The organism is Mesorhizobium sp. B1-1-5 (genome assembly GCF_006443065.1).
Classification (GTDB): Bacteria; Pseudomonadota; Alphaproteobacteria; order Rhizobiales; family Rhizobiaceae; genus Mesorhizobium.
Genome location: NZ_VFWS01000007.1, coordinates 1 through 57,671, shown reverse-complemented (window position 1 = coordinate 57,671; position 57,671 = coordinate 1). Strand labels below are relative to the sequence as shown.

The following is a 57,671-nucleotide window of genomic DNA, read 5'->3' as shown; positions in this document are numbered from 1 at the left end:
GGTTTTCCCAAGCAGGTGTTCGGCATTGCCCGCCGCAACCAGCACCGGGCGACCGGCCCCAAGCACCAGGCCTCCTACATCGAGAGCTCGGAACGCATCATTGCTGCCGTTCGCGGTCACGATGAGATCGGCTGAGCGGGCTGCCAGCCCCAAAGCGCGAGTCGGACCGCAAATATGCTGTTTCCATTCGCTGCTGATGGAGTGCGGTACGAGCTTCTCAAAACTATCGCGCAGCTCGGCAAGACGCTTCTCGATCTCCTGCCGTTTGACCTGCATGACCTCGCCCTCATAGACCAGGCCTTCACCCGTGGCCACCAAGGGCGGAACGTCCGCGGCAGCGAAGCCGACGAGGTGAGCGTCAAAGCGATGCGCCATTTCTGCCGCAAGCTTCACGATTGGCGCGGGATCCGCATCGACGGCCAAGTTGACGACAATCGTTTTGTACGACATGCGGCACCTTCAGGAGATGATGGTCGATTGATGAGTGCCATTCGGCGAGGTGCATGACCTTGATGCCGATCAAACTCCGGTAGCTCCATGTTTGCGAATGCCTGCGTGAATGCTAAACCATCGATCGCCAGTGTTCCTTCAGATGCAGAACGGATGTGACCCAGAAGAACCCAGCTTCCGCGGAAACCATCGCCGAAGCGGCCGCTTCGCCTGACGGCGTGTCGCGAGGTGGTGATTTGCCGGAACGTGCGCTGCTTGCATCGATGTTCGAGCAGGCGCCAGGCTTTATGACATTGCTCAGAGAACCCGGCCACGTATTCGAGCTGGCGAATGCCGCCTACGAGCGAATGGTCGGCCAGCGAAACATCCTTGGCAGATCGATGCGTGAAGCCTTTCCCGATCTCGAAGGCCAAGGTTTCTTCGAATTGCTGGACCGCGTCTATGAGACCGGCGAACCCTACGTGGGCCGAAGCGTCAAGGTCGTCTATCGGAACGTCGAAACGGGCGTTGCGGAAGAACGCATCCTCGACTTCGTCTATCAGCCAATCAGGGCGAAGGACGGCCGGATCACGGCGATATTCGTTCAAGGCACGGACGTCAGCGAGCTGTCCTTCGCCAATGCCGCGCTGCAGATGCGAGAGGATCACCTGCGTTCGATCCTGGCGACGGTGCCCGATGCCATGGTCGTCATCGACGAGAGCGCCAATATCCAATCCTTCAGCACCGCCGCGGAGACGTTGTTCGGTTACAAGGCCAGCGAGGTCATCGGTCAAAACGTCAAATTGCTGATGCCCTCACCGTACCGGGAAGAGCATGATGCATACATGCAGCGTTACCTGACGACCGGTGAGCGGCGCATCATCGGGATAGGGCGCACGGTAACCGGGATGCGCAAGGACGGATCGACCTTTCCGATGGAGCTCGCTGTCGGCGAAATGCATCCGGGAACAGGCCGCTTCTTCACCGGCTTCTGTCGCGACCTGACGGAACGCCACAAAACCGAAGCCAGGATGCAGGAGCAGCAGCAGGAATTGCTGCATATGGCACGTTTCACCGCGCTCGGCGAAATGGCCTCGACATTGGCGCATGAGATAAACCAGCCGCTGACGGCCATCACGAACTACCTGAAGGGCAGCCGGCGCCTGCTCGAGAAAAGCAGTGACGAGAACGCGGCTATGTTGCGGGAGGCTGTCGAAAAGGCCGCGGAACAGGCCTTGCGTGCCGGCGACGTCATTCGTCGTCTCAGGGACTTCGTTGCCAGGGGTGAAAGCGAGCGCCAGGTCGAACACCTGCCAACGCTTATCGAGGATGCCTCATCGCTCGCTCTGGTCGGCGCGAGGGAGGCCGACGTACGCGTCACATACGATCTCGACCCGGCGGCCGAGCTGGTTCTGAGCGATCGAATTCAGATCGAGCAGGTGCTGCTCAATCTCATGAGAAACGCCGTGGAGGCTATGCAGGGCATGCCGCGACGGGAGTTGCGCGTCTCTACGACCTCTCGACATGACAGGATGGCAGAGATCGGCGTGATCGACACCGGGCCTGGGCTGGCGCCGGAGGTCTCGGCCCAACTCTTCCAGCCCTTCATTACCACGAAGAAGCACGGAATGGGCGTGGGACTGTCTATTTGTCGCACTATCGTCGAGTCGCATGGCGGCCATATTTGGGCGGAGTCGATGCCCGATGGTGGAACGGCCTTCCGCTTCACTTTGCGCGCGGTAGAAAAGGAAGAGGTCGCTGGTGGCCAGTGATATCGTTCATGTCGTCGACGATGATGTCGACGTTCGCAAGTCGCTGGGTTTCCTGCTCGCGACAGCCGACTTTGCCGTGCGCCTCTACGAATCGGCAACCGCATTCCTGGCCACAGAACCGAAGGAGCTCGAGGGTTGCATCGTTACCGACGTGCGCATGCCTGGCATCGATGGCATCGAGTTTCTGCGGCAACTGAAGACCCGTGGCCTTGGCGTGCCGGTGATCGTGATGACCGGGCACGCCGACGTTGCGCTGGCCGTCCAGGCGATGAAGGAGGGCGCCGCCGACTTCATCGAAAAGCCTTTCGACGACCAGGTGCTCATTGATGCGATTCATTCCGCCTTGGACAATCGCAGCGAGCCCATTGCGACACATCCGCTATCAACCGAGATCCGGAAGAACCTTGCCACTCTTTCGGAGCGCGAGCGCCAGGTGCTCGACGGGCTCGTCTCCGGCTTGCCGAACAAGACGATTGCCTACGATCTCGGGATCAGCCCGCGCACGGTCGAAATCCATCGTGCCAATGTCATGAGCAAGATGGGCGCCGGCAGCCTCTCGCATCTGGTACGAATGGCCTTGATCGCTGAGCCCAAACATTAAGAAAAGTTTGCCGCGGTTCCGTCCGGAATTGCCGCTCTAGATGTGCCGAAAAGTGTGGAGCGGTTTTCGGACGACATCATGCTCTATCTCTTTGATTTAGACATGGTTCCAACCGAGGCGGTACTGTCTTTTGGCAGATCCCAGTCGCGCCAGTGGGTCGGCCGGATATCGACGCGAATGCCGGTAACGGCATTCCGCCAGCCCTCCCGGTCCTTTTCGCAGGGAAATATTACGGCGTGCAAGCCTTCCTCGTCCAGAACGGCTAGTTCGAGACTGCGGCCAAACGGAGCGCTTGCTATTGGATTCCACATCCGGTCAGCGTGGGTTGAAATAGGGTCGCACGCTTTGATTTGAATCAGTTTTGGACGGGTTATGTCGAGGAACCTGCCTACCATGAGGCATCCGCGCGCCTCCCAATTTGACATAGCTCAAAGCGGCGCCTTCCCCTGTTTCGTAGGTTGACGTCCCAGCGGATCGAGCCCGTCGGGTCCGCGGCGTCACTTCCCGCAAAGGAGCTCCACATGAACTATCAGCGGTTCTTCGAGGATGCGATCGACCAGCTCCACGCCGAGCGTCGCTACCGCGTTTTCGCCGACCTGGAGCGCATCGTGGGCAAGTTCCCGCGCGCCATCTGGCGTTCCAACGGCCGCACCCAGGAAATCACCGTATGGTGCTCCAACGATTATCTCGGCATGGGCCAGAACGAGGACGTGATTGCCGCCTTCCAGAACGCGGCCGGCAAGATGGGCTCGGGCGCCGGCGGCACCCGCAACATTTCCGGCACCTCCAACCCGCTGGTCGAGCTCGAGCAGGAACTCGCCGACCTGCATGACAAGGAAGCAGCGCTGGTCTTCACCTCCGGCTTCGTCTCCAACGAGGCCTCGATCTCGACCATCGCCAGGCTTCTGCCCAACTGCCTGATCATCTCGGACGAGCTCAACCATGCCTCGATGATCGAAGGCGTGCGCCGCTCGGGCGCGGAAAAGAAGATTTTTCGCCACAATGACGTGGCGCATCTGGAGAGCCTGCTGCAGGCCGCGGGGCGCGAGCGCGCCAAGCTGATCGTCTTCGAAAGCGTCTATTCGATGGACGGCGACATCGCGCCGATCAGAGAGATCGTCGAGCTCGCCGAACGCTACAACGCCATGACCTATATCGACGAGGTCCATGCGGTCGGCATGTACGGATCGCGCGGCGGCGGCATCACCGAGCGCGAAGGCTTGGCCGAGCGCATCGACATCATCGAGGGCACGCTGGCCAAGGCCTTCGGCACGCTTGGCGGCTACATCGCCGGCACCAGCGCCGTCATCGACGCGGTGCGCTCCTATGCCCCGGGCTTCATCTTCACCACCGCGCTGCCGCCGGCCATCGCCGCGGCCGCCACCACCTCGATCCGGCATCTCAAGCGCTCGCAGGCAGAACGCGACGCGCAGCAGCGTCAGGCGGCGCGCACCAAGCAGGTGCTTGCCGCGGCCGGGCTGCCGGTGATGGAATCGGCCACGCACATCGTGCCGGTGCTGGTCGGCGACCCCGAGCTTTGCAAGATGGCGAGCGACAGGCTGCTTGGCGTGCACGGCATCTACATCCAGCCGATCAACTATCCGACGGTGCCGCGCGGCACCGAGCGGCTGCGCATCACGCCCACACCCTTCCATTCGGATGCGCTGATCGCCGAATTGCAGGATGCGCTGGTCGAGACCTGGGATGCGCTGGGCATTCCCTATGCCGGCTCCGGCCGTCCCGCCGTCGCCAAAAGCGACCGGATCATTCCGCTGCTGGTGAGCAACGCGGGCGGCTAGATCCAGGCGTAAAAACTTGATCCGACGTCGGAGGGCTAATCTTTCCGCGGCGAAGTGGTGCGGAAGCTGTGCCAAGCCAACTGCCAGTCGAACTGGTTGGCTGCACATGCAGCCGACTTGAGGGGCTGCCATGGACTCGCTCATAACCCAACTCGCTATCGCGTTGGCGATAGGCCTCCTCGTTGGATTGGAGCGCGGCTGGCGAGAGCGCGATGCGCCCGATCGGAGCCGCACGGCGGGCATCCGGACATTCGGCATTGCCGGACTTCTCGGCGGCATCATCGCGGCGTTGGCCGAAGCGCTCAATGCGATTTCCGTGTTGATCACCGGCTTCCTTGCCTTTGCCGGCATCTTTGCATGGTACAAGGCGCGCGAAGCCGCGCATGATGAGGATTTCAGCGTTACGACCGTCATTGCGGGCTTGGCTGTGTTTACGCTTGGCGCTCTATGCGTCGCGGGCGATTTTCGCGTTGCAGCCGCGGGCGGCGCGGCGCTGGCGGCGCTGCTGGCCAGCCGAGAAGTCCTGCATGGCCTGTTGAAGCGCCTCACCTGGATCGAGCTTCGCTCGGCCTTGGTCCTGGCAGTGATGAGCGCCGTAGTCCTGCCTCTGCTGCCCGACCGGGCGTATGATCCGTGGGGCGGCTTCAATCCGCGGGAGATCTGGCTGCTGACGGTGCTGATGGCCTCGATCTCGTTCGCTGGTTACGTCGCCGTGCGTGTCCTCGGAAATGCTCGCGGTTTGATTGTGAGTGCGCTTGCCGGCGCCGTGGTGTCATCAACCGCTGTCACCTTGTCACTGGCTCGTATTGCCAGCGCGTCGAACGCTTCCTTGTCCCGGTCAGGCGCGGCCTCGCTGGCCGCGATGGTCTCCATCTTGCGTGTCTGCCTCGTCGTCCTGTTGCTGGCGCCGGACGTAGCGGCATTCATCGCCATACCGGCGCTTTTTGCAGCAATCGCATTTGCGGCCTGCGGAGCATCCGCATTGGCAATTGCGGGTCAGAAACAGGACAGTCCTACTCCGTCACGAAATCCGTTCGAAATTGTCCCGCTGATGATCTTTGCGCTGCTTTTCGCATTCGCCTCGACGGCAAGCGCCGCGTTGGCCTCGCGGTTTCAGGAACAGGGTCTGCTGGCGAGTTCCGCGATTGCCGGTAGCTTTGACGTCGACGCCTCGGTGCTCAGCGCCCTGCGGCTGGCTAAGCGCTCGATTTCCATCGAAACCATCGGGCATGCCGTGCTGACGGCCCTGATGGCCAACGCCATTGGGCGCCTGTGCCTGGCGATGGCGACAGGGCCGGTGAAATTCTGGCTGCCACTGGCCGGCATGACCTTGACCGCCGCGACCGCGGGTTATTGCGCCATGCGGTTCCTCTAGAGCAATTCCAGAAGGTGTGAGCGGTTTTCCGTCCGGAATTGCATAAAAAACAAAGAGATAGGGCGTTTCGTCGTTTCCGTGAAACGGTGAAACGCACTAGGGCGCGATTTGCGGTCGGCTTCAGCGCCAATCCGGATTTGACCGGCGGCAAGGCTGCCAGGCCTCATTCGGCGTCGACCAAGCTGCGGCTGGGTTCTCTAACAGCGCTCTTGATCGGCTCCATGGTGGGCTCAGGCGTCTTCAGCCTACCTCAGAACATGGCAGCTGGCGCCGGCCCGCTTGCGATCCTATGCGCGTTGTTCCCCATGCTTTGAGCGAGGTCAAAGATCGTCGCGCCGATCGGGATTACAAGGGCGCGGATTTCCTTTCCGGGCGGCCCATGGGTATCGTCGACGACAACATCAGCGCGGTACCCGGGCACGGCAAGCCATGGAGTTTGCTCGGCCGCCTGAGGGGACATCCGCTTGCGCGCGTCGGACCCGGTTTGATCACCGGAGTAGCAGACGACGATCCGAGCGGGATTGCGACCTATTCGCAGGCAGGCGCCCAGTTCGGTCTCAACATGCTTTGGACGATGCCGCTCTGCTTCCCGCTGATGGCGGCAGTCCAGTCGATGTGCGGCCGAATCGGCCGCGTTACGGGAAAGGGACTTGCCGCCAACATAAAGGCGCACTTCCCACCGTTCGTGGTCGTCTTCGTCGTTGCGCTGCTCGTTGTGGCGAACACGCTCAACATTGCTGCCGATATAGCTGCCATGGGCGAGGTCGCAGAGCTCGTAACCGGCATCAGCCGACACATCGCCACTCTGATCTTCACATTCGCGACGCTGGTCCTGCAGGTGTTCGTCCCATACCATCGCTATGTCGGTTTCCTCAAATGGCTGACGCTGTCGCTTCTTGCCTATGCCGCGGTGCTCTTCATGGTCCATGTGCCCTGGGGCGAGGTAGCGCTTCGCACCGTGTGGCCCAGATTGCCGATGAACGCCGAGACTGCCACCGTGGCGGTGGCGATTTTCGGCACGACGATCAGCCCCTATCTCTTCTTCTGGCAGACTTCCGAGGAGGTCGAAGAGATGAAGGGCGGTCCTCCCCTTATCGAAGACGCGACCGGATCGGGGACTGAACTGCGCCGGTTGCGCTGGGACACCTGGAGCGGCATGTTCTATTCGGATGCGACGTCCTATTTCATCATTCTCGCAACCGCGGCAACACTGAATGCCGCCGGTATCACGCACATCGAGACTGCGGCACAGGCCGCCAGCGCCCTGCAGCCGCTGGCGGGCCATTTCGCCTTCGTGCTTTTTGCCGCCGGCATACTGGGAGTAGGATTGATCGGCGTGCCCGTCCTGGCGGGCTCGGCGGCTTACGCGCTGGCGGAAGCCATGGGATGGCAGGAGGGGCTTGAGCGCAAGGCGGGCGATGCGCGTGGCTTCTATGGCGTCATCGCGGTAAGCATCCTGGCGGCGCTGGCCATCCAATATCTGCCCATCAGCCCGATGAAGGCGCTGTTCTGGAGCGCCGTCATAAACGGCGTCGTCGCGGTGCCGCTCATGGTAGTGGTCATATTGCTGGCCTCAAGCCGATCGGTCATGGGCTCTTTCACGTCCGGTTGGCCGATCGTCATGCTGGGCTGGATCGCGACGGCACTGATGGCCGGGGCATCGATCATGATGCTTTTGCCCGGCTAGGGCATGATGCCGAAAAGTGTGAGGCGATTTTCGGACGACATCATGCTCTATTGGTACGGCGCTGAGCGGCTCCTTTTTCGGCGCATTGATCGAGATCAAATTCTTCCTGCCATAATTGGTCATATGTCTTGCGATCAGGCGCTTAGGGTGAATTCCGCTCGATGAAAAATGCCGTCGCGAGACTTGTCGACACGTGCAATGCCGAAAGAAGCAAGGGATCGGACTTTCCCACGATCTGGAGGAATGTGCTGAAGGCGCACCCTTGCGTGCGCGGGCAACCCGTTCAGGACAGCGCAGAGAGCGGCCCTATTTTGCGGGTCCCTCTGATTACCGGCCAGTTCCTCGTGTTCCTGGGTTCGCATTTCATCCTGTTATGAGCTGCGTACCAAAGCGGTCCCTGAATCTTCGCGGTCATGCCTTGCGTTCCTGCAGGATGTTGCCGCCGTCCACGACGAGAACGGCGCCGTTGACATAACTGGCTCCGTCGGACGCCAGGAACAGCACGGCCGCCGCGACTTCCTCGGGGCTGCCGGCGCGGCCAAGCGGCGTGTTGCGGGCAGCGGCCAGTTCCTCAGGCGTCGAGGCGCCCGTCGCGATCCATCCCGGCGCCACGGCATTGATCGTGACGCCGCTGCGGCCGACCTCCAGGGCAAGCGCGTGCGTCAGGCCGATCATGCCGGCCTTGGCCGCGGAGTAGGCGGCCTCGCCTTCATTGGATACGTAGGGCCCGGTCACCGAGGCCATGTTGACGACGCGCCCATGGCCGCGCCGCACCATGCCGGCCAGAAACCCGCGCGTGCTTAAGAAAGCAGTTTTCAGGCTGACATCGATGCCGCGATCCCAATCGCTTTCTGTGAGATCGAGAAACCGCCGCTGCAATGCCGGCTGGGCGATGGTGCCCATCCCGGCATTGTTGACGAGGACGTCGATCTCGCCGGCCTCGGAGCGTAAACGATCGACATCGCCCGAGAGCGTCAGGTCGGCCATGAAAGCGCGGACGTCGAGCCCCTCCGCCCGCAGTTCCGCCGCGCGTTGCTCGACGCGAGCGGACGAAGCGGTGATGGTGACCGAAACACCGGCCTCGGCCAACGCCCGCGCGATCGCGATACCGATGCCGTCGGCGGCGCCCGCGCCGGTCACCAGCGCCCTGCGGGATTTGCGAAACACGATCATTTGCCCTCCAGGACGCCGATATGCCGGCGCGGCCAATCACAGCCCGACGAACCGAACCGGCTCAATAGCCGGCGCTGACGCCGAAATCGATCGAAAGCGCGGCTCCGGTGATCGGCGCTGCGCCCGGCTGGCACAGATAGTGGATGAAGGAAGCGATCTCTTCCACCTGGATGAACCTTGCTTTGTCCCCTTGCGGATAGTGCCCAAGGAGCCGGCGCTTGTAGCCGTCGGGGTCGTCCGCGCCATAGGTCTTGGCCTGATATTCGATCATCGGCGTTGCCGTGTCGCCAGGACAGACGGCGTTGACCCTGATGCCTTGCGGGGCGAGTTCAAGCGCGAGAGCCTTGGTCAAAAGCACAAGTCCGCCCTTCGAGGCGCAATAGACGGAAGCCCCGTTGTTGCCGACGATGCCGGCGTCCGACGCAATGTTGACGATCACGCCCTGCGCCGCCGACAGATGCGGTATGGCTGCCGAGATCAGGAAGAAGGCTCCCTTGAGATTGACGTCCAGCACCAGGTCCCACTGATCTTCCTCGATCTCGCGCGCCGGTCCCTCGAGCCAGACCCCGGCGGCGTTGACGAGAATGTCGATCGCACCGCCCCACTCCCTGGCCTTGCCCACCACGTCGCGGCAGGCAGCGACGGAGCGGATATCGAGCGGCAAGCCGATCGCGTCCGCCCCGGCCGCGGCAATCTTCGCCACGGCGCCGTGGAGCTTGGAGCCGGGAAGATCCGCGAGCACGATCCGCTCGCCGTCGGCGGCGAAACGCAGTCCGGTCGCCAGACCCATTCCTCCGGCGCCGCCGGCGATCAGAACCGTCCTTCCAGCCATTCGATAACCTCCGAAACGCAGCTCGGCAAAGGCAACCACGTCAAGGAGCCATGTCGCATGGACCAGCCAGGCAAAACAATGATCTCAGCACGCGATCATCCCAGCTCGAGCGTCGTGACGCCGAAAACCGTCGACTGGTCGTTGCCGGGTTTGCCGCCCTTGTACATGCGTGTCGTCGTGAACCCCGGAACCATGCCGGCGGCCTGCAGCATGGCGGTGAATTGAACCTGGCCGGCCGGCACGTCGATATGCAATTCCTCGCCGGCAGTTGCGTCCGACAGGTCCGCCAGCATTGCCAGGGCAAGCTCCGTCCTGTCGGCGAACAGCGGCCCGACCTTGAAACCCTGCCTGCAACGGCGCGCCACGCCGTAGCCGGCAATGCCGTCCGATCGGGCTGAGAGCCGCGCAATCCGCGGCGGCCGCAGCCACTCGCCAAGGAAGGTTTCGCGCGGTGCTGGAAAGCACTTGCGATCGTAGGCGAAAATCTCAGCCGTGTCGCCGGCCGTCACGGGTCTTGTCTTGCCGCCCTCGGGCAAGCCGGCGGGGCGGCCGCTGTGGCGGACGGTCTCATAAGCAGGCACGAAGCCCATGCGCTGGTAGTTGGCCCGCTGCTCGGCCACCCCGTCGAGACCGATGATACGGTTGCCCAGACGCGCCATGCCGGCGTCCCAGACCGCCTTGCCGTGACCTTCGCCACGCCGGTCGGGCCGGCAGATGTAGAGGCCGATGAAGCCGAAGCCGGGGCCGTATGCGACGGCCGAAATGCCGGCCACCATCTCGCCGCCGACAAAGGCGCCGATGAACCCTTGTGGATCCGCCGCGCGAAACGCCGCGGCATCGCCGGTGCCCGGATTCCAGCCTTCCTCCGCCGCCCAGCCAACAAGCGTTTCCACCTCGCCGGCAGTCAGCGTCCTGATTGTTCTCGGCATCGTTTCACTCAGGGTTGGCCATCACCGACCAGGATAGGCCGCCCTCCGCAGGCTGCAAAGGGCTGCGCGGATTCCCCGTCACGTTTCCAGAACCGATGCAAAGAGTTAGCAACGAATTCACCGCCTGATCGTTCGTTGTTCCAATGGGCAACTGGACACGACCGGCGAAGACTGGGAATCTTCATTTGTCGTTGCTTGGAATCGCATGGAGTACCATAGGAAATGCCGCTGAATGCCGCAGAGATCGCCCGTCATCCGGCAGCGCTTCGCGGTGTCCAGGAGCAGTCCAAGGCGCTCATCCATATTTATCAAACGAGCCCGCGGCTGGCTGCCGTGTTTGCCACCCAGCAGCGCTGGCTGCTCGCTCATGTCGGCTTGGCTCTGCATTTCCGGCGCGATCCCAACGACCGCCGCACCGACATGACGATGGCGCGTTTCATCGACGTCGTGCGCCGCAATTCCGTGGCCAGCCGCAACACCGCCGAGGCCTTCGTCAAGGAGATGCTGCACTACAACATCGCCGAATATATTTCGGCCAGCGGTGATGGCCGCGCCCATCCGTTGCGGGTCACGGCGGGCACCATAGAGACCTTCACCGGCTGGATTTACGCGCATCTGAGAACGCTCGACCGCATAGATGGCGCCAACCGGCTGGAAAACCTCCTCGAGCGACCCGAGATGCTGCCCACCTTGCAGCCGCTGATCGCCGATGGATTGCTGGCCAGCGGCGCAGTGCGGGAGCCTGGGCAGACTTTCTCATTGTTTATCTGGCTAAATAACGGCGGCATCATCATGGACTGGCTGATGTCCGGTATCGATCCTGAGGATGTTCATCTCGACAGGATACCGACCGGCGTGATCTCGGTCAGTGAATTCGCCCACTGGCTGAAGCTCTCACGCACCCATCTGGCGCGCAAACTGTACGATGCCGAGGCGCTCGGTAGCATCGGCTGGATCGGCCAGCGCGGCCATTCCGTGATGTGGGTTTCGAGGGCTTTCTTCGACGAATACATGGCCGTCCAGGCAGCCAAGCTCGCCGTCGTCGACGAGGCCTTCGAAGCCTGTATCTCAGCTCTGAAGAATCGCTGACCGTCAAAACTCCGCGCGCCGCGCAAGACCGGTGCCCGAGCTGGCGGATGCCACGCAGGCGGTCAGGCTCGCCATCATCGACGCGGCTTTCGCCGCAGGCATGACGCAGGCGACGGGCCGACCGCTTCTATCCGGCCTTCAGGATCGCGGAAAAGCGCGGATCGAAGGCCCGGCTGATCGGCTCTGCCGCGGCGCCGACCGCGATCGCCCAGGGATCGGTGGTGCCCAGTTGCAGCCGTGGCAGGCGCCGGACGGGGCGATCCGCGATCGACGGCAGCAGCGGATGCATGGCCCGAAGCAGGAGCCGCGCGAGTGCTTCGGGCGCGCTGGAGGTGAGGATGACGGTTTGCGGATCGAAGATCGTTTCGATCAGATGCACGCTCCAGCGCAGGTCGGACCCGGCTCTTTCGACCCAGCCCATGACCCGCGGATCCTGCGCAAGCGCCAGTGCGCCGAGCGTCTCGTAAAGCCCCCTCTCGGTGGGGTCGAGGCCGAGATGCTGATAGAGCGAGGCCAGCGACGCACGGTGTTCGAGCGGCGTGGAACCGGGGCCGGCCGGCGAAAGCAGCGCCATGCCGACCTCGCCCGCATTGCCGTTGCCGCCGCTATAGAGCTCGCCATTGAGGATCAGCCCGGCGGCTATGCCGTAACCGACATAAAGGCAGACGGCGTGATCGACGCCATGCGCCGCGCCGACGATCCGCTCCGCCGTCGCGCAGGCCGCCGCGTCGTTCTGCAGGCCGACATCGAGCCCCGTGCCGGCCGCAAGCGCCTCCACCAGCGGAAATTGCTGCCAGGCCGGCATCATCCATTTGTTGTCGGGGTTCTTCAGCCCGAACGGTCCCGGCATGGCGACGCCCAGTCCGACCAGCCGCCGCTCGGACTGGGCAAACAAGGAAGCCAGCTCGCGCCTGACGTGGTCGACCAGGCCGAGGATGATCCTGGCGCCCGCCGAAGGCTCGTCGAACGGCAGCCCCGCCTCGGCGCGCGCTATCACCTTGCCGACGAGGTCGACCACCACCACGCGTGTCAGATGCCGGTCGATCTGCAGCCCGATGGCGAAGGCCCCTTCGGGAACCAGCCGGTAGGGCGTGAAAGGCTGCCCCCTGCCCTTGCGCACCGCATCCAGCGCCACGACCAGGCCATCGCGCTCGAGATCCTCGATGATGTTGGAGACCGCCTGCTTGGTAAGCTGCGTCGCCCGTGCCAAGTCGGCGCGTGAAAGCGCGCCGTTGAGCCGCAGCGCCTCGATCATGACGCGGCGGTTATGGGCGCTCGTCCCCTCCTGGTTGGTGCCGCTTTTGGCGCGGATCGGGCTGATGTCGTGCACCGTCGTTTCCCCTCTTGACTCCATTAAAGGATTGATCGACTAATTAAGTCAAGCGAATTGACTTAATAGGTGACACCCGCGCGGTTCTACAAAAAGACGGCAAAAGCTTTCGAGCTCCGCCGCACGCCGTTGGGGATGGATCCGGTCAGACGCGATGCGAATTCGAGAAAGCGGCACAGCCTTGGCCGCCCACTCGCAGCCGTCGAAAATGGGAGAAAGACAAATGCTGAAATCGATCGGTAAGACACTTCTGGGCGCGGTGTTCGTTGGCGGACTGCTCGTCCCCCACGCCTTTGCTGAGACTACCTTGAACGCGCTCTTCATGGCGCAGGCCGCCTATAGCGAGGCCGACGTGCGCTCTATGACGGAGGCCTTCACCAAGGCCAGTCCGGACATCAAGGTCAACCTCGAATTCGTTCCCTATGAAGGCCTGCACGACAAGACCGTGCTCGCCCAAGGATCCGGCGGCGGCTATGACGTGGTGCTGTTCGACGTCATCTGGCCGGCCGAATATGCGACCAACAAGGTGCTGGTCGACGTGTCCTCGAAGATCACCGATGACATGAAGAAGGGCGTTCTGCCCGGGGCCTGGACCACTGTCCAGTATGACGGCAAGTACTATGGCATGCCGTGGATCCTCGACACCAAATACCTGTTCTACAACAAGGAAATCCTGGAAAAGGCCGGTATCAAGGCGCCGCCGAAGACCTGGGAAGAGCTCGGCCAGCAGGCCAAAAGCATTCAGGACAAGGGCTTGCTGAAGACGCCGATCGCCTGGAGCTGGTCGCAGGCCGAAGCCGCCATCTGCGACTACACCACGCTGGTCAGCGCCTATGGCGGCGACTTCCTCAAGGACGGCAAGCCCGACTTCCAGAACGGCGGCGGCCTCTCGGCGCTGAAATACATGGTCGACAGCTACAAGTCGGGCCTGACCAATCCGAACTCCAAGGAATTCCTGGAAGAGGATGTGCGTAAGGTGTTCGAGAACGGCGATGCCGCTTTCGCGCTGAACTGGACCTACATGTACAACATGGCCAACGATCCGAAGGACTCCAAGGTCGCTGGCAAGGTTGGCGTCGTACCGGCGCCGGGCGTTGCCGGCACCAGCGAGGTCTCGGCCGTCAATGGCTCGATGGGGCTTGGCGTCACGGCGGTGTCGAAGCATCAGGACGAAGCGTGGAAATACATCGAGTTCATGACCTCGCAGGCGACCCAGAACCAGTATGCCAAGCTCTCGCTGCCGATCTGGGCCTCGTCCTATGACGATCCGGCCGTCACCAAGGGCCAGGAAGAGCTGATCGCCGCCGCTAAGCTTGGCCTCGCCGCGATGTATCCGCGCCCGACCACGCCGAAATACCAGCAGCTGTCGACGGCGCTGCAGCAGGCGATCCAGGAATCGCTGCTCGGCCAGGCGACGCCGGAAGACGCGCTCAAGACCGCTGCCGAAAACAGCGGCCTCTGATCTGGCGTTCCCCGACGGGCGGGCGGCCTCAAAATACGAGTGCCGCCCGTGCTATTTCTAACCGGATGAAGGAAGAGAGGCGCCTCTGATGTCGGGCACCTGGATGACGACGCGTGCGTGGCTGTTGATGCTGCCGCTTCTGGTGATCATGGTGGCCGTCATCGGCTGGCCGTTGGTCGATACTGTCAGGCTTTCCTTCACCGACGCCCAGCTGGTCGGTACGGCGGGCAACTATGTCGGCTTCGACAATTACACCAAGATGCTGACGAGCTCGAATTTCACCCGCACGCTGACCACCACCACTTGGTTCGCGGTCATCTCGGTCGCCGCCGAGATGGTGCTCGGCGTCCTTGCGGCTCTCCTGCTCAATCAGGAATTCCGCGGCCGCGCCGTGCTGCGCGGCCTGATGATCCTGCCCTGGGCGCTGCCCACCGTCGTCAACGCGACGCTCTGGCGGCTGATCTACAATCCCGAATATGGCGCGCTGAACGCCGCGCTGACGCAGCTCCATATCATAGACGACTACCGCTCCTGGCTGGGTGAGCCCGGCACAGCGCTCGCGGCGCTGATCGTCGCCGACTGCTGGAAGAATTTCCCGCTGGTCGCGCTGATTGCGCTCGCCGCCCTGCAGGCGGTGCCGCGCGACATCACCGCCGCGGCGCTCGTCGACGGCGCCGGCCCGTTCAACCGCTTCCGCTTCGTCATCCTGCCCTATTTGGCAGGCCCGCTGATGGTGGCGCTGGTGCTGCGCACCATCGAGGCCTTCAAGGTCTTCGACATCATCTGGGTGATGACACGCGGCGGCCCGGCCAACAGCACGCGCTCGCTGTCAATCCTGGTCTACCAGGAAGCCTTTTCCTTCCAGCGCGCCGGCTCCGGCGCCTCGCTGGCGCTGATCGTCACCTTGCTCGTCACCGTGCTCGCCGTCGCCTATGCGACGCTGGTCAAGAAGACCGCCGGGAGCGCGGCCTGATGGAACGCAAGAGCCCTGTCTTCACTGCTTTTATCTACGTCTGCGCCATTCTGCTCGCCGCCGTAATCCTGGCGCCGCTCGCCTGGCTCTTCATCATGAGCATATCGCCGGCCGCCGACCTCGCCGCCAAGCCGCTGCGCTGGTGGCCGCAGGCGGCCGACTTCTCCCGTTACACGCAGCTTATATCGAGGGCCGAGAACAGCGCCGGCGCCGCCTTCACGTCATCGCTGCGCAACAGCCTGGAGGTCGCCGGCATGGCGACGCTGGCAGCGATCGTCCTTGCCGTGCCGGCCGGCTGGGCCGTCTCGCGCACGCCTTCGGTCGGCTGGTCGCTGTCGATGGTGATCGCCACCTACATGCTGCCGCCGGTGGCCCTCTCCGTCCCGCTTTACATGGGTCTCTCCTATCTCGGCCTGCTCAACAACGTCTTCGGCCTGGCGCTGATCTATCTGACGATCCTCGCGCCCTTCACCACCTGGCTGATGAAATCGGGGTTCGATTCCATCCCGCGCGAAATCGAGGCCGCGGCGATGATCGACGGGGCGGGACTGCTCCAGACCTGGCGCATCATCACCTTGCCGCTGGCCGCGCCCGTGGTGGCGACGTCGGCGCTGTTTGCCGTGCTGCTTGCCTGGGACGAATTCTTCTATGCCCTGCTCTTCACCTCGGACCAGCGGGCAAAGACGCTGACGGTCGCCATCGCCGATCTCGCCGGCGGCCGCGTCTCCGACTACGGACTGATCGCCACCGCCGGCGTGCTCGCGGCCTTGCCGCCGGTGCTGATCGGCCTCGTCATGCAACGCGCGCTGATCTCGGGTCTGACCAGCGGCGGAGTGAAAGGATAATCATGATTGCGCAAAAGAACCGCCCGGCAGGGCTTGTCGCGATCGACCGCGAGATGGCGCGCCAGCATGAGGATGCGCTTGCCTCGTTCGAGAGCAATCGAGAAGTAGCCGCCGAGGTCGCTGCCTCGATCAGGAAGAACGGCAGGCTCCTCCTGCTCGGCATGGGCGCCTCGCATGCCGTCGCCCGCGCTGTCGAGCCGCTCTATCGCGCGCGCGGCATCGATGCCATCGCGCTGCCGCTGTCGGAGCAGCTCGGCCAGCCGCTGCCGCTGACCGGCAAGACGGTGATCGTCACCTCTCAATCCGGCGAAAGCGCCGAGGTCTTGCGCTGGTTTGCCGAGAGCGGCGATCGCACGGAGACCTTCGGTCTGACGCTGGAGGAAGGCTCCTTCCTCGGCCGCACAGTGCCTTGCCTCGTCGGCGCCGGCGGTAGCGAGCTCGCCTTTGCCGCGACCCGCAGCCTGACCGTGACCTTCGCCCTGCATCTCGCCATTCTGACTGCGCTAGGCGACGATCCCGCCGGCGCGCTCGCCGGGCTCAATGCGCCCCAGACGGTGGAGATCGATGCAGCGCTCGCGGCGCTGAGCATGGTCACGACCATCGTCACGTCCGGCCGCAAGCTTCAAGGCGTGGCTGAAGCCCTTGCGCTCGGCTTCACCGAACTGTCGCGCCTGCCTTGTTTCTCGCTCGAAGGCGGTCAGCTGCGCCACGGACCGATGGAGATGCTGGGTCCAAGCATTGGCGTCGTGCTCTTCCGCGGCGACGACCCGACCGCCGACCTCGTCACCGCCATGGCCGCTTCAGTGGTCGAGACCGGGGCGCCGCTGATCGTGTTCGACGCTTCGGGCAAATCGCCGGTGGCAGGCGCCGCGACACTCGCCTTCGGACCCGCCGCGGGCCTGGCGGCGATCTTTGCCATGCTGCCGGTGGCGCAGCGCCTGATGATCGCCTTCGCCGACTCCCGCGTCGAGAATGCCGGAACGCCGGTGCGCACCACCAAGATCACCAGGAGCGAATGATGCGGCCGCTCGCGGTGATCGGCAACGTCAATGTCGATCTGATCGTCGGGCCGGTCGCGCCCTGGCCGAAGGCGGGCACGGAGACCATCGTCGACCATGACGACCTGCGGGTCGGCGGCCAGGCCGGCAATACCGCGCTTGCCTGGCAGGCGCTGGGCATCGATTTCGAGATTGCCGCCAATCTCGGCGACGACCAGTTCGGGCGCTGGCTGCGCGAGGCATTCGGAAGCCGTGCCGCGAGATGGCCGGTTCATACGGAGGGCACGACGCTGTCGGTCGGCATGACCCATCCCGATGGCGAACGCACCTTCTTCACCACCCGCGGTCACCTGCCGCGCTTCAGCCTGGGCGACGTGCTCTCCGTGCTGGACGGCAATCGGCTTTCCGGCGGCTATGCGCTGCTTTGCGGCTCCTTCCTGACTGACGACCTGACGCGCCAGTACGATGCTTTTTTCGATTGGGCGGAGGCACACCGCATCGCCGTCGCGCTCGACACCGGCTGGCCGATGGACGGCTGGACGGCGCAAAATTGTGCCGCGACGCGCGCTTGGCTGTCGCGTTGCGAGCTTGCGCTCTTCAACGAGGTCGAGACGACGACGCTGGCGGGGTTGAAGGAGCCCACGGACGCGGCATGCAAGATCCGCGACGGCATGAAAAAAGCCGCCACCGTGGTCGTCAAGCGCGGACCCGAGGGCGCGATCGCTATCGGCCCGGACGGCCAAATCATCGATGCGACCGCGCCATCCGTCAACGTCGTCGACACGATAGGCGCCGGCGATGTCTTCAACGGCGCCTTTCTGGCGGCGCTGGCTCGGGAGCACGCTCTGGCACGTTGCCTTGCAGCGGCTGTTCAGGTGGCATCGCGGGCCATTTCCACCCTGCCCCGCGACTATGGCGGGCCGATTTTCTTCGAGGAAGCCATCCATGAGCGCGCTTGAAATCCGCGATATCCGCAAGAATTACGGCAGCGTCGAAACGCTGAAAGGCATCGACATCGCGCTCGAGAACGGCGAGTTCCTGGTTCTGCTGGGCTCCTCCGGCTGCGGCAAGTCGACCTTGCTCAACATCATCGCCGGTCTTGCCGAGGCGACCAGCGGCGACGTGTTGATCGGCGGCCGCTCGGTGCTTGGCGTGCATCCGAAGAACCGCGACATCGCCATGGTCTTCCAGTCCTACGCGCTCTATCCGAACCTGACGGTGAGCCGCAACATCGGCTTCGGCCTGGAGATGCGCAAGGTTCCCGTCGCCGAGCGCGACAAGGCGGTGCGCGAAGCGGCAAGGCTCCTGCAGATCGAGAACCTGCTCGACCGCAAGCCCGGGCAGCTCTCCGGCGGCCAGCGCCAGCGCGTCGCCATCGGCCGGGCGCTGGTGCGCAAGCCGCAGGTCTTCCTGTTCGACGAGCCGCTCTCCAACCTCGACGCCAAGCTGCGGCTCGAGATGCGCACCGAGCTGAAGCGCCTGCACGAGATGCTGCGCACCACCGTCGTCTACGTCACCCACGACCAGATCGAGGCGATGACGCTGGCGACCCGCATCGCCGTCATGCGCGACGGTCGTATCGAACAGCTGGGCACCCCGGAAGAGATCTACAACCATCCGGCGACGCTCTATGTGGCGGGCTTCGTCGGCGCGCCTGCGATGAACATGCTGGAAGCGGTTGTCGAGGACGGCAAGCTCGCCATTGCCGGCACGGATGCGCGGCTGGCGCTGCCGGCGCGCTACGCCAACGCAGGCCGCGGCGGTGCTCAGGTCATTGCCGGAGTGAGGCCGGAAGCGCTCCGGCTGGGGCCGGGCAGCGGCGCGGATCTGTCGCTGCCGGTCGAGATCGACGTCGTCGAACTGACCGGTCCCGAACAGGTCACCACGGCCCGGATCGGCGCGCAGAACTTGACGGCGACCTTGCCGCCACGCGCCCGCGTTACCAAGGGTCAGCCATGCGCGTTCGTCTTCGATGCGGACGCGCTCCGCCTCTTCGATCCGGCCACCGGCAAGGCTTTCTGAGCAATCGGCCGCCTTCCGCCTGCACGATCTGATCGATAGTCGGGCCGGGTCAGCTCGCGGGCGAGGCTGACCCGTCGCTTCGTTCTCAATCGATGTCGAACGACACGCCCTGCGCGAGCGGCAGCGCTTTCGAATAGTTCACCGTGTTGGTGGCGCGGCGCATATAAGCCTTCCAGGCATCCGAGCCGCTCTCGCGGCCGCCGCCCGTCTCCTTCTCGCCGCCGAAGGCGCCGCCGATCTCAGCGCCCGAGGTGCCGATATTGACGTTGGCGATGCCGCAGTCCGAACCGTCGACGCCGAGGAATCGCTCCGATTCCTGCAGGTCGCGCGTGAAGATCGACGACGACAGGCCGGCGCCCACCGCATTGTGCTGCTCGAGCGCCTCGTCGAAATCGGAGTATTTCATCACGTAGAGGATCGGCGCGAAGGTCTCTTCCGTCACCGGCGAGACCTGGGCAGGCATTTCGACCAGTGCCGGATGAACGTAATAGGCGTCCGGTTGGCCGTTCTCGACGCGCGTGCCGCCGGTCACCTTGCCGCCATGCTCTTGCGCTTCCTTCAATGCCTTCTGCATGTTGTCGAAGGCCGCCTTGTCGATCAGCGGACCGACCAGCGCCTTGCCTTCCAGCGGATTGCCGACCGAGACGGTCTCATAGGCCTTCTTCAGCCGCGGCAGCAGCGCGTCATAGACGCTGTCATGCACGAACAGGCGGCGCAGCGTGGTGCAGCGCTGGCCGGCCGTCCCCATGGCGCCGAAGGCAATCGCCCGCAGCGCCATGTCGAGATCGGCGGTGGGCGTGACGATGCCGGCATTGTTGCCGCCGAGCTCGAGCACGGCGCGCGCAAAACGCCTGGCGAGCCTGGGGCCGACCTCGCGGCCCATGCGGGTCGAGCCGGTGGCCGAGACCAGCGGCACTTTCGGATGGTCGACCAGCACCTCGCCGGCAGCGCGGTCGCCGATCAGCACCTGCAGCAGCCCTGCCGGCGCATCGGTGCCGAAACGCTTTGCGGCGCGCTTGAAGATCGCCTCGCAGGCAAGCGCCGTCAGCGGCGTCTTTTCCGACGGCTTCCACACCACCGCATCGCCGCAGACGAAGGCCAGCGCCGAGTTCCAAGACCAAACAGCAACCGGGAAATTGAAGGCCGAGATCACGCCGACGACGCCGAGCGGATGCCAGGTCTCCATCATGCGGTGTCCGGGGCGCTCGGTGGCGATGGTGAGGCCATAGAGTTGCCGGGAAAGACCGACGGCGAAATCGCAGATGTCGATCATCTCCTGGACTTCGCCCAGCCCCTCGGACGGGATCTTGCCGACCTCGATCGACACCAGCCGGCCGAGCTCGTCCTTATGCGCGCGCAACTCCTCGCCGAGCAGGCGCACCAGCTCGCCGCGCTTTGGCCCCGGCACCAGCCGCCAGGCCTGGAAGGCCTTGTGCGCGGCATCGATGGCCTTGCCGGCGTCGGCGGCCGAGATCGACTTCAGCGCCGCGACCTGTTCGCCCGTCACCGGACTGCGCACGATCAGGTCGCCCCCCGAAAGCGCATCCTTGGCGACGCCCAGCTTCTCAAGAAGTGAAGCGGTTTCCTTCGCTAACGTCATTTTTTGTCCCTTTCATATCCCGCCGCTCATGGGACGGGCGTGGAAGCCATGCGCCATGTCCGTGCCGTCGGGCACAGCCGGGCGCTTTCATGGCGTGGCATTACGCGTTTCGGGGGAAAACCGCTACCCCGGCATGGTCCAAGGCCGGATTGCGAAATTGGGCCAGACGGCGAAGCCGGATCAGCGCGCTTTTTGGAACGAAGACTTCTCAGCGCTTTCCTTGATCAGCCGGTCGATATGCATGCGGATATGCGCCGCCTCGGCCGCGGTGTTGGCCAGGGCGATGGCGCGGTCGAAGGCGACACGCGCCTCGTCGTTGCGCCCAAGCTGCATCAGCAGCCCGCCCCTCAGCCCGAAGAAGTGGAAATAGCCCGACAGCCGCTCTTCCAGCGGCTCGATCATGGCAAGTGCGGCTTCCGGGCCGCGCACCTTGCTGACCGCGACGGCGCGGTTGAGCGTTACCACCGGCGACGGCTGCATCTGCTCCAGCAGACCGTAAAGCAGATCGATCTCGGTCCAGTCGGTATCCTCCGCCGTCGCCGCCCGCGCATGCAGCGCCGCGATCGCCGCCTGCACCTGATAAGGGCCGGGCTTGCGGTGGCGCAGCGCCTTGTCGACCAGCGCCAAGCCCTCGTCGATCATCTTGCGGCTCCAGAGCGAGCGGTCCTGGTCCTCGAGCAGCACGATCTCGCCATCTTCGTCGAAGCGCGCCGGCGCCCGCGCATGCTGGAGAAGCAGCAGCGCCGTCAGCCCCATGATTTCAGGTTCCTGCTGGAACAGCCTGAGCAGCAGCCGGGCGAGCCGGATCGCCTCCTCGCACAGCGGCGCGCGAGCCGGCGCCTCGCCGCCATTGCTCGAATAGCCCTCATTGAAGATCAGATAGACCATTGCGGAGACTGCGGCGAGGCGCTCCGAGCGCTCGACGGCGCCCGGCGTCTCGAAAGGCACGCCGGCATCGGCAATGCGCGCCTTGGCGCGGGTGATACGCTGCTCCATGGCGCTCTCGCCGACCAGGAAGGCGCGCGCGATCTGCTTGACGGTGAGGCCGGACACGATGCGCAGCGCCACCGCGATCTGCTGCGTCGCCGGCAGATCCGGATGGCAGCAGATGAACAGAAGCCGCAGGATATCATCGCGATAATGCGCGCCGTCCAGCCGCTCGGCCATATCGCCTTCGGCATCCTCGAGATCGGAAATCTGGTCCTCTTCCGGCATCGGCGCCTGCTTGGCGCGCTTGCGCACGGCGTCGATGCCGCTGTTGCGTCCGACGAAGATCAGCCAAGCCGCGGGATCGCGTGGCGGCCCGTTCTTCGGCCAGTTGTTGAGCGCCCTCAGGCACGCGTCCTGGAAAGCCTCTTCCGCGGCGTCGAGGTCGCGGAAGTAGCGCAGCAGCGCGCCCATCGCCTGCGGGCGGGCGTTGCTGATCGCGGCGTTTATCCAGGCGAGTTCCGTCATACCGCGACCTTTGTCGGATTGAAGACCGAAACCGGCCGGATCTCGTAGGAACCGCCGCTCGGATTGACTTCGGAAAGCTCGCGCGCGAATTCGACGGCTTCGTCGAGATCGTTGCATTCGAGCGTGTAGAAGCCGAGGAACTGTTCCTTGGTCTCGGCGAACGGACCGTCGAGCACGATGGACTCGCCTTTGACCTTTCGCAGCGTCGTGGCCGCCGTCGTCGGCAAAAGGCGCGCCACCGGCCCCAGCCGGCCCGCCTTGGCGTATTTGTCCTGCACGTTGAGGAGCTTTGCCATGACCTCGTCGTCCTGTTCCTTGCTCCAGGAGCAGACGACGTCTTCGGAGGCGTAGCAGAGGATGGCGTAAAGCATGGCAGGTCCTTTCCGTATCAAAGGACGCGACACTAGGACCCTTCCCGACACCAGGTCGATAAAAAAATTATCGAGGGATCACTGACTTGACGATCTCCGCAACCGTCTGTCAGGCGCCGCGCGCCTGCAGCCATCTGAGCACCAGCGTTTCTTCCTCGTCGAGGCCGGGTATGGCGCGCTTGTGCTTATTGGCTTCGGCCATTTGGTCGAGCAGGCGCCCGTTGCTCCATGCCTCGAACACCAGCGGGTGGATATAGCATTTGCGACAGACGGCACGGGTGTTGCCCAACCGCTCGGCGACCTTGTCGACGATGCTGTTCGTCACCCGTTTCCGCAGCGCCTGGCTTTCCGGCAGTTCGGTCTGCGCAAACAGCGAAGCGGCGTGGATGGTGCCGCCCCAGGTGCGGAAATGCCTCGAGCTGAATTCGGCGCCGGAAGCCTCGCGAATGTAGCGGTTGACGTCCTCCGAACGCACCGGCCGCCGGTCGCCATCCTCATCGAGATATTGGAACAGCTTCTGCCCGGGCAGGTCCTGGGCGCCGCGCACGATCTTGGCGATGCGGCGATCGGCCAGCTTCAGCTTCCATTCCTTGCCCGACTTGCCCTTGAAGGCGAAGCGCAGGCTGGAGCCCGTGATCTCGACATGGCGGTCGCGCAGCGTGGTCAATCCGAAACTCTTGTTGTCGCGCGCATAGGCCGCGTTGCCGATGCGGATCATGGTGTTGTCGAGCAACCAGACCACCGAGGCGACGACGCGCTCCATCGGCAGCCCGTGGCGGCGCAGATCGGCATCGATCTGCCGCCTGAGGGCAGGCAGGCTTTGCGCGAAGGCGACGAGGCTGGAATATTTGACGCCGTCGCGTTCCTCGGTCCAGTGCGGGTGATAGCGGTACTGCTTGCGGCCGCGCTGATCCCGGCCTGTTGCCTGGATGTGGCCGTCCGGATCGGGTGATATCCATACATCCGTCCAGGCCGGCGGAATGACGATCGCCTTGATGCGGGCAAGTGTCTCCGCGCCGACCTTGCGCCCGTTCGGACCGACATAGGAAAATCCCTTGCCTTTTCTCAATCGTCGGACGCCGGGATCGGTGTCGCTGACATAGCTGAGCGACGCGCGCTCGGCCGAATCCTGCGCACCGTTCCTTACTGTTTCCTCGCTCCGCGTTGAACGGTCCGAGGACAATTGTGAATGCTGCAACATGCCGGCTCCGCGAAATTATCCGTAGATAAAGCCGCTCGCCGATGACTGGTTCCGATGCAAACGGCGATGCGCGTCATCGACGCCCGCGGGTCAGGCTTCCACCGGGATGACGTCGACCCCTTGCTCGCCGACCTGGTCGCCGGTGGTCTTCAACACGCCGACGATCGGCGCGACGTCGGAATAGTCGCGGCCGTAGCCGACTGTGATATGGTCGTTGCTCGCCCGCATGCCGTTGGTCGGGTCGAATTCCTGCCAGCCGGCATCGCGTCCGCACCAGGCCTTGACCCAGGCATGCATGGCATCGGCGCCCTCGAGCCGAGGCTTGCCCTTGGGCGGGATCGTGCGCAAAAAACCGCTGACATAACCGGCGGGAATGCCAAGCCCGCGCAGGCCGGCGATCATGATATGCGAGAAATCCTGGCAGACGCCGCGTTTCAGCGCGAAGGCGTCACTTGCCCGCGTCTGCACCGTGGTTGCCTTGCCGTCATAAGTGAAATCGCGATGGATGCGGTTGCAGAGATCGGCCGCCGTGGCGACCGCGGAGCCGGCCAGGCTTTCCCGCGCATAGGCCGTGATCGCCGCATCGATGCCGGCATGGTCGCTGGCGGGGAGGAAATGATGCGGCGCGGACGGCAATAGCGAGCGCACCAGGTCGAGCTCCGACCTCAGCCCGCTTATATCGGGCGAGACATCGAGACCCGGCTCGGGCCGCGAGACAGACACGCGCGCGCTCATTCGGATGTCGAGCGTCTCATGCGCGTCGCGAAAGGCGATCGAGGTGACGTTGTTGCCGAAGAAATCGGAAAAATCGGCACGCTCGGCCGGCGACGGTTGAAACGACAGCGAGGCGGCGATCACGCGCTGCACTCCGGCGATCGTCTGCGGCATGACGCGCACCTGGTGCCGCCCGCCACCGGCGGCAGCGGCGTAATCGTAATGCAAAAGGAGTTTGATGTCGTAGAGCATCTAAGCGAAATAGGCTCTGGAGAGGCTGTTGTAGAGATCGCCGATCTGGCCGGCGAGGTCGTCGAGCGCCTTGGCGCTCATGTCCGACGGCTCCATGACGGCTATTGCCGTGTTGAGCCGCAGGATCTCCTTGGCGGCGGGTGACATGTGCCCCTCGCCGCCGATCGAAGGCAGCATGCCGATCTCGGCCTTCAGCCGCTCCAGCTGGAACAGGATCGAGCGAGGATTGAGCGGGTCCAGCGCGAGCAGGTCGATCACCGTGCGCCGCCCGGCCTGCACCGGATATTGCCGGCGATGGGTCATGACGCTGTCGCCGATCTCCAGCATCATGTCCAGCGCCCCTTCCGGCGCCCCGTTCCTTGTCAGCTGGCTGAGCGTGCGGGCGATCTGGATGCCGCGTTCCAGCCTGCGGCCGATCTCCAGGAAGCGCCAGCCGGTGAAGCGGTACATGTTCTCGTGCAGCAGGCCGGAAAAGCCGGCAAGCTTGCGCAGCATCACCGTCATCGCCCGTGTCGCGTCGTCTCCGGGCGCGACCGTCTCCGCGAACTTATGGATGGTCTTGGACAGATCCTTCAGCGCCAGCCAGCCATCGGGAGAGAAGCGGTCGCGAATTTGGCCGGCGCTGTAGACCGCGCTGTCCAAAGTGCCGATCAACCCCGGTGGTATCGCCGTTTCGACGTCGATGCCGAACGGCTCCAGATAGTCCCTGACATCGGCAAGCAGCGGCATATCCGGATCGGACGTCTCGGCAAGCCGCACGTGATAGGCGCGCAGCACGCGCACCGTGTCTTCGGAGCGCTCGATATAGCGTCCGAGCCAGGTCAGGTTCTCGGCCGCGCGGCTGGGCAGGCTGCCCGGCATGGTGCGCGTGAAGCCGTCATGTTCCTGCGGCAACAATGTCTCGCGCTCGACCGGCCTGTCGCTGACCACCCAGACATCCGCCGCCTGGCCGCCGCGCTGCATGGCGATCGCCGTCGGGTCGAGCGAAAAGCCGACACGGGCGAAGCCGCCGGGCATCACCGTCCAGCCTTCCGGCGTGCGCGCCAGATAGACGCGCAGGCTGGCAGGCCGCGGCTCCAGCAGGCCGTCAATGAACACCGGCGTGGTCGAGAGCGTCACGGCTTCCTGGCCGACGAAGCCGGCGCCGTCCGCCTCGATGCGCGCGATGAGCTCGGCTCGCTCGCCGGCCGAAAGGGACGATCCGAGCCGGGTCGCGCCATCGTCCTCGAAGGCAAGCCGGGTCGAGAGCGCCGGGCCGACCACCATGCGGTCGATATTGGCCAGCACATGGGCGCGCTCGGCCTCCTGTCCGCACCACCAGGTGGCGATGCTCGGCAGCTTGAGATCGTCACCTTGCAGTTCTCGCGCGATCCTGGGCAGGAACGACAGCAATGCCCGCGTCTCTATCAGGCCCGAACCCAGCGCATTGACAGCCGAAACGGAGCCGCGCCGGATTGCCTCGACCAATCCTGGCGTGCCGATCTGCGAGTCCGGCCTGAGTTCCAGCGGATCGGCGAAGGCGGCATCGAGCCGCCGCCACACGACGCCGATCGGCATCAGGCCGGAAACGGTTCGCACCATCAGCCTGCCGCCGGAAACGGTCAGGTCCTCGCCCTCGAGCAGCATGATGCCCAGATAGCGGGCGATATAGGCATGCTCGTAATAGGTTTCGTTGAGCGGTCCCGGCGTCAGGATGGCGACGCGGCCGCCCGACTCCCTTGCCATAGCGTTCAGCGCGTCGCGGAAGCGGCGGAAAAAGCCGGCAAGCCGATGCACATGCATCTCGCCATAGATATCCGACAGCGCACGCGTTGTGGCGACGCGGTTCTCCAGCGCGAAGCCTGCGCCCGACGGCGCCTGGGTGCGATCGCCCAGCACCCACCAGCGGCCGTCCGGGCCACGGCCGAGCTCGAAGGCGACCATATGCAGAAAATGCCCGTTGGCCGGCCGGACGCCGGCTATCGGGCGCAGATATTCCGGGCTGGCTGCAATCAGGCCGGCCGGCAGAATGCCTTTCTCGACCAACCGGTTCGGCCCGTAAATGTCGGACAGGATCGCCTCGAACAGGTCGGCGCGCTGGACGAGACCGGCGCTGATCTCGACCCATTCCTTCTCGTCGATCAGCAGCGGGACATGCGCGAGCGGCCATTCCCGCTCATTGGCGCCAGCCTGCTCATAGACACGGTAATAGACGCCGGCGTCGCGCAGATACTGATCGGCGCGGGCAAACCGCTGCCCGAGCCGATCCGCCCCCAGATCGTCGAGCGCGTCGATGAAGGAGCGCCAGGCCGGGCGCGGGCTGCCAGCCGCATCGACCATCTCGTCGACGACGCCTTCGATCGGTCGGTAGCGTTCCAGCAGGCTCGGCGCCCGCGACCTGCCGCCCGCCCGTCTCTGATTCCCCTTGGCCATTGTCGATCAGAATCTCGCCGGCCGCCTGAGGTCAAGGGTCATGGAGAACTCTTCAGCAGCTTCTTCGTCACGCAGCACATAGCCGCCCGGCGTGTGGCCGCGCGGTTCGAACCGGGCAAGCCGTCGCGCCTCGGCCTCGTTGCCGTTGACCGGGAAGGTGTCGTAACTGCGGCCGCCCGGATGCGCGACATGGTAGACGCAGCCGCCGACCGAGCGGCCCGACCAGCGGTCATACATGTCGAAGACCAGCGGCGTGTTGACCGGCAGCGCCGGATGCAGGCCGGACGCCGGCTGCCAGGCCTTGAAGCGAACGCCGGCCACCGCGACCTCTCTGGTGTCGGTGACCTTCATCGGCACGATGCGGCCGTTGCAGACGATGGCGTGACGCTCCGGATTGAGGCCTTCGGTTCGCACCTGCAGCCGCTCCACCGAGGAATCGACGAAGCGGACCGTGCCTCCGATGGCGCCCTGCTCGCCCATCACATGCCAGGGCTCCAGCGCCTGCCTCAACTCCAGCTTGACGCCGGCATGTTGCACCTCGCCGCAGAACGGGAAACGGAATTCGAGCTGGGCCGCGAACCATTCGGGGCGGAAGTCGAAGCCGTTGAGCTTCAGATCCTCCAGCACGTCGAGGAAATCCGCCCAGACGTAGTGCGGCAGCATGAAACGGTCGTGCAGTGAGGTGCCCCAGCGCACGAAGCGGCCGTCGAGCGGGTTCTTCCAGGCCCGTGCGATGATCGCGCGGACCAGCAATTGCTGCGCGAGCGACATGCGCGAATTGGGCGGCATCTCGAAGCCGCGGAACTCGACAAGGCCGAGCCGGCCGGTCGGGCCATCCGGCGAGAACAATTTGTCGATGCAGATTTCCGAACGGTGCGTGTTGCCCGTCACGTCGGTCAAGAGATTGCGGAACAGCCGGTCGACCAGCCAGGGCAAGGGTGCTGCGCCCGCGTCGGGATGCGGCACCTGCGCCAGCGCGATCTCGAGCTCATAGAGCGCATCGTGCCGCGCCTCGTCGATGCGCGGCGCCTGGCTGGTCGGGCCGATGAACAGCCCTGAGAACAAATAGGACAGCGACGGATGCCGCTGCCATTGCAGCACCAGGCTCTTCAGAAGATCCGGCCGGCGCAGGAACGGGCTGTCATTGGGCGTAGCACCCCCAACCACGACATGATTGCCGCCGCCGGTGCCGGTGTGGCGACCGTCGATCATGAACTTGTCGGTGCCGAGCCGCGATTGCCGCGCTTCCTCGTAGATCGCCGTGGTGGTGGCAACGCATTCCTGCCAGTTGGCGGCCGGATGGATGTTCACCTCGATGACGCCTGGATCGGGCGCGACGCGGATGACGTTGAGGCGCGGGTCGTGCGGCGGGGCATAGCCCTCGATATGCACCGGCAACCCGATGGCCTTGGCAGCATTTTCCGCCGCCTCCACCAGTTCGAGATAATCCTCCAGCGCCTCGACCGGCGGCATGAACACGCAGAGCCTGCCGTCGCGCGGCTCGACGGTGAGTGCGGTCCGCACCGCGCCGCCGATCTCGGTCAGTCGCTGCTCGACCCGGTCCTGCTGGGCCGTGGCGGCGGTGAAGGAGGCTTCGGCCTGCTGACGCGCCATTTCGTCGGCGCCGCCGCCTGGACCTTCCGGCAGGATCGCATCGCGCGCCGGCAGCGCGCCGCGCGGCACGGACGGGTCGACCGGCACGATGTAAGGAAATTGCGCCGGCGGAACATAGGGCAACGTACCGAGCGGCAAGCGGTAGCCGACTGGAGAGTCGCCCGGCACCAGGAACAGGCGCCCGCGCCTGGTCTTCCATTTCTCCGAGCGCCAGCGCTGCCCCACAGCCTGGCTGTTCCAGCGCTGCACCGGCAGCACATAGCCGGACGGCTTGGTCAGGCCGCGCTCGAAGACGCGCGCCATGCGGCTGCGCTCTTCCGGGTCCTCCAGCTTCGAATTGGACGGATCGACATTGTCCGGCAGCTTGCCTTCCTTGAGCAGCCACTCGCCCGGATCCTCATAGGCCTCGCCGACCATCGCCTTGTCGATGCCGAGCTCGCCGGCGATCGCCGTGAGCAGGCTTTCGGCCTGCTCCGGGCCAATGGCGGCGCTGCCCTTCTCCCGCGCGATCAGCGACGGATCGCGCCAGACCGGCTCGCCATCGGTGCGCCAGTAGAGCGAGAAGGTCCAGCGCGGCAGGCTCTCGCCGGGATACCATTTGCCCTGGCCGTAATGCAGGAAGCCGCCCGGCGCGAAGCGCTCGCGCAGCCGGCGGATGAGCTGGTCCGCCTTGTCGCGCTTGGTCGGGCCGACGGCGGCCGTGTTCCATTCGGCGGACTCGAAATCGTCGATCGACACAAAGGTCGGCTCACCGCCCATGGTGAGCCGCACGTCGCCGTCTTTCAGCACCGCGTCGACCTTTTCGCCCAGTCGATCGAGCGCCTCCCAACTTTCGTCCGAAAATGGCTTGGTGATGCGCGGATGCTCGGCGATGCGGTCAACCCGCATGTCGAAGTGGAAATCGACGTTGGCGAAGCTCGCCATGCCTGAGATCGGCGCGGCATTGCGGAAATGCGGCGTCGCGGCAAGCGGCACGTGGCTTTCGCCGGTCAGCAGCCCGGAGGTCGGGTCGAAACCGATCCAGCCGGCGCCGGGAATATAGACCTCGCACCAGGCATGCAGGTCGGTGAAGTCGACAGCGGTCCCCGGCGGTCCGTCGAGCGAGACGAGATCCGGCTTCAACTGGATCAGATAGCCGGAGACGAAGCGCGCGGCGACGCCCAGATTGCGCAGGATCTGCACCAAGAGCCAGCTCGAATCCCGGCAGGAGCCCTTGCCGGCGGCCAATGTCTCCTCGGGCGAATAAACACCCGTTTCCATGCGCACGATATAGGCGATCTCGCGCTGCAGCCTTGCATTGAGGTCGACGAGGAAATTGACGGTGTTTGTCGGACTGCGGTCGATCGTCCGAAGGAATGCCGACAACAGCGGCCCGGCCGGCTCCGGCGCGCGGTAGATGGCGAGGTCTTCCCTGATCTCCTCCGGATAGTCGAACGGGAAAGTCTCGGCGCTCTCCTCGACGAAGAAGTCGAACGGATTATAGATCATCATGTCGGCGACGAGGTCGACCTCGATTTTCAGTTCCGTCACCGGCTCCGGGAAGACGAAGCGGGCGAGGAAGTTGCCGTAGGGATCCTGCTGCAGATTGACGAAGTGGTTTGCCGGTTCGACCTTCAGCGAATGGCTGAGCACCTTGGTGCGCGAATGCGGCGCCGGCTGCAGCCTGATCACCTGGGGACCGAGCACCACCGGCCGGTCATATTTGTAATGGGTCAGGTGATGGACGACTGCCTGAATTGCCATGGTACCCCGGAGTTCGGCGTTTCGGTCACCGAACCCTGACATAAATGCTGTCCATTCTCCAAGCAGAGATGTTGCGCTGCACCTAATTTAAGCAGCTAATAGACGATCGACGTCGCGGGGTAGCAGCCAGTCTCCAACGTCTGCGATTGGCAAAGACCTCTGCGCCTTCGTCATCCTATGGCGGAGCAAGGAGCGAAGCGACGCGCGCAGACCATAGGATCCATTCCGTGACGCCGGCCGAAGAACGCGGCGTTGCAAACAAACTTCCGTCGTGCTCGTGCACCGAAAATTCTGTATCGCAGCGGAGCTTCTACGTCACGGCATGGATACTCGGGTCAAGCCCGAGTATGACGAAAATATGCCTTAGAAAAACGCCTGGATCCCCGTCTGCGCCCTTCCGAGGATCAGCGCATGCACGTCATGCGTGCCCTCATAGGTGTTCACCGTCTCCAGGTTCTGCGCGTGGCGCATGACGTGATAGCCGATCTGGATGCCGTTGCCGCCATGCATGTCGCGGGCCTGGCGGGCGATGTCGAGCGCCTTGCCGCAATTGTTGCGCTTGACGATCGAGATCATCTCCGGCGCCATCTTGCCTTCGTCCATCAGCCGGCCGACGCGCAACGAGCCCTGCAGGCCAAGCGCGATCTCGGTCTGCATGTCGGCGAGCTTCTTCTGGAATAATTGCGTGCCGGCGAGCGGCTTGCCGAACTGTTTTCTGTCGAGGCCGTATTGCCGCGCCCGGTGCCAGCAATCCTCGGCCGCGCCCATCGCTCCCCAGGAGATGCCGTAGCGCGCCCGGTTGAGGCAGCCGAACGGACCGCCGAGGCCCTTGGCATTGGGCAGCAACGCCTCTTCGCCGACCTCGACGCCTTCCAGCACCACCTCGCCGGTAATCGACGCCCGCAACGACAACTTGCCGCCGATCTTCGGCGCCGACAGTCCCTTCATGCCCTTTTCCAGCACGAAGCCGCGGATCTCATCCTTGCCGCTGTCGCCCTTCAGCTTCGCCCACACGACGAAGACGTCGGCGATCGGCGCGTTCGAGATCCACATCTTGGAGCCGGAGAGCTTGTAGCCGTTCGCCGTCTTCTCGGCGCGCGTCTTCATGCCGCCTGGATCGGAGCCGGCATCCGGCTCGGTGAGGCCGAAGCAGCCGATCCATTCGCCCGACGCCAGCTTCGGCAGGTATTTCTTGCGCTGCGCTTCCGAGCCGTAGGCATGGATCGGATACATGACCAGCGAGGATTGCACGCTCATCATCGATCGATAGCCGCTATCGATGCGCTCGACCTCGCGCGCCACCAGGCCGTAGGTCACATAGTTGGCGCCGAGCCCGCCATATTCTTCCGGAATGGTGATGCCGAGCAGGCCCGCTTCGCCCATCTCGCGGAAGATCGACGGATCGGTCTTCTCGTCGGCATAGGCTTCCTCGATACGCGGCGCCAGCTTGTCGGCGGCGAAGGCGGCAGCGCCGTCGCGCACCATGCGCTCGTCCTCGGAAAGCTGGTCCTCGATCAGGAAAGGATCGTTCCACACGAAGGCGTTCTTCTCGGCGGCCATGGCCTCGATCTCCCGACATATTGTTGAGGTCGCCGGCTTATCGGACTCCGCGTGCAAAAAATCAAACGAAATTGCATCACGGATCAATGAGCGTTAGTAATGGATCATGAATGTCCAGCGCCGCCTTCTACCCAACACCGCCGCCCTCGCTGCCTTCGAGGCGGTTGCGCGTCTCGGCTCCTTCACCGCCGCCGCGCGTGAGCTCGATCTGACCCAAGGGGCCGTCAGCCGGCAGATCAACCTCTTGGAAGAGCAGTTCGGTCGGCGCTTATTTGATCGCGACAGCCGCAATGTGCGGCTGTCGCCGGCCGGCGAGATCTATGCCGAAGCGGTGCGATCGGCGCTTGGCCAATTGCGCGACGCCGCGCTTGGATTGATGAGCAATCGGCATAGCGGCGTTCTCAACCTTGCTATCCTGCCGACCTTCGGCACGCGCTGGCTGATGCCGCTGATCCCGGATTTCGTCGCCCTCCATCCCGACATCACCATCAACTTCGCCACCCGCATCGGACGCTTCGACTTTGCCCGCGAACGGCTCGACGCCGCGATCCATCACGGCATGCCCGACTGGCCGGAGGCCGACTGCACGCTCTTGATGCGCGAGACCGTGATGCCGGTGGTTTCGCCCGAATTCCTCGCCACCCGCGCCATCGTCACGCCGGCCGATATCAGCCGCCTGCCGTTGCTGCATATGGCAACCCGCCCCGGCGCCTGGAGCGAATGGTTCGAGCATCAGGGGCTCGAGGCGCCGACCGGTCCCGGCATGCAGTTCGAGCAGTTCGGCACCGTCGCGCAGGCTTGCATGGCCGGCCTCGGCGTGGCGCTGCTGCCGGAAATCCTGATTGCCGGCGAACTGCAGCGCAGCCAGCTGGTGCCGGCGCCGGGCACGCCGATGCAGAGCCGCAGCGCCTATTACCTCGTCGTGCCGCACGACAAGCGCGGCCACCCGGCGGTCGCCAGTTTTCGCGACTGGCTGCTGGGTCAGATCGGCAAGGAGCCGGCTGTCCTGGCGTGGTAGCTATTTGCGCTTCATCGCTTCCGCGAGCGCCGCACCGAACGCGCCCTGCGAAGGCCGCTCCGGCTGGCGCTGCGGCGCTGGCGAGCGCGGCACCGGCTTGCCGCCGCCGTGATCGCGCGAGCCACCTTTCGATGCCCCACCCTCGCCACCGTCCTTGCGCATCGACAGGCCGATGCGCTTGCGCTTGATGTCGACATCGACGACCCGCACCTTCACGACATCGCCCGCCTTCACCACCTCATGCGCGTCCTTGATGAAGCGGTCGGCCAGTTGCGATACGTGCACCAGCCCGTCCTGGTGGACGCCGATATCGACGAAGGCGCCGAAGGCCGCGACATTGGTGACGGTGCCTTCGAGCAGCATGCCCGGCTTCAAATCCTTGATGTCGTCGACACCCTCGGCGAAGGTCGCCGTCTTGAACCCGGGTCGCGGGTCGCGTCCAGGCTTTTCCAGTTCGGCGATGATGTCGCGCACAGTCGGCAGGCCGAAACGCTCGTCGACGAAGACGCGCGGGTCGAGCGCCTTCAGCGCGGCGCGGTCGCCCATCAGCGCGCGCACGTCGCGGCCGCAGGCTGCGACGATTTTCTTCGCCACGCCATAGGCTTCCGGATGCACCGATGACGCGTCGAGCGGCTCTGTCCCGTTCGGTATGCGCAGGAAGCCGGCACTTTGCTCGAATGCGCGCGGCCCGAGCCGCGCCACCTTGAGCAGGTCCTTGCGGGTGGCAAACGGCCCGGCCGCGTCGCGATGCGCAACGATCGCCTCGGCGAGCGACGGCCCAAGTCCCGACACGCGCGCCAACAACGGCGCCGACGCCGTGTTGAGATCGACGCCGACAGCGTTAACCGCATCCTCGACGACCGCCTCCAGCGAACGGCCGAGCCGGTACTGGTCGACGTCATGCTGGTATTGCCCGACGCCGATCGATTTCGGCTCGATCTTGACCAACTCGGCCAGCGGGTCCTGCAGGCGCCGCGCGATCGACACCGCGCCGCGCAGCGACACATCGAGACCGGGGAATTCCGCCGCTGCCGTCGCCGAGGCCGAATAGACCGAGGCGCCGGCCTCGCTGACGATCACCTTGAGCGGCTTCGGCCCGGCACCTGCCGGCAGGTCCGAAAGCATGTCGGCAACCAGCTTCTCGGTCTCGCGGCTGCCGGTGCCGTTGCCGATCGAGATCAGCTCCACCTTGTGCTGGCGGATCAGGGCGGCAAGCTCGACCTGCGCGCCGCGCACATCGTTCTTCGGCGGGAACGGATAGACGGTCGTCGTCGCCACCAGCTTGCCGGTACCGTCGACCACCGCCACCTTGACGCCGGTGCGTATGCCCGGATCGAGCCCCATGGTCGGTCGCGAACCGGCCGGCGCCGCGAGCAAAAGATCTTTCAGATTGCGGGCAAAGACATGGATCGCCTCTTCCTCGGCCCGCTCGCGCAAATCGCGCATCAAGTCGAGCGTCAGATGCAATGACAGCTTTATCCGCCAGGTCCAGCCGGCTACGTCCATCAACCATTTATCGCCGGGCAAGCTGCTGCCGATCGCATAGGCATTGGCGATCATCCGCTCGACTGGCTTCACCGGCGATTGATCATCCGCATCGACCTCGATGTCGAGCGACAGCACTTCCTCGTTGCGGCCGCGCAGCATGGCCAAGGCGCGGTGGCTGGGCACGCCTGCCCAGCGCTCGACATGGTCGAAATAGTCGGAGAATTTCGCGCCGACCTCTTGCTTGCCGTCAACGACGCGAGCGCGCAGGAAAGCGCGTTCCTTCATATAGGCGCGCAGCTTGCCGACCAGATCGGCATTTTCGGCGAACTGCTCCGACAGGATGTCGCGTGCGCCTTCGAGCGCGGCCTTGGTGTCGGCCACCTCATCCGTGACATAGGCGAGCGCAAGCTCGGCGGGAATTTTCGAGCGATCGGCGAGAATCGCCTCGGCGAGCGGCCCGAGCCCGCGTTCCCTGGCGATCTCGGCCTTGGTGCGCCGCTTCGGCTTGTAGGGGAGATAGATATCCTCGAGCTCGGCCTTGGTGGCGGCCGCGGCGATCTTGGCTTCCAGTTCCTCAGTCAGCTTGCCCTGTTCTCGGATCGAGCTGACGATCGCCTCGCGCCGTGCATCGAGGTCGCGCAGATAGGCGAGCCGCTCGGAAAGGTCGCGCAATTGCGTGTCGTCGAGCCCGCCGGTGACTTCCTTACGGTAACGCGCGACGAAGGGCACTGTCGCGCCCTCGTCGAGCAGCCCGATTGCCGCCGCTGCCTGCTCCGGCCGTGCGCCGATCTCGGCCGCGATGATTGCTGCGATGCGCTTGATGTCCGATGCCATGCTGGTCCCTGCGGAAAAGAGCGGCGACCATAGGCCGGGATGCCGGCTGCGCCAACCGCATTGGACGTGGGGGTCCACAGGAAACCGGCCTAACGTTGGCGCTGCCCCTCACCTGCCTGCCGGCATCCTCTCCCCGTATAGTGACGGCGAGAGGGGCGCTCTCATCGCCGGTTTCGCCAATCACCAACGCTGCAGAAAAGATGCCAGCGTGGCGGCCAGCCCCTTCTCCCCGTCACTATACGGGGAGAAGTGCCCGGCAGGGCGATGAGGGGCAGCGCCAGCATCGACAACCGAATGCGACGACGCCACTCATACAATCCCGCTCAACGTTTCCAAAAAGACCACAACGTCCCCATCCAGCCTGTCGTCCACCGGTTCCGGCTGCGACGACATCTTGGCGATGACCACTTCCGTCTTCGGATTGACGTAAAGCCACTGGCCGTGAATCCCGATGCCGCAGAAGGCGCCGCTGTCGTGGCCGGTCTGGTACCATTTGTTGCGGTAGCGTCCCTTCGGGAACAAAAACGCCATCGTGCCGCGTTGCCAGGCTTCATGACTGCCGCCGGTGGCGACCGTGTCGCGCACCCAGGCTTCCGGCACGATGCGGCGGCCATTGGCCGTGCCGCCCTGCCGCATCATCTCGCCGATGCGGGCAAGGTCACGCGGCGTCATCGACATGCCGCCGGCGGTGCGCGCCGTGCCTTCCATGTCGACCGTCACCGACATTTCGCTTCCAGCACCCAGCGGCTGCCACAGTTTCTCGCTGAGCAATTCTATGACGCGCCTGCCCAACGCGCGTTCGACCAGGATGCCGAGCACGTCTGAATTGGGCGAACGATAGCGATAGGTCTGGCCATGCGGCTCGGCAAGGCGCGGGATGGTCATCAGGAATGCTGCGAGGCTTTCGGACCCGCCGCCGGGGTTCCACAGTGTCGAGCGGCGGTAGCGGGCAAAGGCGCTTTCCGGATCGAGATAGGCTTCCTCGAAATCGAGGCTCACCGTCATGTCGAGCACGTTGCGCACGCTCGCGTCGCCATAGGCCGAACCCTTGGCTTCAGGGATGTAGTGCGTTACCGGCGCGCTGGGATCGAACAACCCCTCGCCTTCCAATATGCCTGCGAGGATCGCCGTCACCGACTTGCTGATCGAAAAGATGATGTGGCGCGCTCCGAACGGCATATGCGGCGCCGACCAGTCGCCGACAGACTTGCCGGCTTTCAGGATCGTCAGCCCGTCCGTGTCGGAACGCTTCAGGAAGCTCTCGACGGTCTCGCTGCCGCCGGCAAGCGATATCCTTTCCTCAAGCAATGCGCCGAGCGATTTCGCTTGGCTTTCGCCGGCGGGCGCCGCCGCGACATGCGCGCTCGGCACCAGTTCGCCGACATTCTGGAACGACCATCGGTTGAACGGCGAAAGCCGCCAGTTGTCGAGCCGCACATCCTTGCGGGCAAAGCCGTATCTGGCCTCGAACGCGGTCTTGCCGCTCATGATACTCTCCCGGATCTTATTTGCGGTTTCAGGCCAGCGCGGCGGCAATGGCATGCACCGCCTTCTGCGTCGCCACCGAATAGGCGGAGTTGACGAAATCCGGATAGGTCGAAAGCTTCACCACGACCATCCTGTGTTCCCAGTCCATATGGATCAATTGGCCGAACACGCCGCGGCACATCAGCGAGCGCGAGCGCGGATCCTCGATCCAGAACTGGTTGCGGTAGCTGCCGTCGGGAAGGCTCGGGCTGAAATTCGGCCCGTGCCTGCCGCTGCGCGTCGCCTCGATCCAGTCGGCGGGGATCACGCCGCCGCCATTGTCGAGGATCAGTTGCCCGAAGCGGCCATAGTCGCGCAGCGTCGCGTTGAAGCCGCCATCGGCCAGCGCATAGCCGGCGCTGTCGACGGTGAAGCAGGCGCTCTCGTCGGCGCCGAGCTTCTGCCAGAGCTCTTCCGAGACCAACTGCGCCAGGCGCTTGCCGCTCACCCGTTCCATGATGAAGGCGAGCACATCGGTCTCGATCGAGCGGTATTCGAACGCCTCGCCATGCGGGCGCACCCTGTCCTTGAGCCGCAGGATCAGCTCGAACAGGTGCGACGGCCACGCAAAGTCCGGGTCGCTGCCCGGCGGGATGGGCTTCCAGCCGGTCGCGACATCGACCTGGCCGATCTCGGAATAGCGATCGGTATATTCCTCGGAAAAGCGCACGCCCGTGGTCATGTCGAGCACTTGCTGCACAGTGGCGCCGGCCCAGCCGGTCTCGACAAGCTCGGGCAGATAGTCGGTGACCAGCCTGCCCGGATCGATCAGGCCGCGCCCGACCAGGATGCCGCACACCGATCCGGTGACCGACTTCGCCATCGATTGCGACAGATGCAGCGTGCGCTCGTCCATGCCGTTGAAATAGCGCTCATAGGCGATCCTACCGTCCTTCAGCACCAGGAAGCCGTCGGCATAGGTTTCGTCGAGCAAGCCGGCAAGCGTCGTCGGCGCTCCGTTGCTGTCGGCCACCGGCAGATCGTCGAGATCCACCTCCGCGCGCTCGAGGCGATGGCGATGGCCGCTGCCGCGCCACACCTCGATGGTCGGTAGGAATTCGCGGATATGATGGAAGGCCCAGCGGTTCCAGGGCGGCCGATCCCAATCGAGCCTCGGCGGCACCAGCCTGGGCGGCGAGCCCTGCATGATCGGCGGCCGCGGATCGGAGTTGCGATAGGATTGCATGAGAATTTCCCTGCCGCCGCATGCCGCCCCTTCCGTTTACTTGGATGAGAGCGGTCTGCACAGCGAACGAAAGCCCCCGAATGGGCCTTTCGAGTGACGAACGCCCGACGCCATGGCGAAGGGCAGTCCCGGCATGCCAAGTGAGGGGCGGCGCGAACGTGCGAATTGAGCGCTACCCCTCATCCGGCCCCTGACCCGCCCTCTTCGCGCTCGCGCGGGAAAGAAAGCGGCGTGCCGCTATTTCTGAACGTCCGTCCAGATGCGCGTGTAGAGTTGCTGCACCTCGGGCGAGCAGGGGGTGAGGAACTGGCCCGCTTTCTCCAGTTCTGGCGGTACCACCAGTTCGGGCGCATCCTTCATGTCGGCTGGCATGAACGCCTTCGAGCCCTTGATGCCATTGGCATATTTGGCGAAGGCGGAGATCATGGCGGCGTTCTCGGGATCCATGATGAAGTTCATGAACAGCTTGGCGTTGTCGACATTCTTGGCATCCTTCAGGATGGCAACGCTGTCCATGAAAAAGGGGAAGCCCTCCTTCGGGTAGCCGAATTTGATGTCGGGGTTCTTGATGCGCGAGCGCATGATGGCGCCGTTCCAGTAATAGACGGCCGAATAGTCGCCGGCCGGCAGCTTCTCGGTCACGCTATAATCCATGGCCAGCCATTTCGGCTTGGCCTCCACCAGCTTGTCGCGCACTTTCTTGAGCAGTTCCTTGTCGTCCGTGCACCAGTCGCCGCCCAGATATTTGATGGTGGCGAACAGCACGTCGTTCATTTCCGGCGCGACGTTGATCTTGCCGACCAATTCCTTCGGCGGATCGAGGAAGATGGCCGACGTGTTGATATCGCCGCCATAGACCTTTGTATTGACGCCGATACCGGTCACGCCCCACTGCCACGGAACCGTGTAGTGACGGCCCGGGTCCCACGGAACGTTCACCCAGCGCTCGTCGACATTCTTGAAGTTCTCCATCTGGTCGGGCCGTGCCTCGAGCAGAAGCCCTTCCTTTACCCAGATCTGCACGTAGTTGGCGGACGGCACCACAATGTCGAAGCCGTGACCGCCGGCGCGTACCTTGGATAGCGCGGTGTCGTTGGAGTCGTAGTCGGTGATCGTCACCTTGACCTTGTAGGTATCCTCGAACTTCTTGATCATCTCGGGGCTGGTGTAGTCGCCCCAATTAAAGATGTTGAGTTCGCCGTCCGCATACGCGCTGCCCGCAAAGGCAAACAATGCGAATGCCGCCGTGGCGGCCGTTGTCTTCCATTTCATTGCTATTCTCCCGTTTGACAATCGTTGATCATGGCTTGCGCCGATTGACGAAGTAGAACGTGGTTACGAGCACCACCGACAGCGCCAGGAATACGGTGGCGATCGCGTTGATTTCCGGGCTCGTTTCGCGCCGCAACTGGCCGAGCATGTAGGTGGGCAGCGTATCCTGCCCGCCGGATTTGACGAATTCGGTGATGACCACATCATCGAGCGAAATGACGAAGGCGAGCATGAAGCCCGCGATGATGGCCGGCCTCAAAAGCGGCAGCGTCACGAAACGGAAGGCTTTCCACGGCGTGGCGTATAGGTCGGCGGCTGCGCGCTCCAGCGTCAGGTCCATGCTCTCCAGCCGCGCCCGGATCGGCAGGTAAGCGAACGGGATGCAGAAGGCGGTGTGCGCGGCGATCAGATAGCCGAGTCCTGAATAACCGGTCCAGACCTTGATGCGCGAGAACACGATCAGGAGCGCGACGCCGGTGACTATCTCCGGCACCATCAGCGGCTGGTTGATGAAGGCGTATTTGAAGGTAAGGCCGGGATAGGGACGCGTGCGGGTCGTGGCAAGCGCAGCCATGGTGGCGGCGATCGTCGACAGCGCGGCGGCCGAGACCGCCAGCACAAGCGAGCGGATGGAGGCGTCCTGCACCGCCGAATTGTGCCAGGCCGAGATAAACCAGCGCAGTGAGACGCCATCCCAGCGCGAAAGCGAATCCGCCGCGTTGAACGAATAGGCGACGAGCGCCGCGATCGGCAGATAGAGCGCGAAGAAGGTCAGAAGCGCCATGAAGCCGAAGCCGGGCTGCGCCTGGATGTCGAACCGACGCTTAGCCATGGGCGCCCTCCGACCCGGATGCATTGCGCACGTAGAACAGCAGCGCGATCATCACCAGCACCATGAGCGTAATCGAGATGGCCGCGCCCAGCGGCCAGTTACGGCCCGCGCCGAACTGCAGCTCGATCAGGTTGCCGAGCATCATGTTCTTGCCGCCGCCCAGCACCCGCGGAATGACATAGGCGCCAAGCGAGGGAATGAACACCAGTATCGAGCCGGCGATGACGCCGGGCTTGATCAACGGGAAGATGATGCGGCGCAGAACCTGCCAGCGGCCGGCATAGAGATCATATCCGGCCTCGACCAGCCTGAAGTCGAGCTTCTCCATCGAGGCGTAGATCGGCAGCACCATCAGAGGCAGGTAGATATAGATCATGCCCAGCAAGATCGCGGCGTCGGTATTCATGATTTGCAGCGGTTGCTTGATGATGCCGAGCGCCATCAGCGCCGTGTTGACCAGCCCTTCGTTGCGGATCACCTGCTGCATGGCGAAGGCGCGGATCAGGAGATTCGTCCAGAACGGAATGGTGACGAGGAAAACCCAGACCTCGCGTGTCTTCGGCGGTCGCGTGGCGATGAAATAAGCTGTGGGGAAGCCGAAGAGCAACGTCAGCACGGTGGTGTAGAAGGACAGGCTTATCGAACGCCAGAAGATGGACAGATGCGCGTCCGCCAGGCCCAGCGTGTCGTCGAAGATGTCACGCTGGAACAGGACCGATGTCCATCCGTCCAGCGAGAAGGTGCCGAACTGCACATCGCCATAGTCGCCCTTCAGCATGAAGGAATAAGCCAACATCACGAAAAGCGGCCCGGTGGCAGCCAGAAGGATGATGACGAGCGCCGGCGCCGAAAGCAGCCAGCGGCCGCGTATGTCCCTGGCGTCGGCGGCGCGAGCAATTTCCTCGGCGTTGGCCATGATTCCTCTAGTCCTTCAGCGCCTGAGCGGCATTCGGGCCGATCGCGACGCCCACGCGGTTGCCCGGCGCAAGCGCTTCGCCGCCGCCGCGGCTGTTCTGCCGCCGCACGATGAAGGCGCTGCCGTCGTCGAGCTTGAGATGGAGATGCGTGTCGGTGCCGAGATAGACCACGTTCTCGACCGTGCCCCTGAGCGAAGCGTTGGCGTCGGCCGGACCGATCTGCGCGTGCTCCGGCCGCACCACGAGCGTAACGTTGCCCGACGGCGTAAAACCTTCCGGCAGCGATGCCGGGATTTCCGCGCCGGTCGAGAGCCTGACGGTGGCGCGCCCGTCGGCTGCGCTTTTCACCTCGCCCTCGAGGAAATTCGTCTCGCCGATGAAGTCGGCGACGAAGCGTTCGGCCGGCCGGTCGTAGATGTCGCGCGGCGTGCCGACCTGCAGGATCTTGCCGGCCGACATGACCGCGATGCGGTCGGACATCGTCAGCGCTTCCTCCTGGTCGTGGGTGACGAAGATGAAGGTGATGCCGGTTTCGTGCTGCAGACGCTTCAGTTCGATCTGCATCTCCTTGCGCAGCTTGTAGTCCAGCGCCGACAACGGCTCGTCGAGCAAGAGCACCTTCGGCTGCGGCGCCAGCGCGCGGGCCAGCGCCACGCGCTGCTGCTGGCCGCCCGAGATCTGGCTGGTGCGGCGCGCCTTCAGCGCCTCCATCTTGACCAGCTTCAGCATCTGGGCGACGCGCGCTTCGGTCTCTCCCCTCGGCTTGCCAAGCATCTCCAGCCCGAAGCCGATGTTCTGCGCCACCGTCATGTGCGGGAAGAGCGCGTAGCTCTGGAAGACGGTGTTGACCGGGCGCTTGTAGGGCGGCAGCGGCGCTATATCCTGCCCGTGCAGCAGGATCTCGCCGGTGGTCGGAAAATCGAAACCGGCAATCAATCTCAGCAGCGTGGTCTTCCCGCATCCGGACGGGCCGAGCAGTGTGAAAAACTCGTTTTCGCGGATCGACACCGACACGGTGTCGAGAGCGGCTACCTGGTTCTCGCCTGTTCCAAAGACTTTGCGAACACCGCGAACTTCGATCGCGTTCTTACCCGGTTGTTCCGGCACGATTACCCCATTGAGAGCGCCTGCTCTTGTCGGCAGGTGTGTTCCTGTTTTGATTGTCACCATAAGCCGGTCGGCTTGGCAACTGCGCAGCAGTGACTCGATCCCGAGTCCCCATTCAATTAAGCAATTCCTATGCCATCGTTAGGCTTGGTAGGTGATCCTCCCCCCACAGATGGTGGTCACCGGATGCACGGTGTGCAGCGCTTCCGGCGCGGTCGCTTCGATATCGGCCGACAGGACGACAATATCCGCGAGATATCCGGTTTTGAGGCGGCCCTTGCGATGTTCGTTGAACTCCGCATAAGCGCCCTCCACCGTGTAGCCCTCTATTGCTTCCTGCAACGAGAAGCTCTGGTCCGGCATGCCTTCCGCCCAAGGCTTGCGCATCACTGCCGCCTGGATGGACAGGATCGGATCGACCGGCGAGACCGGCCAGTCGGATGCGAACACCACGCGCGCGCCGGCATTTTTCAGCGTGCGCCAAGCATAGCTCAACGGCCACTTGTCGCGGCCGATGCGCGAGATCGTCGGCTCGAGCGGGAAGTTCAGCGCACCGGGCGGATGCGCCGGCTGCATCGACGCCAACACGCCGAGCTCGGCGAAGCGCGGCACGTCGGCGGCCGTGATCACCTCGATATGCTCGACGCGATGCCGGCTGTCGCGCCGACCGTTCTTCTTCAGTGCCGCCTGGTAGCCGTCGAGCACTGCCCGCACGGCGCCGTCGCCGATCGAATGCACGGCGATCTGCAGGCCGCGCCTGTCGGCCTCGACCGCCACCTCGGCGAAATGTTCAGGCGAAAACAGCGGCTCGCCCCGCCATCCGCGCCGATCGGCATAGTCGTCGACCATCACCGCCGTCCAGGAATCCAGCACGCCGTCATAGAAGAGCTTGACCATGCCGGACGACAGCCACTCGGAATTGTAGCTCGCGGCCATCCGCGAGGCCTTCTCAAGCATGTCCAGCTTCATGAAATTCTTGAAGTGGAACGGGATCTTGGTGCGGCAAAGGAGCCGCCCTTCTTTTTCCAACCCGGCCAGCAGATTGAGCTGGTAGAGGTTGCCGTCCATGTTCTGGATCGAGGTGATGCCATGCTTGGCGCACCATTCAAGGCCGCGATGCATCAGATCGCGATCGGCCGCCAATTCCTTCTCCGAAGGATATGGATCCGGCTCGGCACCCTCGAGGCCAAGCCGCGCCCGGCTCGCCCCGTAATGGTCGAGGACCGGTCCGAATGCCTCGCTTTCGCGCAGCTCGCCGGCGGCAAGCCCGTCGGCGCCCATGACGATCTCATTGCCCTGTCCGACCTGCCTGCCATGAAGCAGGCCGGCCTCTTCTAGCGCCTTGGTGTTCGCCCACATCGTGTGGTGGTCCGAAGCCGACATGGCGAAGGGGCGGTCGGGAATGATGCGGTCGAGATCGTGGCGCGTCACCGGCTCCGGCAGGATGGCATAATCGACGCCGGCGCCGATCAGAAGCCTGGCGTCCGGGCGCTTCGCCGCGAAATCCTGGATCGCGTCGCGCAGCGCCTCGAAGCCGTGCACGCCCGCTAGGTGCAGATTGTCGAGCTCGGCCGCGCCGCCGAACAGATGCATATGCGCTTCGATGAAGCCCGGCAGGACCGAGCCGCCCTGGGCGTCGACAATTTTTGTCGCCGGTCCCTTGAGGTCTTCTATGGAAGCGCGGCTACCGATTGCGATGATGGCGCCGTCCTTGACGGCAATGGCCTCGGCAGCGGGATTGTCATTGTCCATGGTCAGCACGCGGCCGTTGACGACCACAAGATCCGCACCACCATCCGCAACCGACATCGCGACTCCACATTTTGCTGAGTGATCGACAGCGCACGTCCAACGGGCTGCCGCTCCACCGGGGCGGCGCCATGGGACAAAATCGATGCCGATGCGCCGTCTTCGAAATTCCCCTTGTTATCATTGAAGACAGCGTGGATAAAGAATGCGACTGTTTATTCGCGTTTGTCAACAGCCGGAATTTGGAATGTATAGTGGACTGCACCGCGCGCCGATGGTGGGGTCGAGCGGGGAACGGGGGCGACGAGCAGTGAAGCGCAGTCTCGACCGCAAGACCAGGATAGCGCTCGAACCGCGCAAGCAGCCGCGGCAGCAACGGTCAAGCAAGGTGGTCGACAGGATTCTCGATGCGGCCCTGATCCTGACGCGAGAGCAAGGAACCAGAACGCCGACGACGCTCGCCATCGCGCAGCGCGCGGGCCTGTCGGTCGGTTCGGTTTATCAGTACTTTCCCAACAAGGAAGCCATTCTTCTGGACCTGGCCCGGCGCTGGCTGTCGTCTTTTCCCGAGGTGATCCGGAAACGCATCAACGTCCCCCGGCCGACCAACCGTGATGAGTTTCGGCGCGAGGTGCGCAAGCTCTTCGCCGACACATCGAGGCTCTATCTCGAAAACGCCACGCTGATGCCGGTGATCGAGGCCATCTCCGGCAACGCCGACCTGAGGCCGATCCAGGACGAATATGACAAAGAGATCGTCGCCCTTTACGCCGCGTGGCTGCGGCATGTGAATCCGGCGCTTGAAGACAAGATCGCAAGTCGGCTCGGCGTGCTGATGATGGAAGTCGGCCATGTCTGCCGGCTTGTCGGGCTGAAGAGGGACCGCAGGACCTACGACCTTATCGAGAACGACGTGGAAACCATGTGGCTCGCCCTGGTCAGCCCCCATCTCAATCTCGAGTGATTTCGTACTTCCAACCGATTTCGCACTTCCAGGGGAGTTTCCATGAAAACTGTCTATTCGCCACTTCATGCCGGCCATTCAGGCCAGATGGAACTGGTCACGTCGGCGATCGTGCCGGGTTTCGAGAAGCCGTCGCGGGCGGAATTCATCAAGGCGCGGGTTGAGAGCGAGAAGCTCGGGCCGATCATCGGACCGGCCGAGCACGACCTCGCCGCCGCCAAGCGTGTGCATGAGGCTCACTACATCGACTTCCTGCCGACGGTGTGGCCGCAATGGGTCGCCGCCGGCTTCACGGGATCGGCGATGGGGTTCACCTGGCCGACGCGCGGCCTGCGCGGCGATGTGCCGCCGAAGCGCGTCGATGCCTTGCTCGGCTATTATTCCTTCGACGCCGGCGCCACCTTCGTCGAAGGCACCTGGGCGGCGATCAAGTCGTCCTATGATGTGGCGCTGACCGCCGCCGCTTTGGTCAAGGACGGCGAGCGCAGCGCCTTCGCGCTTTGCCGCCCGCCCGGCCATCATGCCGGCGCTGCCTTCATGGGCGGCTATTGCTTCATCAACAACGCCGCCGTCGTCGCGCAGTGGTTCCGCGACCACGGCGCCAGCCGTGTCTCCATTCTCGATGTCGACTACCATCACGGCAACGGCACACAGGAGATCTTCTATCGCCGCGGCGACGTCCAGGTGCTTAACCTGCATGGCGATCCGATGGTCGAGTATCCCTTCTTCCTCGGTCACGCCGACGAGCGCGGCGAAGGCGACGGCGAAGGTTTCAACATCAATTACCCGATGCCTTTCGGCACCGATTGGGACGGCTGGAGCGCGTCGCTGGAGGACGCCTGCGCCAGGCTCGCGGCCTACGCCCCCGATGTCGTCATCGTCTCGCTCGGCGTCGACACTTTCGAGAAGGACCCTATCAGCCAGTTCAAGCTGAAGAGCGTCGACTATCCCAAGATCGGCCGCCGCATCGCCGGGCTCGGCCTGCCGACGCTGTTCGTCATGGAAGGCGGCTACGCCGTGGAAGAGATCGGCATCAACGCCGTCGGCGTGCTGACGGGTTTCGAGGGTCGCTGAACCAATCCCGTTAACGGAACATACGCCCTCGGATGCCACCGCGGGCGTATTTTTTGCGACCCCGTCGGGAAATCATCCGCCCAATTCGGCATTGAAAGCACCACCAAGCAACGCGAACGTCGGCTGCTGAGTCGCAATGCGAGTCCATCAGATTCGATTTTGTCAAATCGCGTTTGATGTCGGATTCATCTGCGGGTAGATTAGACCCGAATCAGCCGGTCCATGGGGGGCGCGGCTACCACCCAAAGTCTCAAGTTCCGGCGCCAGGCCGGTACCAGACGCGGACGGTTTCGCGTTCCCTAGAGGGATTCGGCGCGGTTGGGCGCCGTTCGCGCCCGTGGGTGTGTCTTCGTAAACGTGACGCGTTTCGGGTCCGGCCGCTGGCTTCGCCAGCACCGGGCACAAGGATCGATTCCGGCAAGAATCCAAGAATTAAAATGAGCAGTCCCGCCGCGCTTCTCCAACCCGACGCTTCAGGCTCGCGCCTGACGTCGCGCGGCGATCTCACCAGTTTCTTCATGCAGCTCGCCGCCGATATCGGCGCCGACAGCTACATGCTGGTCGCCATCGTGCATGACCAGGACCGTAATGATGCGCGCATCGTCTCCTCCAACTGGATCTTCGACGCCATAGAGCTGATCGGCAAAAGGCTGATTGCCAATTTGGCGCTGGGTCCCTTGACCGTGGCGCCGGGCGTACGCCCGAAGCCGTTGGTGGCGGGGCACGCGCCCGACGCCGGCGCGTTGCTGACCGGCGAGGAAGCCCGCCTGCTCGACGTGCTCGGCCACGCCGAAATCTATTCGCTGCGGCTCAATATCGGCCGGCAGCGCCTGTTCGTGCTGTTCTCGGCCGCCGAGGCAGGCAGGATCGATCTGGCCGCGCTGATGAAGGCACAGCTCAAATGCTGCTATGCGCTTTCCAGCATCCCGCAGCTGATCGCGGCGGCATCCATGCAGGACCCGCTGTCGGACCGCGAACGCGAATGCCTGTTCTGGGTCTCGGAAGGCAAGACCACCGATGAAGTGGCCGTCATCCTCGGGGTCTCGTCGAACACCGTCAACAGCTACATCACGCACGCCATCCAGAAGTTCGCGGCCAGCAACCGCGCGATGGCGATCGCGACCGCGATCAGGAGCGGCATCATTTGAAGCACGCACAGGTCAAAGAGGCGGCCGCCGCCCTTTTCAACGATCAGCGCAATCCGTTCGGCGCCTTCTCGCTCGGCTCGGAAACCCATCAAGCGGTCACCATTCCGGATGCCGTGCGTCGCTGCCGCTGGATCGCCGTCGATATCAACGCCTCGGCGTTCGGCCTCTATTTCGTTAGCCCCTCGCCCGAGCGCGCGCGTCTCGTGGCGTGTTTCGATTCCGACTATCCCGGCACCGCTGTCGCGACCAAGTTCATCTCCGGCGCCAATGGCGAGGACATGGTGCGCCACAGCCGCCTCTCGACGGCGCCGCGCTGGTGGGCCGACGACGGCAGCGCCGGATCGCGGCAGGTCTTCCACTCGCTCGCCTGGGCCGAGCCGACCACGCCGCTGGCGCCCGGCACCAACGGCATCGCCTTTCCGGTGCATGCCGATCGCGGCCAATGCGGGCTGGTCGTCTTCCTGGGCTCGGAGATCGCGCTGTCCGACGAAACGCTGTGCGAAATCCACGCCCGCTCCTTCGCGCTTTTCGCGGCGGTCGCCCGCATCCGCCCCGGCGACACCGGCAGGGCACGTTCGATTTCCAAGCGCGAGCTCGAATGCCTGAAGCTGACCGCCAACGGCAACACCAGCGAGGAGATCGCCAAGCTCCTCAAGCTCTCGGTGCATACCGCCAACCAGTATCTCACCCAGTCGACGCAGAAGCTCAACGCGGTCAACCGCAACCAGGCTGTCGCCAAGGCATTGCGGCTCGGCTTGATTGAGTGACGTCACGCCTGCGACGCTGAACGTGCTGCGGCTAAAGCATGTCTCCCGAAAGTGGGAACCGGTTTCGGGGCAAAGGCATGCGCAAAATCAAAAGCCTAAAGCGCAGGGAGCGAATCTAAAAGATCGCGATGCGCTTTAGTCGGCTCGCCTGCTATCAAATCTCAGGGGAATGCCAGCGGCTCGGTCCTGCGGATGCGAGCCTCTTCGATTGCGTCTTCGAGCAAGGCCGTGTTGTGCTCGGGCGTTTCGCCGGGCTTCTCGAACGACACGTAGTTGACCGTCACGGATGCCTCGCGCTCGGTCAGGGTGAGCTGGAAATAGACCGTCACGCCACGCGGCCGAAGCTCGAGATCGAGCACGATGCGCGGGCTGCCGCTCCAGTCGACATGCGCCTCGCCGCCATGGCCGAGCCGCAGCGTGCCCGGCCGGAAGTAGAGCTCGGCCGCCGAATCCACCAGGTCCGACAGGCAGGCGAAATGCTCGAGCCGGATGAAGGCGATATAGTCGGCAACGTCGATGAGCCTCAACTCGCCCACCACAGGCTCGATGGCGCTGGCGACGATCAGCTCGCGGGAATTGGCGTGTGGTTGCCGGTCCATGGGTTAGCGGCGTCCGTTCATTGGGTTGCTTTTCGCGCTGCCTTCTTCGAGTAGACGATCCGCACCAACTCGGCGACCGCCTGGTAGAATTGCGACGGGATCACGCTATCAACCGAAACTTGCTTGTACATGGAGCGCGCGAGCGCCACGTCCTCGAAGATCGGGATGTTGTTCTCCCTGGCGATCTCGCGGATCTTGAGCGCCACCAGGTCCTGTCCCTTGGCCAGCACGATCGGCGCGGAATCCTCCTCGCGCACATATTTCAGCGCGATCGAATAGTGCGTCGGATTGGCGATCACCAGCGTCGCGCGCGGCACGGCCGTCATCATGCGTTTGCGCGCCCGGTCGCGCGCCAGCGAGCGCAGCCGCGACTTGACGATCGGATCGCCTTCCGACTGCTTCAGCTCGTCCTTGACTTCCTGCTTGGTCATGCGCAGGTCGCGCCGCCAGTGGAAACGCGACCAGACGATGTCGACCACCGCGATCAGCCCCATGACGAAGACGATCGCCACCAATATGTCGACGAAGATGCTGCGTATGACCAAGCCGAACGAGGCCGGATTGGTGATCATGCCGGCGAGCAGCTTGCGATGATCTTCCGAGAGCGTGAAGGTCAACACCGCGATAGCGAAGCCGAGCTTGGCCAGCGACTTCAGGAATTCGACCCAGCCCTGCACGCCGAACATACGGCTCCAGCCCTTGGCGACCGAGATGCGCGACAGCTGCGGCCTGATCCGTTCGCCGACGATTTGCGGCATGTTCTGGAACACCGAGGCGCCGATGCCGGCAACCGTCAGCAACACCAGCAGGCTGACGACGGCGCCGCCGATCTCGACCAAGACCTGCTTGTAGAGCGAGATGACGTCGGTCTCGGTGTCCATCGGCCAGGCTTCCGGCTTTTCCAGGAACGTCGACAGGAACATGCCGAGATCGACGATCGCGTCCTTAGCGTAGAAGATGGCGAAAACCAGTATGGCGAGGAAGGACGCAAAGATCGCGGTCTCACGCGAATGGGGCAGCTTGCCCTGTTCGATCGTGTCGCGGATCTTCTTTTCTGTGGCTTCCTCTGTTTTGGAATCCTTGTCGACCGCTTCAGCCATGGCGTCCTGACCGGGCTATGATCGTCAGGCGGCTTCGGCGGTGGCGGTCTGCGTCGAGGGCAGCTCGAAAGCCCCTTCGCGCGACAGCCGGATGGCGGCGACCGATATGCTCTTGCGCGCCGCCATGATGTCGGCAAGGCCAATGCCTTCCGAACCTTGTCCGAGTTCGGATTCGATCATGCGGCGAGAGCGCGCGCCGATCGCCGACAACGCGGATTCGGCGAGTTCCGGCGACGCGCCGCGCAGTGCCAGCGTGACGAGCTCCGTCGACAATCCGTCGAACAGCAGAACCCGGGCTTTCTGCGGCAGCAGCGGCAGGTCGTCGAAGGCGAACAGCCGCGACTTGACGCCGGCGAGATCTGGCGTGCCGGCGTCCTCCAGGTCCTGCATGAGGTCGTCCAGCTCCGGCTTCGCCATTTCGTTGAGCATGCTGGCGACGCGCTCCTGGCCGGCAGTGGTGTCCCGGCTGGCTTTCTGCGACAGCACGCTCACGCGCAGTTGGTTCTCGACGATCCGCGATGCCGCGTCCGGGATGTTGGCCATTGTCACCATGCGTTTTATGATCTGGCTGCGCATCGGCTTTTCCATCGTGAGCAGCACGTTGGCGGCTGTCTGCGGCGCAAGCTTCGACAGCACCATGGCCGATGTCTGCGGATGCTCGCCGGCAAGGAAGGAGCCGAGACGCGACGGCTCGAGCTTCTCGAGGTCCGGCCAGATCGGCGCAGGTCCTTCCGGGACCGGCTCGAACTTCTTGTCGCCCATGATGGCGCTCATCTCCTCGGGCGACAGCGATTCGTTGAGGATAGTATCCATCCGGTCGGCTGAATCGAGCAGGCCGGCGCCCTCGGTGAACTCGGCTTCGAACTCGGCGACGATGCGTTCCAGATCAGCCTGCGGAATGGTGCGTAACAGACGCGCGCCCTCGATCAGCGCCTTCAGCTCGTCCTGTTTGAAGAACTTGAGCAGGCGGCTGGCCGCGGGCTTGCCCATGGCCACCAATATGGCCGCCGCCTTTTGCGGACGTGTGAGCGCCAATGCCGTCGTCATGCGTGTTGTCCTCGCTGCCGATTGGTCCGCCCGCCGGCCATTCTCAGGCGCTCTTCGTCGCGGCGATGATTTCGGTGAGCCGGATGCCGAAACGCGTCGGATCGCTTTCCAGCACCGTGATCTCGCCGCGCGCTATTCTGCGGCCGTTGACCACGACGTCGACCGGCTCGCCGATGCGGCGGTTGAGCGCGACGGTGGAACCCTTTTGCAGCGCCATCAACTCCGACACGGGCATTTCCGTGCTGCCGAGGATGATCTGCACGTCGACCGGAATGGTCATGATGATCGAAGAATTGGCACCCGAATACAGCGCGCCATCCGGGCGCTTTTCCTCCTCCCGCAGCACGCCGCGCAGTTCCTCGATGGCGCGGTCGAGCTGTTCGTCGGGCTGATCGGGTTCGGCTTCCACCTTGGTTTTTGCCATCTGTCGTCTCCATGAATCCCGTGCCTGGCGTCAGCCCGGCAACAGTCCGTCGATGAAATCCTGCCCGGCATCATGCGGATGGCTGATGCGGACGGTGTAGTTCTGCCCCAGCTTGCCGAACTCGCAGACAAACAGGGTCTTGTCGCGGGCGCTGAGCTTGGCGTTGATCTGCGCGTTCTCCTCGAATTCGATCACCTGGCCGGGTTCAAACGCGGCGAGGTCGCCGAGCGTCAGCCGGGCGAGCGGCATCGTCGCTTCGAGCCGGACGGTCGAGCGCATCACTTCTTCGGAGAAGCGGGCCCGCCAGTCGAATTCGGTGGTCTCGCCGTCCTCGCCCGCCGCGACGTCGCCGCTGCGCGAGGAAAGCAGCAGGCGCTGCGGGATCATCACAGTGAGTGTGCCGCTGTCGGACGGTATCGACAGGCCAAAGACGATGCGCACGGCGGCGCCGTCGCGCAGCACGCGCCGCCTCGCATCGTTGCCCGACATTGCTTTCGGCGCCGGCAGCCGCAGGTCGAGCGAACGTTTGCCGGAACCGTTGAGCGCCGTCGCAACCTCCTGGAACACGCTGGTCGCAACATCGGCCTCGATCTGCGACAGGTCGCGCTCGATCGGCGCCACCGGCTGGTCGGGATCGCCGCCGAACAGCGCGCTCACCATGACGGCGACCGCTTGCGCATCCATCACCAGCGTCATGGCGTCGGCTGAGGTCGGCGAGGCAACAACGGTCAGCGCGAAGGCATCGCCGGCGCGCGAACGTGCCTCGGGAACGCGGCCGACCTCCACCACTTGCAGATCGACGGTCACCGGCGCGCCGAGCTCGCCTATAAGCGCCTTCTGCAGCACCGGCAGCGCCCGCTCGGCCATGCCGCGGCCGGCGCCGATCACCTGCGCCGCCTCGCCGCTGTCGCCGACGAGCCGCTCAATGATGAGCTCCCGGGTTTGCGAAGGACTGCCCGGACTTGTCATGACGGCAGGCGGCCCTGTCTGCGCTGCTGCATGCTCAGGCCGCCTTCTTCTCGGCGTTGCCGGTGTTCATGGTGCTCTGCTCGACGGCATCAATCGTCGGACGCTCGTAGGAGGATATCGTCTTGCGGCCGAATTCGATCGCCACCTGCGGCAGGGCGCCGTTCATATACGCAAGCAGCGTCTGCTTGACGATGATGTAGAGGCGGTTCTTCTTTTCGCGCACCGTCTTGATCTTGGTGGCCACCGGACCCACCACGGCATAGGACAGGAAGATGCCGAGGAAGGTTCCGACGAGTGCCGCGCCGATCAGGCCGCCGAGGATTTCCGGCGACTGGTCCAGCGCGCCCATCGCCTTCACCACGCCGAGCACGGCCGCGACGATGCCCAGCGCCGGCAGGCCGTCGCCGACCGCAACCATCGCGTGATAGGCCTTCAGCTTGTCGGTACGGATCGTCTGGATCTCCTCGTCCATCAGCGCCTCGATCTCATGCGAGCGGGCGTTGCCGATGATGATGATGCGGCAGTAGTCGCAGATGAAATGGGTCAGGTCGTGGTTCTTCAGCACGGTCGGGAAGGCCTGGAAGATGGCCGACTCCTCCGGATTGTCGATATGCGCCTCGACCTCGCTGCGCGACTTCGAGCGCAGTTCGCGCATCAGGCTGTGCAGGACGCCCAGCGTCTCGAGGTAGTCGCGCTCCTTCGGCACTGCCTGCTTGAAGGCTTCGAGAATGCCCTTGCCGGTATCCTTGACCGTCTTCATCGGATTGGCGACGAGGAAGGTGCCGAGCGCCGCGCCGCAGATGACAACCGCTTCCCACGGCTGCAGCAGCACATGCAGATGCCCGCCCATGGCCATGAAGCCGCCGAGAACGCAGCCGAGCGTCACCACAAGTCCGATCAGAATGCCCACGGCAGGTCCTTCCGCATGTCACATCGTGGATCAGGGATAGTCCCCGTGCCTTGTGTGAGGCTTGAATCGAAGGCATCGAACGCGATTCAGCTTCGCGCAAGGAAGTGACGCTATTGTGCGGGGATAGCTTCGGCCGGAGGCATGCCCTTTGCTTAGCACCTACATTAGCTACCAGTTGATCGCCAAAGACATCCCTAAGTCTATCGCTCGCATCGAGCAGCAGCCGACGGTCGATCGCGACACCCAATACTATCTGGCCAACATCACCAAGGTGAAATCGATCGACGATTTCGTCAACAACGACCGCCTGTTCAAATACGCCATGAAGGCTTACGGGCTGGAGAACATGGACTATGCCAAGGCCTTTATGGTCAAGGCGCTGAAGGAAGGCGTCTCCAATCCCGACAGCTTCGCCAACAAGCTGACCGACAAGCGCTACGCGCAGTTTGTCGCCGCATTCAACTTCGCCGCCAACGGCGCCGATGCGACCGTCTATAACAAGGCGCAGCAGTTGGTGCCGAAGAATTATGCGCTGCAAGTCCAGATCGGCGCCTCGCAGACCGGGCTCGCTTACTATCAGAGCGAGACCGCCTACTACGCCACCAATATCTCCAAGGTGAAGTCGATCGACGATCTGATGGGCGACAGCCGCCTGCTGACATATGCGATGGCCGCATTCGGTCTGGACGCCGAAACCGAACCGGCAGCAACCGTCAGAGCGATGCTGGAAGGCGGCGTAAGTGATCCCAACAGCCCCGCCAACAAACTGACCGACAAGAGCTACGCCAATTTCGTCGCGGCTTTCGACTTCGCCCAATACGGCGACCAGACGACCACCCGCGATAAGGTCCAGCAGGGAGTTCCGGCAGGCTACGTGGCTGGAACCGGATTGAAACTGGTCGAGCCGAGCGCGCAATACATCAAGAGCGAGGCGGACTATTACGCGGCAAACATCTCCAAGGTGAAGTCGATCGACGACCTCATGGCCGACAAGCGCCTGCTCACTTTCGCCATGGCCTCGTACGGACTGGATGCCACGACAGAAAAACCGCAGCAGATCCGCGCTATGCTCGAAGGCGGCGTCAGCGATCCCGGCAGCCCCGCAAACCAGCTGACCGACAAACGCTACGCCAACTTCGTCACGGCTTTCGACTTTGCCCAATATGGCGATCAGACGACGTCGCGCGATGTGGTGCTGAAAGACACCCCGAAGATCTACACGACGGAATCGCCGCTTGGCCTGATCCCGCCCAACGCGGACTACATCGCGTCGGAGACCGCATACTACCTTGCCAACGTCACGAACGTGAAATCCATCGACGATCTGATGGCCAACAGCCGATTGTACAATTATGCGCTCTCGGCTTATGGGCTCGATCCGGCCACGCAGAGCAAGGACCTCATCCGCAGCGTCCTTGCCGGCGGCGTTCGCGACCCCGACAGCGTCGCCAACAAGATGACCAACAAGGCCTATGCCGGGCTCGCCACCGCGTTCAACTTCGAGCAATACGGCGAAAACGCGACCACCATCAATCCGGCGCAGCAGCCGACCGTCGACATGTACATGCGCCAGACGCTGGAGGAGGATGCCGGCAAGACCAATGAAGGCGTGCGGCTGGCGCTCTATTTTCAGCGCAAGGCACCCGACATCACCAGCTGGTACGATGTTCTCGCCGACACCGCTTTAGCCAGCGTGGTCCGCACCGCGCTCGGCCTGCCCGATTCCTTCGCCACCGCCGATATCGACAAGCAGGCGCAGCTATTCGAGCAGAAGCTCGACATCAAGGACTTCACCGACCCGGACAAGCTCACCAAATTCCTGACCCGCTTCACCAGCATGTACGAGATCAATCATCCGACCTCGACAGCGGTGACGTCGGTCAGCGTGCTCTTCGCGCAACCGACCAGTGTCGGCATCTCCACCGATTTGATGATGGCCATGCAGCAGTTGAAATTCTGAGAAGATCATGCAGGACAGCCTTTACGTCGCCCTTTCCTCGCAGATCGCGCTCGAGCGCCGTCTCGACACCATCGCCGACAACGTCGCCAACGCCTCGACCATCGGCTTTCGCGCCACCGGCGTGAAGTTCGAGGATGTGGTTTCGGGCACCGGGCCGAAGTCGGTTTCCTTCGCCTCCTCCGGCAAGACCTATCTTTCCGGCGCGCATGGCGCGCTGACCGAAACCGGCAACCCGTTCGACTTCGCCGTCCAGGGCGACGCCTGGTTCGCCATTGACACGCCCGCCGGCACGGTGATGACGCGCGACGGCCGCTTCTCGATGAACGAGAACGGCGAATTGATGTCGATCGAAGGCTACCCCGTCCTGGACGGCGGCGGCGCCCCGATCCAGCTCGATCCGCGCAACGGCCCCCCCAAGGCGGGCGCCGACGGCTCGCTCAGGCAGAACGATCAACTGGTCGGCGCGATCGGCCTCTACAATTTCGACCCCGGCGAGAATTTCGTCCGCTACGGCAATTCGGGTGTCGTTCCGGCGCGCACGCCCGAACCCGTCACCGACCGCTCGGACGTCGGTATCGCTCAAGGCTTTCTGGAAGAGTCGAACGTCAACCCGGTGCTGGAAATGACTCGGCTGATCCAGGTGCAGCGCGCTTTCGAGAACACGGCGGCGCTGATGCGGCAGACCGATTCCTCCACCGACGACGCGATCAAGACGCTCGGCTCGAAGTGACGGCATGACGACCGGCTCGTCCCTGTTGCGCGCTTCCGACAGCCCGGCGGATACCGGACGGACCGACAGGCTGGCCGCGCTCGAGCGCGTCTGGCGGCGGTTCGACGATCCGCAGGCGCTGCTTTCACGCGGCGGCCGCGTCGCCGAGATATCGCCGACGCATTACAAGGTCCGCGGCCTGTCCGGGATTGCCAGGCTCGGCGACATCGTCGAGCAACGCGGCAAGGCCGGCGCACGCCGCGGCGAGATCGTCAAGATCGGCAGCGACGAGGTGGTGGTCGCGCCTTTCGAACGCAGCGCCGACGCCGGCATCGGCGATGCCGTCTTTCGCCGCGGCCCGCTCGCGGTCGCGCCGCATGTTTCCTGGCGCGGGCGCGCCATCGATGCCTTGACTCGCGTTATTGACGGCGGACCGCCGCTGATCAGGCCGAATGCCGCCGATGTCGCACATGGCGCGACGCCCGGCGCCCTGGCGCGTCAGCGCGTCGGCACCGGCTTCCTCACCGGCGTCAGGGTCATAGACATCTTCACGCCGCTCTGCTTCGGCCAGCGGCTCGGCATCTTCGCCGGCTCCGGCGTCGGCAAGTCGACGCTGCTTGCGATGCTGGCCGGCGCCGAGGCCTTCGATACGGTGGTCGTGGCGCTGATCGGCGAGCGCGGCCGCGAGGTGCGCGAATTCCTCGAGGATACGATCGGCGCCCAGAGCATGGCCAAGACCGTCGCCGTCGTCGCCACCAGCGATGAAAGCGCCATGATGCGCCGGCGCGCGCCCGACACCGCCATGTGCGTAGCCGAGCATTTCCGCGACCAGGGCCATCGCGTGCTGCTGGTGCTGGATTCCATCACCCGCTTCGCCCATGCGCTGCGTGAGGTAGCGACGGGAACCGGCGAGCCGCCGGTCGCGCGCGGCTATCCGGCCTCGGTCTTCACCGACCTGCCGAAGCTGCTCGAACGAGCCGGGCCGGGGGCCGAAGGCAAGGGTTCGATCACCGCCATCATCTCCGTGCTGGTCGACGGCGACGACCATAACGATCCGGTCGCCGATTCGGTGCGCGGCATCCTCGACGGCCATGTCGTGCTCGACCGCGCGCTTGCCGAGCAGGGCCGTTATCCGCCGGTCAATCCGCTGTCGTCGATCTCACGCCTCGCCGACAAGGCCTGGAGCGCGGAGCAGCGCATGCTGGTGACAAGGTTGAAATCGATGATCGCGCGCTTCGAGGACACGCGCGACATCCGTCTGCTGGGCGCTTACCAGAGCGGCGCCGATGCCGAGCTCGACATCGCGGTGCGCCAGGTGCCGCTGATCTACGAGGCGCTCACGCAATCGCCGAGGGACCGCGCATCGGCCGATCCGTTCACCGACCTCGCCCGCCACCTCAAGGGGAAGCTGAATGGCGATCAAGGAGACTGAGCTCCAATACACCGAGCGCATGTTGCGCGACATGCTTGCCGAGGCCGAGGCGGCGGAGAAAGCCGCTGCCGATGAAGCAAGAATTGCCAGGAACAAAGCCGCGCTCGCCAGGACGGAGAAGGCGACGGCTCTTCTAAACAAAGCCAACAGGCCGCATCCGCCGAGGGCGACCGCCGATATGGCACAGGCCAGCCGCGATTCGTTGCTCGACGGGCTTTTTCCCCGCACCGAGTGGCCGGAGCCGCCGAAAGCCCAGTTCCCGCGCCTCGCCGACAAGAGCGCGGACCGCCGCAGCGATTTCGTCATCGCCGCGCTCGGCATCACGCTCGGCCTGATCTGCGCCTTGTTTCCCTGGTACATCTTCTTCAACCAGGAGCAGTTCGGCGTTCAGGCCATCAAG

The 57,671-nt window shown here is 64.1% G+C and carries 47 protein-coding genes and 1 pseudogene (1 of these 48 running past the window's edge); 21 read left to right on the top strand and 27 right to left on the bottom strand.

All coding sequences use genetic code 11. The features are described from left to right. Window positions 1–450, bottom strand: partial view of a universal stress protein gene (locus tag FJ980_RS04780; RefSeq protein WP_140541792.1) — the 5' portion only. 360 nt of this gene lie to the left of the window's left edge; only the first 450 of its 810 coding nucleotides appear in the window; it begins with the start codon at window positions 448–450; its stop codon lies beyond the left edge, outside the window. A gap of 263 nt (window positions 451–713) precedes the next feature. On the opposite strand from FJ980_RS04780, the gene FJ980_RS04775 reads away from it, so the two are divergent. The 5 genes from FJ980_RS04775 to FJ980_RS04745 all read left to right on the top strand — a co-directional run bounded on the left by FJ980_RS04775 (window position 714) and on the right by FJ980_RS04745 (window position 7,663). Further along, a complete protein-coding gene (locus tag FJ980_RS04775) occupies window positions 714–2,201 on the top strand; it encodes a PAS domain-containing sensor histidine kinase (RefSeq protein WP_281406308.1) in 1,488 nt (495 codons plus the stop codon). Next, entirely contained in the window at window positions 2,188–2,802 is a 615-nt protein-coding gene (gene fixJ / locus FJ980_RS04770) for a response regulator FixJ (RefSeq protein ID WP_140541791.1), read from the top strand. The genes FJ980_RS04775 and fixJ overlap by 14 nt, the downstream gene beginning before the upstream one ends. Window positions 2,803–3,323: 521 nt before the next feature. Further along, window positions 3,324–4,601, top strand: a complete 1,278-nt coding sequence (gene hemA / locus FJ980_RS04760; RefSeq protein WP_140541790.1) for a 5-aminolevulinate synthase — start codon at window positions 3,324–3,326, stop codon at window positions 4,599–4,601. A 130-nt stretch (window positions 4,602–4,731) separates the two neighbouring features. Then, entirely contained in the window at window positions 4,732–5,976 is a 1,245-nt protein-coding gene (locus FJ980_RS04755) for an MgtC/SapB family protein (RefSeq protein WP_140541789.1), read from the top strand. A 379-nt stretch (window positions 5,977–6,355) separates the two neighbouring features. Then, on the top strand, window positions 6,356–7,663 hold the full coding sequence (locus FJ980_RS04745; RefSeq protein WP_140541788.1) for a divalent metal cation transporter: 1,308 nt from the start codon (window positions 6,356–6,358) through the stop codon (window positions 7,661–7,663). A 411-nt stretch (window positions 7,664–8,074) separates the two neighbouring features. On the opposite strand, the gene FJ980_RS04740 is transcribed toward FJ980_RS04745, so the two are convergent. The 3 genes from FJ980_RS04740 to FJ980_RS04730 all read right to left on the bottom strand — a co-directional run bounded on the left by FJ980_RS04740 (window position 8,075) and on the right by FJ980_RS04730 (window position 10,597). Then, window positions 8,075–8,836, bottom strand: a complete 762-nt coding sequence (locus FJ980_RS04740; RefSeq protein ID WP_140541787.1) for an SDR family NAD(P)-dependent oxidoreductase — start codon at window positions 8,834–8,836, stop codon at window positions 8,075–8,077. A gap of 61 nt (window positions 8,837–8,897) precedes the next feature. After that, on the bottom strand, window positions 8,898–9,668 hold the full coding sequence (locus FJ980_RS04735) for an SDR family oxidoreductase (RefSeq protein ID WP_140541786.1): 771 nt from the start codon (window positions 9,666–9,668) through the stop codon (window positions 8,898–8,900). A 95-nt stretch (window positions 9,669–9,763) separates the two neighbouring features. Beyond that, a complete protein-coding gene (locus FJ980_RS04730) occupies window positions 9,764–10,597 on the bottom strand; it encodes a GNAT family N-acetyltransferase (RefSeq protein WP_140541785.1) in 834 nt (277 codons plus the stop codon). 222 nt (window positions 10,598–10,819) lie between these two features. Here FJ980_RS04730 and FJ980_RS04725 point away from each other — a divergent pair, with 222 nt between their 5' ends. Next, window positions 10,820–11,686 carry a hypothetical protein gene (locus FJ980_RS04725; protein ID WP_140541784.1) on the top strand — a complete coding sequence of 289 codons (867 nt, stop codon included), beginning with the start codon at window positions 10,820–10,822 and terminating at the stop codon, window positions 11,684–11,686. Between the two features lie 127 nt (window positions 11,687–11,813). Here FJ980_RS04725 and FJ980_RS04720 read toward each other — a convergent pair whose 3' ends face one another. Beyond that, window positions 11,814–13,016: an ROK family transcriptional regulator gene (locus FJ980_RS04720; RefSeq protein WP_140541783.1), complete on the bottom strand. Its 1,203-nt coding sequence runs from the start codon at window positions 13,014–13,016 to the stop codon at window positions 11,814–11,816. 223 nt (window positions 13,017–13,239) lie between these two features. Here FJ980_RS04720 and FJ980_RS04715 point away from each other — a divergent pair, with 223 nt between their 5' ends. From FJ980_RS04715 to ugpC, 6 genes are all read left to right on the top strand, one after another. Further along, complete coding sequence (locus tag FJ980_RS04715) at window positions 13,240–14,478, top strand: extracellular solute-binding protein (protein WP_140541782.1); 1,239 nt, start codon at window positions 13,240–13,242, stop codon at window positions 14,476–14,478. 88 nt (window positions 14,479–14,566) lie between these two features. Continuing rightward, complete coding sequence (locus FJ980_RS04710; RefSeq protein ID WP_140541781.1) at window positions 14,567–15,451, top strand: sugar ABC transporter permease; 885 nt, start codon at window positions 14,567–14,569, stop codon at window positions 15,449–15,451. After that, complete coding sequence (locus FJ980_RS04705) at window positions 15,451–16,296, top strand: carbohydrate ABC transporter permease (protein ID WP_140541780.1); 846 nt, start codon at window positions 15,451–15,453, stop codon at window positions 16,294–16,296. The genes FJ980_RS04710 and FJ980_RS04705 overlap by 1 nt, the downstream gene beginning before the upstream one ends. Before the next feature lie 2 nt (window positions 16,297–16,298). Beyond that, complete coding sequence (locus FJ980_RS04700; RefSeq protein WP_140541779.1) at window positions 16,299–17,315, top strand: SIS domain-containing protein; 1,017 nt, start codon at window positions 16,299–16,301, stop codon at window positions 17,313–17,315. Next, a complete protein-coding gene (locus tag FJ980_RS04695) occupies window positions 17,315–18,253 on the top strand; it encodes a PfkB family carbohydrate kinase (protein WP_140541837.1) in 939 nt (312 codons plus the stop codon). Before FJ980_RS04700 ends, FJ980_RS04695 begins: the two co-directional genes overlap by 1 nt. Beyond that, complete coding sequence (gene ugpC, locus FJ980_RS04690; protein ID WP_140541778.1) at window positions 18,240–19,316, top strand: sn-glycerol-3-phosphate ABC transporter ATP-binding protein UgpC; 1,077 nt, start codon at window positions 18,240–18,242, stop codon at window positions 19,314–19,316. Before FJ980_RS04695 ends, ugpC begins: the two co-directional genes overlap by 14 nt. Window positions 19,317–19,401: 85 nt before the next feature. Here ugpC and FJ980_RS04685 read toward each other — a convergent pair whose 3' ends face one another. The 8 genes from FJ980_RS04685 to FJ980_RS04650 all read right to left on the bottom strand — a co-directional run bounded on the left by FJ980_RS04685 (window position 19,402) and on the right by FJ980_RS04650 (window position 32,238). Further along, entirely contained in the window at window positions 19,402–20,916 is a 1,515-nt protein-coding gene (locus FJ980_RS04685) for an aldehyde dehydrogenase family protein (RefSeq protein ID WP_140541777.1), read from the bottom strand. Window positions 20,917–21,096: 180 nt separating this feature from the next. Continuing rightward, window positions 21,097–22,371, bottom strand: coding sequence for an RNA polymerase sigma factor (locus FJ980_RS04680; protein WP_140541776.1), 1,275 nt, complete (start codon window positions 22,369–22,371; stop codon window positions 21,097–21,099). After that, window positions 22,368–22,742 carry a YciI family protein gene (locus FJ980_RS04675; RefSeq protein WP_095766415.1) on the bottom strand — a complete coding sequence of 125 codons (375 nt, stop codon included), beginning with the start codon at window positions 22,740–22,742 and terminating at the stop codon, window positions 22,368–22,370. The genes FJ980_RS04680 and FJ980_RS04675 overlap by 4 nt, the downstream gene beginning before the upstream one ends. A gap of 109 nt (window positions 22,743–22,851) precedes the next feature. Then, a complete protein-coding gene (locus tag FJ980_RS04670) occupies window positions 22,852–23,943 on the bottom strand; it encodes a DNA topoisomerase IB (protein ID WP_140541775.1) in 1,092 nt (363 codons plus the stop codon). Window positions 23,944–24,033: 90 nt separating this feature from the next. Further along, window positions 24,034–24,909 carry a transglutaminase family protein gene (locus FJ980_RS04665; RefSeq protein WP_140541774.1) on the bottom strand — a complete coding sequence of 292 codons (876 nt, stop codon included), beginning with the start codon at window positions 24,907–24,909 and terminating at the stop codon, window positions 24,034–24,036. After that, a complete protein-coding gene (locus FJ980_RS04660; RefSeq protein ID WP_140541773.1) occupies window positions 24,910–27,321 on the bottom strand; it encodes a circularly permuted type 2 ATP-grasp protein in 2,412 nt (803 codons plus the stop codon). Between the two features lie 6 nt (window positions 27,322–27,327). Beyond that, window positions 27,328–30,678 carry a transglutaminase family protein gene (locus tag FJ980_RS04655; RefSeq protein ID WP_140541772.1) on the bottom strand — a complete coding sequence of 1,117 codons (3,351 nt, stop codon included), beginning with the start codon at window positions 30,676–30,678 and terminating at the stop codon, window positions 27,328–27,330. Window positions 30,679–31,041: 363 nt separating this feature from the next. Beyond that, window positions 31,042–32,238: an acyl-CoA dehydrogenase gene (locus tag FJ980_RS04650; RefSeq protein WP_140541771.1), complete on the bottom strand. Its 1,197-nt coding sequence runs from the start codon at window positions 32,236–32,238 to the stop codon at window positions 31,042–31,044. Between the two features lie 106 nt (window positions 32,239–32,344). Between FJ980_RS04650 and FJ980_RS04645 the strand changes: the two genes are divergently transcribed. Next, a complete protein-coding gene (locus FJ980_RS04645; RefSeq protein ID WP_140541770.1) occupies window positions 32,345–33,256 on the top strand; it encodes a LysR family transcriptional regulator in 912 nt (303 codons plus the stop codon). Here the strand turns inward: FJ980_RS04645 and FJ980_RS04640 are convergent, their stop codons facing one another. From FJ980_RS04640 to FJ980_RS04600, 8 genes are all read right to left on the bottom strand, one after another. Beyond that, window positions 33,257–35,578: a Tex family protein gene (locus tag FJ980_RS04640; protein WP_140541769.1), complete on the bottom strand. Its 2,322-nt coding sequence runs from the start codon at window positions 35,576–35,578 to the stop codon at window positions 33,257–33,259. Between the two features lie 309 nt (window positions 35,579–35,887). Next, on the bottom strand, window positions 35,888–37,066 hold the full coding sequence (locus FJ980_RS04630; RefSeq protein ID WP_140541768.1) for a serine hydrolase: 1,179 nt from the start codon (window positions 37,064–37,066) through the stop codon (window positions 35,888–35,890). A 28-nt stretch (window positions 37,067–37,094) separates the two neighbouring features. Further along, the gene (locus FJ980_RS04625; protein WP_140541767.1) at window positions 37,095–38,291 is read right to left on the bottom strand and encodes a serine hydrolase; all 1,197 of its coding nucleotides are present in this window, start codon (window positions 38,289–38,291) and stop codon (window positions 37,095–37,097) included. 237 nt (window positions 38,292–38,528) lie between these two features. Beyond that, window positions 38,529–39,563: an extracellular solute-binding protein gene (locus FJ980_RS04620; RefSeq protein ID WP_140541766.1), complete on the bottom strand. Its 1,035-nt coding sequence runs from the start codon at window positions 39,561–39,563 to the stop codon at window positions 38,529–38,531. Between the two features lie 28 nt (window positions 39,564–39,591). Then, window positions 39,592–40,395 (bottom strand): ABC transporter permease, encoded by an 804-nt coding sequence (locus tag FJ980_RS04615; RefSeq protein ID WP_140541765.1) that lies wholly within the window; start codon window positions 40,393–40,395, stop codon window positions 39,592–39,594. Then, window positions 40,388–41,311: an ABC transporter permease gene (locus FJ980_RS04610; RefSeq protein WP_140541764.1), complete on the bottom strand. Its 924-nt coding sequence runs from the start codon at window positions 41,309–41,311 to the stop codon at window positions 40,388–40,390. Before FJ980_RS04610 ends, FJ980_RS04615 begins: the two co-directional genes overlap by 8 nt. Window positions 41,312–41,318: 7 nt before the next feature. Continuing rightward, on the bottom strand, window positions 41,319–42,419 hold the full coding sequence (locus FJ980_RS04605) for an ABC transporter ATP-binding protein (RefSeq protein WP_140541763.1): 1,101 nt from the start codon (window positions 42,417–42,419) through the stop codon (window positions 41,319–41,321). A gap of 141 nt (window positions 42,420–42,560) precedes the next feature. Next, window positions 42,561–44,228 carry an amidohydrolase gene (locus tag FJ980_RS04600; RefSeq protein ID WP_140541762.1) on the bottom strand — a complete coding sequence of 556 codons (1,668 nt, stop codon included), beginning with the start codon at window positions 44,226–44,228 and terminating at the stop codon, window positions 42,561–42,563. Between the two features lie 250 nt (window positions 44,229–44,478). On the opposite strand from FJ980_RS04600, the gene FJ980_RS04595 reads away from it, so the two are divergent. The 4 genes from FJ980_RS04595 (at window position 44,479) to FJ980_RS04580 (ending at window position 48,121) form a co-directional block, all read left to right on the top strand. Beyond that, complete coding sequence (locus tag FJ980_RS04595; RefSeq protein WP_140541836.1) at window positions 44,479–45,132, top strand: TetR/AcrR family transcriptional regulator; 654 nt, start codon at window positions 44,479–44,481, stop codon at window positions 45,130–45,132. 42 nt (window positions 45,133–45,174) lie between these two features. After that, window positions 45,175–46,206 carry a histone deacetylase family protein gene (locus FJ980_RS04590; protein ID WP_140541761.1) on the top strand — a complete coding sequence of 344 codons (1,032 nt, stop codon included), beginning with the start codon at window positions 45,175–45,177 and terminating at the stop codon, window positions 46,204–46,206. A gap of 437 nt (window positions 46,207–46,643) precedes the next feature. After that, window positions 46,644–47,354, top strand: coding sequence for a helix-turn-helix transcriptional regulator (locus tag FJ980_RS04585; protein WP_140541760.1), 711 nt, complete (start codon window positions 46,644–46,646; stop codon window positions 47,352–47,354). Then, a complete protein-coding gene (locus FJ980_RS04580) occupies window positions 47,351–48,121 on the top strand; it encodes a helix-turn-helix transcriptional regulator (RefSeq protein WP_140541759.1) in 771 nt (256 codons plus the stop codon). The genes FJ980_RS04585 and FJ980_RS04580 overlap by 4 nt, the downstream gene beginning before the upstream one ends. A gap of 161 nt (window positions 48,122–48,282) precedes the next feature. On the opposite strand, the gene FJ980_RS04575 is transcribed toward FJ980_RS04580, so the two are convergent. Genes FJ980_RS04575 through motA form a run of 6 tightly spaced genes read right to left on the bottom strand, consistent with a single transcriptional unit; the run spans window position 48,283 to window position 53,170 of the window. Beyond that, the gene (locus FJ980_RS04575) at window positions 48,283–48,720 is read right to left on the bottom strand and encodes a hypothetical protein (protein WP_140541758.1); all 438 of its coding nucleotides are present in this window, start codon (window positions 48,718–48,720) and stop codon (window positions 48,283–48,285) included. Between the two features lie 17 nt (window positions 48,721–48,737). Continuing rightward, window positions 48,738–49,820, bottom strand: coding sequence for a flagellar biosynthesis protein FlhB (gene flhB / locus FJ980_RS04570; protein WP_140541757.1), 1,083 nt, complete (start codon window positions 49,818–49,820; stop codon window positions 48,738–48,740). Between the two features lie 24 nt (window positions 49,821–49,844). Then, window positions 49,845–50,867, bottom strand: coding sequence for a flagellar motor switch protein FliG (locus FJ980_RS04565; RefSeq protein ID WP_140541756.1), 1,023 nt, complete (start codon window positions 50,865–50,867; stop codon window positions 49,845–49,847). A gap of 43 nt (window positions 50,868–50,910) precedes the next feature. Beyond that, on the bottom strand, window positions 50,911–51,291 hold the full coding sequence (gene fliN / locus FJ980_RS04560; protein WP_140541755.1) for a flagellar motor switch protein FliN: 381 nt from the start codon (window positions 51,289–51,291) through the stop codon (window positions 50,911–50,913). Between the two features lie 30 nt (window positions 51,292–51,321). Beyond that, window positions 51,322–52,260, bottom strand: coding sequence for a FliM/FliN family flagellar motor switch protein (locus FJ980_RS04555; RefSeq protein ID WP_140541754.1), 939 nt, complete (start codon window positions 52,258–52,260; stop codon window positions 51,322–51,324). 34 nt (window positions 52,261–52,294) lie between these two features. Continuing rightward, complete coding sequence (motA, locus tag FJ980_RS04550; protein WP_140541753.1) at window positions 52,295–53,170, bottom strand: flagellar motor stator protein MotA; 876 nt, start codon at window positions 53,168–53,170, stop codon at window positions 52,295–52,297. A gap of 148 nt (window positions 53,171–53,318) precedes the next feature. Between motA and FJ980_RS04545 the strand changes: the two genes are divergently transcribed. The 4 genes and pseudogenes from FJ980_RS04545 to FJ980_RS04530 all read left to right on the top strand — a co-directional run. After that, window positions 53,319–55,130, top strand: a complete 1,812-nt coding sequence (locus FJ980_RS04545) for a DUF1217 domain-containing protein (protein WP_140541752.1) — start codon at window positions 53,319–53,321, stop codon at window positions 55,128–55,130. 7 nt (window positions 55,131–55,137) lie between these two features. Further along, complete coding sequence (gene flgF, locus FJ980_RS04540; RefSeq protein ID WP_112096306.1) at window positions 55,138–55,860, top strand: flagellar basal-body rod protein FlgF; 723 nt, start codon at window positions 55,138–55,140, stop codon at window positions 55,858–55,860. A 4-nt stretch (window positions 55,861–55,864) separates the two neighbouring features. Continuing rightward, window positions 55,865–57,271 carry a flagellar protein export ATPase FliI gene (gene fliI, locus FJ980_RS04535; protein ID WP_140541751.1) on the top strand — a complete coding sequence of 469 codons (1,407 nt, stop codon included), beginning with the start codon at window positions 55,865–55,867 and terminating at the stop codon, window positions 57,269–57,271. Beyond that, window positions 57,252–57,671: pseudogene (locus tag FJ980_RS04530) on the top strand (hypothetical protein); the annotation flags it as partial. The gene fliI and the pseudogene FJ980_RS04530, both read left to right, overlap by 20 nt.

What these genes read in the sequence shown, in the direction of transcription:
- FJ980_RS04575 (WP_140541758.1), bottom strand. Translation starts at nt 48,720, where the DNA reads ATGGACCGGCAACCACACGCCAATTCCCGCGAGCTGATCGTCGCCAGC.
- FJ980_RS04655 (WP_140541772.1), bottom strand. Translation starts at nt 30,678, where the DNA reads ATGGCAATTCAGGCAGTCGTCCATCACCTGACCCATTACAAATATGAC.
- FJ980_RS04665 (WP_140541774.1), bottom strand. Translation starts at nt 24,909, where the DNA reads ATGCTCTACGACATCAAACTCCTTTTGCATTACGATTACGCCGCTGCC.
- FJ980_RS04585 (WP_140541760.1), top strand. Translation starts at nt 46,644, where the DNA reads ATGAGCAGTCCCGCCGCGCTTCTCCAACCCGACGCTTCAGGCTCGCGC.
- FJ980_RS04600 (WP_140541762.1), bottom strand. Translation starts at nt 44,228, where the DNA reads ATGTCGGTTGCGGATGGTGGTGCGGATCTTGTGGTCGTCAACGGCCGC.
- FJ980_RS04620 (WP_140541766.1), bottom strand. Translation starts at nt 39,563, where the DNA reads ATGAAATGGAAGACAACGGCCGCCACGGCGGCATTCGCATTGTTTGCC.
- FJ980_RS04615 (WP_140541765.1), bottom strand. Translation starts at nt 40,395, where the DNA reads ATGGCTAAGCGTCGGTTCGACATCCAGGCGCAGCCCGGCTTCGGCTTC.
- FJ980_RS04700 (WP_140541779.1), top strand. Translation starts at nt 16,299, where the DNA reads ATGATTGCGCAAAAGAACCGCCCGGCAGGGCTTGTCGCGATCGACCGC.
- flhB (WP_140541757.1), bottom strand. Translation starts at nt 49,820, where the DNA reads ATGGCTGAAGCGGTCGACAAGGATTCCAAAACAGAGGAAGCCACAGAA.
- FJ980_RS04685 (WP_140541777.1), bottom strand. Translation starts at nt 20,916, where the DNA reads ATGACGTTAGCGAAGGAAACCGCTTCACTTCTTGAGAAGCTGGGCGTC.
- FJ980_RS04730 (WP_140541785.1), bottom strand. Translation starts at nt 10,597, where the DNA reads ATGCCGAGAACAATCAGGACGCTGACTGCCGGCGAGGTGGAAACGCTT.
- flgF (WP_112096306.1), top strand. Translation starts at nt 55,138, where the DNA reads ATGCAGGACAGCCTTTACGTCGCCCTTTCCTCGCAGATCGCGCTCGAG.
- FJ980_RS04610 (WP_140541764.1), bottom strand. Translation starts at nt 41,311, where the DNA reads ATGGCCAACGCCGAGGAAATTGCTCGCGCCGCCGACGCCAGGGACATA.
- FJ980_RS04680 (WP_140541776.1), bottom strand. Translation starts at nt 22,371, where the DNA reads ATGACGGAACTCGCCTGGATAAACGCCGCGATCAGCAACGCCCGCCCG.
- FJ980_RS04735 (WP_140541786.1), bottom strand. Translation starts at nt 9,668, where the DNA reads ATGGCTGGAAGGACGGTTCTGATCGCCGGCGGCGCCGGAGGAATGGGT.
- FJ980_RS04715 (WP_140541782.1), top strand. Translation starts at nt 13,240, where the DNA reads ATGCTGAAATCGATCGGTAAGACACTTCTGGGCGCGGTGTTCGTTGGC.
- FJ980_RS04740 (WP_140541787.1), bottom strand. Translation starts at nt 8,836, where the DNA reads ATGATCGTGTTTCGCAAATCCCGCAGGGCGCTGGTGACCGGCGCGGGC.
- FJ980_RS04630 (WP_140541768.1), bottom strand. Translation starts at nt 37,066, where the DNA reads ATGAGCGGCAAGACCGCGTTCGAGGCCAGATACGGCTTTGCCCGCAAG.
- FJ980_RS04675 (WP_095766415.1), bottom strand. Translation starts at nt 22,742, where the DNA reads ATGCTTTACGCCATCCTCTGCTACGCCTCCGAAGACGTCGTCTGCTCC.
- FJ980_RS04565 (WP_140541756.1), bottom strand. Translation starts at nt 50,867, where the DNA reads ATGACGACGGCATTGGCGCTCACACGTCCGCAAAAGGCGGCGGCCATA.
- FJ980_RS04705 (WP_140541780.1), top strand. Translation starts at nt 15,451, where the DNA reads ATGGAACGCAAGAGCCCTGTCTTCACTGCTTTTATCTACGTCTGCGCC.
- FJ980_RS04650 (WP_140541771.1), bottom strand. Translation starts at nt 32,238, where the DNA reads ATGGCCGCCGAGAAGAACGCCTTCGTGTGGAACGATCCTTTCCTGATC.
- FJ980_RS04710 (WP_140541781.1), top strand. Translation starts at nt 14,567, where the DNA reads ATGTCGGGCACCTGGATGACGACGCGTGCGTGGCTGTTGATGCTGCCG.
- FJ980_RS04755 (WP_140541789.1), top strand. Translation starts at nt 4,732, where the DNA reads ATGGACTCGCTCATAACCCAACTCGCTATCGCGTTGGCGATAGGCCTC.
- fliI (WP_140541751.1), top strand. Translation starts at nt 55,865, where the DNA reads ATGACGACCGGCTCGTCCCTGTTGCGCGCTTCCGACAGCCCGGCGGAT.
- FJ980_RS04640 (WP_140541769.1), bottom strand. Translation starts at nt 35,578, where the DNA reads ATGGCATCGGACATCAAGCGCATCGCAGCAATCATCGCGGCCGAGATC.
- fliN (WP_140541755.1), bottom strand. Translation starts at nt 51,291, where the DNA reads ATGGCAAAAACCAAGGTGGAAGCCGAACCCGATCAGCCCGACGAACAG.
- FJ980_RS04590 (WP_140541761.1), top strand. Translation starts at nt 45,175, where the DNA reads ATGAAAACTGTCTATTCGCCACTTCATGCCGGCCATTCAGGCCAGATG.
- FJ980_RS04725 (WP_140541784.1), top strand. Translation starts at nt 10,820, where the DNA reads ATGCCGCTGAATGCCGCAGAGATCGCCCGTCATCCGGCAGCGCTTCGC.
- FJ980_RS04775 (WP_281406308.1), top strand. Translation starts at nt 714, where the DNA reads ATGTTCGAGCAGGCGCCAGGCTTTATGACATTGCTCAGAGAACCCGGC.
- hemA (WP_140541790.1), top strand. Translation starts at nt 3,324, where the DNA reads ATGAACTATCAGCGGTTCTTCGAGGATGCGATCGACCAGCTCCACGCC.
- ugpC (WP_140541778.1), top strand. Translation starts at nt 18,240, where the DNA reads ATGAGCGCGCTTGAAATCCGCGATATCCGCAAGAATTACGGCAGCGTC.
- FJ980_RS04555 (WP_140541754.1), bottom strand. Translation starts at nt 52,260, where the DNA reads ATGACAAGTCCGGGCAGTCCTTCGCAAACCCGGGAGCTCATCATTGAG.
- FJ980_RS04660 (WP_140541773.1), bottom strand. Translation starts at nt 27,321, where the DNA reads ATGGCCAAGGGGAATCAGAGACGGGCGGGCGGCAGGTCGCGGGCGCCG.
- FJ980_RS04625 (WP_140541767.1), bottom strand. Translation starts at nt 38,291, where the DNA reads ATGCAATCCTATCGCAACTCCGATCCGCGGCCGCCGATCATGCAGGGC.
- FJ980_RS04670 (WP_140541775.1), bottom strand. Translation starts at nt 23,943, where the DNA reads ATGTTGCAGCATTCACAATTGTCCTCGGACCGTTCAACGCGGAGCGAG.
- FJ980_RS04695 (WP_140541837.1), top strand. Translation starts at nt 17,315, where the DNA reads ATGCGGCCGCTCGCGGTGATCGGCAACGTCAATGTCGATCTGATCGTC.
- FJ980_RS04745 (WP_140541788.1), top strand. Translation starts at nt 6,356, where the DNA reads ATGGGTATCGTCGACGACAACATCAGCGCGGTACCCGGGCACGGCAAG.
- FJ980_RS04645 (WP_140541770.1), top strand. Translation starts at nt 32,345, where the DNA reads ATGAATGTCCAGCGCCGCCTTCTACCCAACACCGCCGCCCTCGCTGCC.